This window comes from Vibrio hangzhouensis (assembly GCF_900107935.1).
In the GTDB taxonomy this organism is placed as follows: domain Bacteria; phylum Pseudomonadota; class Gammaproteobacteria; order Enterobacterales; family Vibrionaceae; genus Vibrio; species Vibrio hangzhouensis.
The window spans coordinates 1-57671 of record NZ_FNVG01000015.1 but is presented as its reverse complement, the minus strand read 5'-3'; the positions used below and the strand labels follow the sequence as shown (position 1 = coordinate 57671).

The 57671-nt window shown below is 46.6% G+C and carries 53 protein-coding genes, 1 other RNA gene, 2 pseudogenes and 1 riboswitch (1 of these 57 running past the window's edge); of the genes and pseudogenes, 37 read left to right on the top strand and 19 right to left on the bottom strand.

Annotated features, from left to right (window positions below; all coding sequences use genetic code 11):
• Positions 1-250, bottom strand: the start of a protein-coding gene (gene ribB / locus C4S60_RS15115) for a 3,4-dihydroxy-2-butanone-4-phosphate synthase (RefSeq protein ID WP_103881253.1). The gene continues 413 nt to the left of window position 1, outside the view; 250 of the gene's 663 nt are visible here — the first part of the coding sequence; the start codon lies at positions 248-250; its stop codon lies off the left edge, out of view.
• 193 nt (positions 251-443) lie between these two features.
• A riboswitch (FMN riboswitch) is annotated at positions 444-592 on the bottom strand.
• A gap of 501 nt (positions 593-1093) precedes the next feature.
• On the opposite strand from ribB, the gene C4S60_RS15110 reads away from it, so the two are divergent.
• Together C4S60_RS15110 and C4S60_RS15105 are read left to right on the top strand one after the other, a co-directional pair.
• Positions 1094-2431, top strand: a complete 1338-nt coding sequence (locus C4S60_RS15110) for an MFS transporter (RefSeq protein ID WP_103881192.1) — start codon at positions 1094-1096, stop codon at positions 2429-2431.
• Positions 2432-2586: 155 nt separating this feature from the next.
• Positions 2587-3108: a GNAT family N-acetyltransferase gene (locus C4S60_RS15105; protein ID WP_103881191.1), complete on the top strand. Its 522-nt coding sequence runs from the start codon at positions 2587-2589 to the stop codon at positions 3106-3108.
• Here the strand turns inward: C4S60_RS15105 and C4S60_RS15100 are convergent.
• On the bottom strand, positions 3105-3710 hold the full coding sequence (locus C4S60_RS15100) for a DedA family protein (protein WP_103881190.1): 606 nt from the start codon (positions 3708-3710) through the stop codon (positions 3105-3107). The genes C4S60_RS15105 and C4S60_RS15100 overlap by 4 nt on opposite strands.
• Before the next feature lie 240 nt (positions 3711-3950).
• On the opposite strand from C4S60_RS15100, the gene C4S60_RS15095 reads away from it, so the two are divergent.
• The gene (locus C4S60_RS15095) at positions 3951-5021 is read left to right on the top strand and encodes a threonine aldolase family protein (RefSeq protein ID WP_103881189.1); all 1071 of its coding nucleotides are present in this window, start codon (positions 3951-3953) and stop codon (positions 5019-5021) included.
• A gap of 231 nt (positions 5022-5252) precedes the next feature.
• On the opposite strand, the gene aspA is transcribed toward C4S60_RS15095, so the two are convergent.
• The 4 genes and pseudogenes from aspA to pdxR form a co-directional block, all read right to left on the bottom strand.
• Positions 5253-6698 (bottom strand): aspartate ammonia-lyase, encoded by a 1446-nt coding sequence (gene aspA, locus C4S60_RS15090; protein ID WP_244183122.1) that lies wholly within the window; start codon positions 6696-6698, stop codon positions 5253-5255.
• 66 nt (positions 6699-6764) lie between these two features.
• Positions 6765-7019 (bottom strand): annotated as a pseudogene (locus tag C4S60_RS23805) (cyclic nucleotide-binding domain-containing protein); the annotation flags it as partial.
• Between the two features lie 164 nt (positions 7020-7183).
• Entirely contained in the window at positions 7184-7951 is a 768-nt protein-coding gene (locus tag C4S60_RS15085; protein ID WP_103881187.1) for an SDR family NAD(P)-dependent oxidoreductase, read from the bottom strand.
• Positions 7952-8039: 88 nt separating this feature from the next.
• Positions 8040-9527, bottom strand: a complete 1488-nt coding sequence (gene pdxR, locus C4S60_RS15080; protein ID WP_103881186.1) for a MocR-like pyridoxine biosynthesis transcription factor PdxR — start codon at positions 9525-9527, stop codon at positions 8040-8042.
• A 175-nt stretch (positions 9528-9702) separates the two neighbouring features.
• On the opposite strand from pdxR, the gene C4S60_RS15075 reads away from it, so the two are divergent.
• The 6 genes from C4S60_RS15075 to serC all read left to right on the top strand — a co-directional run bounded on the left by C4S60_RS15075 (position 9703) and on the right by serC (position 16440).
• On the top strand, positions 9703-11076 hold the full coding sequence (locus C4S60_RS15075) for an aminotransferase family protein (RefSeq protein WP_103881185.1): 1374 nt from the start codon (positions 9703-9705) through the stop codon (positions 11074-11076).
• Positions 11077-11379: 303 nt separating this feature from the next.
• Positions 11380-12444: a taurine ABC transporter substrate-binding protein gene (gene tauA, locus C4S60_RS15070; RefSeq protein ID WP_244183121.1), complete on the top strand. Its 1065-nt coding sequence runs from the start codon at positions 11380-11382 to the stop codon at positions 12442-12444.
• 30 nt (positions 12445-12474) lie between these two features.
• Entirely contained in the window at positions 12475-13329 is an 855-nt protein-coding gene (locus C4S60_RS15065; RefSeq protein ID WP_103881184.1) for a taurine ABC transporter ATP-binding protein, read from the top strand.
• A complete protein-coding gene (locus C4S60_RS15060; RefSeq protein WP_103881183.1) occupies positions 13326-14279 on the top strand; it encodes an ABC transporter permease subunit in 954 nt (317 codons plus the stop codon). Before C4S60_RS15065 ends, C4S60_RS15060 begins: the two co-directional genes overlap by 4 nt.
• A 173-nt stretch (positions 14280-14452) precedes the next feature.
• On the top strand, positions 14453-15190 hold the full coding sequence (locus C4S60_RS15055) for a sulfite exporter TauE/SafE family protein (protein WP_103881182.1): 738 nt from the start codon (positions 14453-14455) through the stop codon (positions 15188-15190).
• 47 nt (positions 15191-15237) lie between these two features.
• Positions 15238-16440, top strand: a complete 1203-nt coding sequence (gene serC / locus C4S60_RS15050) for a 3-phosphoserine/phosphohydroxythreonine transaminase (RefSeq protein WP_103881181.1) — start codon at positions 15238-15240, stop codon at positions 16438-16440.
• Positions 16441-16909: 469 nt separating this feature from the next.
• Here the strand turns inward: serC and C4S60_RS15045 are convergent, their stop codons facing one another.
• Positions 16910-17821, bottom strand: a complete 912-nt coding sequence (locus C4S60_RS15045; RefSeq protein ID WP_103881180.1) for a LysR substrate-binding domain-containing protein — start codon at positions 17819-17821, stop codon at positions 16910-16912.
• A gap of 228 nt (positions 17822-18049) precedes the next feature.
• Between C4S60_RS15045 and C4S60_RS15040 the strand changes: the two genes are divergently transcribed.
• The 6 genes from C4S60_RS15040 (at position 18050) to C4S60_RS15015 (ending at position 22837) form a co-directional block, all read left to right on the top strand.
• Positions 18050-18793 carry a pirin family protein gene (locus C4S60_RS15040; RefSeq protein ID WP_244183119.1) on the top strand — a complete coding sequence of 248 codons (744 nt, stop codon included), beginning with the start codon at positions 18050-18052 and terminating at the stop codon, positions 18791-18793.
• Positions 18794-18850: 57 nt separating this feature from the next.
• Positions 18851-19393 (top strand): NADPH-dependent FMN reductase, encoded by a 543-nt coding sequence (locus C4S60_RS15035; RefSeq protein ID WP_103881251.1) that lies wholly within the window; start codon positions 18851-18853, stop codon positions 19391-19393.
• Positions 19394-19447: 54 nt separating this feature from the next.
• On the top strand, positions 19448-19678 hold the full coding sequence (locus C4S60_RS15030) for a DUF2798 domain-containing protein (RefSeq protein WP_160111372.1): 231 nt from the start codon (positions 19448-19450) through the stop codon (positions 19676-19678).
• Between the two features lie 146 nt (positions 19679-19824).
• Complete coding sequence (locus C4S60_RS15025; RefSeq protein WP_103881177.1) at positions 19825-20157, top strand: antibiotic biosynthesis monooxygenase; 333 nt, start codon at positions 19825-19827, stop codon at positions 20155-20157.
• A gap of 691 nt (positions 20158-20848) precedes the next feature.
• The gene (locus C4S60_RS15020) at positions 20849-21424 is read left to right on the top strand and encodes a flavodoxin family protein (RefSeq protein ID WP_103881176.1); all 576 of its coding nucleotides are present in this window, start codon (positions 20849-20851) and stop codon (positions 21422-21424) included.
• A gap of 330 nt (positions 21425-21754) precedes the next feature.
• The gene (locus tag C4S60_RS15015) at positions 21755-22837 is read left to right on the top strand and encodes a protein kinase family protein (protein WP_103881175.1); all 1083 of its coding nucleotides are present in this window, start codon (positions 21755-21757) and stop codon (positions 22835-22837) included.
• Between the two features lie 218 nt (positions 22838-23055).
• On the opposite strand, the gene C4S60_RS15010 is transcribed toward C4S60_RS15015, so the two are convergent.
• The gene (locus tag C4S60_RS15010) at positions 23056-23925 is read right to left on the bottom strand and encodes a MurR/RpiR family transcriptional regulator (protein ID WP_103881174.1); all 870 of its coding nucleotides are present in this window, start codon (positions 23923-23925) and stop codon (positions 23056-23058) included.
• Between the two features lie 121 nt (positions 23926-24046).
• Here C4S60_RS15010 and C4S60_RS15005 point away from each other — a divergent pair, with 121 nt between their 5' ends.
• The 7 genes from C4S60_RS15005 to C4S60_RS14975 all read left to right on the top strand — a co-directional run bounded on the left by C4S60_RS15005 (position 24047) and on the right by C4S60_RS14975 (position 32405).
• Entirely contained in the window at positions 24047-24619 is a 573-nt protein-coding gene (locus C4S60_RS15005) for a TRAP transporter small permease (protein ID WP_160111371.1), read from the top strand.
• Positions 24616-25899: a TRAP transporter large permease gene (locus tag C4S60_RS15000; RefSeq protein ID WP_208623273.1), complete on the top strand. Its 1284-nt coding sequence runs from the start codon at positions 24616-24618 to the stop codon at positions 25897-25899. Before C4S60_RS15005 ends, C4S60_RS15000 begins: the two co-directional genes overlap by 4 nt.
• Positions 25900-25910: 11 nt before the next feature.
• Positions 25911-26942 (top strand): TRAP transporter substrate-binding protein, encoded by a 1032-nt coding sequence (locus tag C4S60_RS14995; protein ID WP_103881172.1) that lies wholly within the window; start codon positions 25911-25913, stop codon positions 26940-26942.
• A 48-nt stretch (positions 26943-26990) separates the two neighbouring features.
• Positions 26991-28220, top strand: coding sequence for a diaminopropionate ammonia-lyase (locus C4S60_RS14990; protein WP_103881171.1), 1230 nt, complete (start codon positions 26991-26993; stop codon positions 28218-28220).
• Entirely contained in the window at positions 28220-29467 is a 1248-nt protein-coding gene (locus C4S60_RS14985; RefSeq protein ID WP_208623272.1) for a M20 family metallo-hydrolase, read from the top strand. The genes C4S60_RS14990 and C4S60_RS14985 overlap by 1 nt, the downstream gene beginning before the upstream one ends.
• Before the next feature lie 16 nt (positions 29468-29483).
• Entirely contained in the window at positions 29484-30428 is a 945-nt protein-coding gene (locus tag C4S60_RS14980; RefSeq protein ID WP_103881170.1) for an N-carbamoyl-D-amino-acid hydrolase, read from the top strand.
• 375 nt (positions 30429-30803) lie between these two features.
• Positions 30804-32405 carry a cation:proton antiporter family protein gene (locus C4S60_RS14975; protein ID WP_103881169.1) on the top strand — a complete coding sequence of 534 codons (1602 nt, stop codon included), beginning with the start codon at positions 30804-30806 and terminating at the stop codon, positions 32403-32405.
• Between the two features lie 30 nt (positions 32406-32435).
• Here C4S60_RS14975 and C4S60_RS14970 read toward each other — a convergent pair whose 3' ends face one another.
• A complete protein-coding gene (locus C4S60_RS14970; RefSeq protein WP_103881168.1) occupies positions 32436-32681 on the bottom strand; it encodes a hypothetical protein in 246 nt (81 codons plus the stop codon).
• Positions 32682-33177: 496 nt separating this feature from the next.
• Between C4S60_RS14970 and C4S60_RS14965 the strand changes: the two genes are divergently transcribed.
• Positions 33178-34014, top strand: a complete 837-nt coding sequence (locus C4S60_RS14965; RefSeq protein ID WP_103881167.1) for a hypothetical protein — start codon at positions 33178-33180, stop codon at positions 34012-34014.
• Between the two features lie 131 nt (positions 34015-34145).
• Here C4S60_RS14965 and C4S60_RS14960 read toward each other — a convergent pair whose 3' ends face one another.
• The gene (locus C4S60_RS14960; protein ID WP_103881166.1) at positions 34146-34688 is read right to left on the bottom strand and encodes a hypothetical protein; all 543 of its coding nucleotides are present in this window, start codon (positions 34686-34688) and stop codon (positions 34146-34148) included.
• 379 nt (positions 34689-35067) lie between these two features.
• Between C4S60_RS14960 and C4S60_RS14955 the strand changes: the two genes are divergently transcribed.
• From C4S60_RS14955 to C4S60_RS14945, 3 genes are all read left to right on the top strand, one after another.
• A complete protein-coding gene (locus C4S60_RS14955; RefSeq protein ID WP_244183117.1) occupies positions 35068-35910 on the top strand; it encodes a recombinase family protein in 843 nt (280 codons plus the stop codon).
• A 741-nt stretch (positions 35911-36651) separates the two neighbouring features.
• Positions 36652-37296: a helix-turn-helix domain-containing protein gene (locus C4S60_RS14950; RefSeq protein ID WP_103881165.1), complete on the top strand. Its 645-nt coding sequence runs from the start codon at positions 36652-36654 to the stop codon at positions 37294-37296.
• Between the two features lie 215 nt (positions 37297-37511).
• The gene (locus tag C4S60_RS14945; protein ID WP_103881164.1) at positions 37512-37997 is read left to right on the top strand and encodes an RNase H family protein; all 486 of its coding nucleotides are present in this window, start codon (positions 37512-37514) and stop codon (positions 37995-37997) included.
• Positions 37998-38059: 62 nt separating this feature from the next.
• Here the strand turns inward: C4S60_RS14945 and C4S60_RS14940 are convergent, their stop codons facing one another.
• The 3 genes from C4S60_RS14940 to smpB all read right to left on the bottom strand — a co-directional run bounded on the left by C4S60_RS14940 (position 38060) and on the right by smpB (position 40821).
• A complete protein-coding gene (locus tag C4S60_RS14940) occupies positions 38060-39796 on the bottom strand; it encodes a site-specific integrase (protein WP_244183116.1) in 1737 nt (578 codons plus the stop codon).
• A gap of 105 nt (positions 39797-39901) precedes the next feature.
• Positions 39902-40268, bottom strand: a transfer-messenger RNA (tmRNA) gene (ssrA, locus tag C4S60_RS14935).
• Between the two features lie 67 nt (positions 40269-40335).
• Positions 40336-40821, bottom strand: coding sequence for an SsrA-binding protein SmpB (gene smpB, locus C4S60_RS14930; protein WP_103881162.1), 486 nt, complete (start codon positions 40819-40821; stop codon positions 40336-40338).
• A 174-nt stretch (positions 40822-40995) separates the two neighbouring features.
• On the opposite strand from smpB, the gene C4S60_RS14925 reads away from it, so the two are divergent.
• Positions 40996-41436, top strand: a complete 441-nt coding sequence (locus tag C4S60_RS14925; RefSeq protein WP_103881161.1) for an SRPBCC family protein — start codon at positions 40996-40998, stop codon at positions 41434-41436.
• On the top strand, positions 41426-41791 hold the full coding sequence (locus C4S60_RS14920) for an RnfH family protein (protein ID WP_103881160.1): 366 nt from the start codon (positions 41426-41428) through the stop codon (positions 41789-41791). Before C4S60_RS14925 ends, C4S60_RS14920 begins: the two co-directional genes overlap by 11 nt.
• 50 nt (positions 41792-41841) lie before the next feature.
• Here the strand turns inward: C4S60_RS14920 and bamE are convergent, their stop codons facing one another.
• The 3 genes from bamE to nadK all read right to left on the bottom strand — a co-directional run bounded on the left by bamE (position 41842) and on the right by nadK (position 45108).
• On the bottom strand, positions 41842-42201 hold the full coding sequence (gene bamE, locus C4S60_RS14915; RefSeq protein ID WP_103881159.1) for an outer membrane protein assembly factor BamE: 360 nt from the start codon (positions 42199-42201) through the stop codon (positions 41842-41844).
• A 170-nt stretch (positions 42202-42371) separates the two neighbouring features.
• Positions 42372-44036 carry a DNA repair protein RecN gene (gene recN / locus C4S60_RS14910; protein WP_103881158.1) on the bottom strand — a complete coding sequence of 555 codons (1665 nt, stop codon included), beginning with the start codon at positions 44034-44036 and terminating at the stop codon, positions 42372-42374.
• Between the two features lie 187 nt (positions 44037-44223).
• The gene (gene nadK / locus C4S60_RS14905) at positions 44224-45108 is read right to left on the bottom strand and encodes an NAD(+) kinase (RefSeq protein ID WP_103881157.1); all 885 of its coding nucleotides are present in this window, start codon (positions 45106-45108) and stop codon (positions 44224-44226) included.
• Between the two features lie 155 nt (positions 45109-45263).
• On the opposite strand from nadK, the gene grpE reads away from it, so the two are divergent.
• The 4 genes from grpE (at position 45264) to dnaJ (ending at position 51080) form a co-directional block, all read left to right on the top strand.
• Positions 45264-45872 carry a nucleotide exchange factor GrpE gene (gene grpE / locus C4S60_RS14900; protein ID WP_103881156.1) on the top strand — a complete coding sequence of 203 codons (609 nt, stop codon included), beginning with the start codon at positions 45264-45266 and terminating at the stop codon, positions 45870-45872.
• Positions 45873-46146: 274 nt separating this feature from the next.
• Positions 46147-47427, top strand: coding sequence for a dicarboxylate/amino acid:cation symporter (locus C4S60_RS14895; RefSeq protein ID WP_103881155.1), 1281 nt, complete (start codon positions 46147-46149; stop codon positions 47425-47427).
• Positions 47428-47707: 280 nt separating this feature from the next.
• Complete coding sequence (dnaK, locus tag C4S60_RS14890) at positions 47708-49621, top strand: molecular chaperone DnaK (protein WP_103881154.1); 1914 nt, start codon at positions 47708-47710, stop codon at positions 49619-49621.
• A gap of 316 nt (positions 49622-49937) precedes the next feature.
• Positions 49938-51080, top strand: a complete 1143-nt coding sequence (dnaJ, locus tag C4S60_RS14885; RefSeq protein WP_103881153.1) for a molecular chaperone DnaJ — start codon at positions 49938-49940, stop codon at positions 51078-51080.
• A 65-nt stretch (positions 51081-51145) separates the two neighbouring features.
• Here the strand turns inward: dnaJ and C4S60_RS14880 are convergent, their stop codons facing one another.
• On the bottom strand, positions 51146-51562 hold the full coding sequence (locus C4S60_RS14880) for a type IV pilin protein (RefSeq protein ID WP_103881152.1): 417 nt from the start codon (positions 51560-51562) through the stop codon (positions 51146-51148).
• A 115-nt stretch (positions 51563-51677) separates the two neighbouring features.
• On the opposite strand from C4S60_RS14880, the gene C4S60_RS14875 reads away from it, so the two are divergent.
• The 5 genes from C4S60_RS14875 to C4S60_RS14855 all read left to right on the top strand — a co-directional run bounded on the left by C4S60_RS14875 (position 51678) and on the right by C4S60_RS14855 (position 56395).
• Positions 51678-52199 (top strand): GspH/FimT family pseudopilin, encoded by a 522-nt coding sequence (locus C4S60_RS14875; protein WP_103881151.1) that lies wholly within the window; start codon positions 51678-51680, stop codon positions 52197-52199.
• Positions 52196-52825 carry a PulJ/GspJ family protein gene (locus C4S60_RS14870; RefSeq protein WP_103881150.1) on the top strand — a complete coding sequence of 210 codons (630 nt, stop codon included), beginning with the start codon at positions 52196-52198 and terminating at the stop codon, positions 52823-52825. The genes C4S60_RS14875 and C4S60_RS14870 overlap by 4 nt, the downstream gene beginning before the upstream one ends.
• Positions 52822-54072: a hypothetical protein gene (locus tag C4S60_RS14865; protein ID WP_103881149.1), complete on the top strand. Its 1251-nt coding sequence runs from the start codon at positions 52822-52824 to the stop codon at positions 54070-54072. Before C4S60_RS14870 ends, C4S60_RS14865 begins: the two co-directional genes overlap by 4 nt.
• Positions 54062-54475, top strand: a complete 414-nt coding sequence (locus C4S60_RS14860; protein WP_103881148.1) for a type IV pilus modification PilV family protein — start codon at positions 54062-54064, stop codon at positions 54473-54475. Before C4S60_RS14865 ends, C4S60_RS14860 begins: the two co-directional genes overlap by 11 nt.
• 360 nt (positions 54476-54835) lie before the next feature.
• Positions 54836-56395 carry an AbgT family transporter gene (locus C4S60_RS14855; protein ID WP_103881147.1) on the top strand — a complete coding sequence of 520 codons (1560 nt, stop codon included), beginning with the start codon at positions 54836-54838 and terminating at the stop codon, positions 56393-56395.
• A gap of 95 nt (positions 56396-56490) precedes the next feature.
• Here the strand turns inward: C4S60_RS14855 and fghA are convergent, their stop codons facing one another.
• Both fghA and C4S60_RS14845 read right to left on the bottom strand, forming a co-directional pair.
• A complete protein-coding gene (fghA, locus tag C4S60_RS14850; RefSeq protein ID WP_103881146.1) occupies positions 56491-57336 on the bottom strand; it encodes an S-formylglutathione hydrolase in 846 nt (281 codons plus the stop codon).
• A gap of 130 nt (positions 57337-57466) precedes the next feature.
• Positions 57467-57671 (bottom strand): annotated as a pseudogene (locus C4S60_RS14845) (S-(hydroxymethyl)glutathione dehydrogenase); the annotation flags it as partial.

Sequence of the window (57671 nt, the reverse complement as noted above, 5' to 3'; positions counted from 1 at the left end):
GCAGATCAAGTTGTTTGGCCTGCTCGTCAGTAATGCACAAACAAACAATGCCACTGCACTCACGGATCATCAGCGCCATTTGCTGATTGGTCAGGTGATCTACTGAGTAAATGATGTCGCCTTCGTTTTCACGATCTTCGTCATCCAGCAGCAAAACGCCGCGACCTTCGCGAAGTGCCTGAAGTGCGATTTCAACGCGCTCTAGCGGGGTGCCGAATTCGGCTAATAGTGAGGTTTGGTTCTGATTCATGGTAATACTCCTTAATACAAATACCAGAATCAGGGCATAGATATGGGGATCCACAACGCACCATGCGCGTGGTTCCAAAAGATAGCTTAGTGCTACCGCTTTTTGTGGAACAAAAGCAGCGTCACTTATATCGGCATTTGCATCGTGAGCGAACACGATCGCAGACAACACGCGTAACGAAGCGCGCCGATATACTTATCCTCTCCCATCCGGACTATAACCGTCGGCTCTGGAGTCGCACCAGATCTGCTGACCCTAACCGTTGTGCAGTTAGGCGCTCGCGGGCTTATCAATGAATGACTTACCGCCGGTGGGGAATTTCGCCCCGCCCTGAGAATAAAAATTAATGTCTTAACGACCCAGAAATGGTAACGACATTTCTGGGGTTTTAAAAGTGATATTGACCACAAATTCGTCTCGAAAAAAGCACCTGACGATGATTTGTGCTGGAGCAGCAAACAGGACGCTGATGACTGGTCAAACAAACAGCGGGCTTGTTAACAGAGGATGAGATTTGTGGTGAGAAGTGGTTAAGCAACATCGCGATATTGGTTGTTAAACCATGCTCATATTGAGACTTAGTGCATAAAACAGAAAATGATAGACGGAATTAAATTATATTTTGAGCAGTGAAATAAATCATGTGAGAGTGATCACTGTTGGTAGGCTATTGATTCAAATAGCATTGCCCCCCGAAACAATCATGGTCATCTACCCAATGTTTGATAACAATTCTACGTCATTCAAAGCGCCGTAAGAGCCCTGACGAATAACACTAATTACTTATTTGATGCTTGTTTTTATACAAAGAATACAGCGTATTACCTAGAGGGGGAGGTAATCATGCAAAAACCACGTCTATCATTTTGGCAAATCTGGAATATGAGCTTCGGCTTTATGGGGATTCAGTTTGGTTTTGGGTTACAAAACGCGAACGTGAGTCGTATTTTTGAAACGTTGGGGGCCAGTATCGATCAGATCCCGATTCTATGGATCGCTGCACCACTTACCGGCCTGTTAATTCAACCTATCGTAGGTTACTTTTCTGATCGAACCTGGAATGGTTTAGGTCGTCGCAGACCCTACTTTTTACTTGGTGCCATTCTCTCTTCATTGGCTTTGATCATCATGCCTTACTCGCCATATCTGTGGGTAGCGGCAGGGATGCTGTGGATTTTAGACGCGTCGATCAATATCTCTATGGAGCCTTTTCGCGCACTGGTTGCCGATAATCTGCCCTCAGAGCAGCGCACCCAGGGATTTGCGGTCCAGACCTTTTTTATCGGCGTTGGCTCAGTGGTCGCATCGGCGATGCCTTACCTGCTGACGAATGTGTTTGGTGTAGCGAATACTGCGCCAGCGGGGGAAGTGCCACCCTCGGTGAAAATTTCCTTTCTGTGCGGTGCTGTGGTGTTTCTGAGTTCGATAATCTGGACGGTGATGAAAACACGGGAATACTCCCCTCAGGAGATGGCTGTGTTTGATAACGTGAAACTGGAAACAGAGCCGAAAGCCAGCTTGAAAGATATGTTCTGCGATCTGAAGGCTATGCCAAAAACCATGATGCAACTCGCCGTGGTCCAGTTTTTTTCCTGGTTTGCGCTGTTTGCTATGTGGATTTATACCACGTCAGCGGTGACGTCCCAGATATATGGCACAACGGACGCCAGTTCGGAGCTCTACAATCAGGGTGCTGATTGGGTTGGACTCTGTTTTGCGATGTACAATGGGATTTCAGCTCTGGCTGCATTCTTTCTACCCTGGCTCGCGAGTCGTACTAGCCGCAAGTTCGTTCACAGCCTGAGTTTGGTGATAGGTGGGGTGAGTCTGGCCAGTTTTACTCTGATCCAGAATCCAACGATGCTCATGGTTAATATGGTGGGCATCGGACTCGCCTGGGCGAGTATCTTGTGTATGCCTTACGCCATTCTTGCCGGGGCGTTGCCGGCGAGAAAAATGGGTTTTTATATGGGGGTGTTCAACTTCTTTATTGTTCTGCCACAAATTCTGGCAGCAGGTGTGCTGGGCTTTTTCACCCGTGCGCTGTTTGGAGGCAACACCATGATGGCTATTATGTTAGGAGGGGGGGCTATGATTCTGGCCGGACTGCTGGTCTACTTCGTTCAAGACCAAGATGAGCCGAATATCGCCTCTGAACGCCAGACTGTGGCCGCGCACTAACCGTCTAGACGGATGTGGAGCTCAGCAATTTTTTTGCTGAGCTTTTTTCTTGTCTGACCCGCGGTTTTATCATTTAGTGGCTGCTTATTTTTCAAAGTTGAACTAACCTTTGTGGCGATATTCGATGCCTGATTGGCATGTGACGAAGGAACACCATGAATCTGCAACTTGAAACGGAACGCCTGATCCTCAGAGACTTTACTCTGGATGATCTTGAAGCCTGGCTAGCGATATCTTCTCATCCCAGCTACCAAACTTTTTATCCCAAAGAGGAATGCTCGCCAGAGTTTAATGCCCATTTGGTAGAGATGTTTGTCGAACAAGCGCACCAGCAACCCAGAACGAAGTTTCAATTGGCGATTGAAGGCAAGGAAAGTCATCAGGTGCTTGGTACCGTGGCGTTTCGTCTTGAAGCCGATGAGCAAGCCTCAATTGGCTTTGGTCTGGCAGTAGACCGGCAAGGTCGAGGTCTGGCTATTGAAGCCATGTCAGCTTTGCTTGAGTACGGTATTGAGCAGTTTTCTCCGCACAGGGTATTTGCCGAAACCCGCGCGGGTAATAAAGCCGCCATGGCGGTGTGTAAGCGATTAGGTCTGCAGCCCGTCGAAACGGCAGCGTCGGAGGGGGCGGAACAGATGGAAATTATTCGCTTGCAGTGGACCCGAGGGGAAGGTTAACGGGTCCTACGCTTTCTGTTGAGCAACGCCACCACCAGGGCTGCAAAGATACTGGCGGCGATGACCCAGACAATCAGTCGGTGCACTTGGTACAGATGCTCAAGTGCCGGCAAGTGTTCAAAGGCTACATGAATGATAAAGCTAAACACACCGACCCAGATCGTTGTGGCGACAGCATTGCCCAACAAAAATTCAGTACGTGGCATTTTGGCAATGCCGCAGGCCAACGGCATAAATTGTTTCATACCCTCAACAAAGCGACTGATCACCAAACAGATTGGGCCGTAGCGCAGGATGCTCGCTTGCAGTTTTTTCATCTTCGGGCCCGAGATGTATCCTCGGCTATTTAACCATCCCTCAAAGTAGTAGCCAAGAAGATAGCCACAGGTGTTTCCGACGAAGCAACTGAGCCAGGATACCAGCATAACCAGAGACAGGTTCATTACGTGCTGTGAAGCCAATATTGAGGCGGCCACCATCAGTGACTGACCAGGCATAGGGATCCCCAGTCCCTCAAGGAAGATACTCACCACCAGAGCCAGATAACCATATTGTTCAAGCAGTGGCTTCATCGCCAGAAGAAGATCGTTTAAATGTTGCAACGGTTGGCCTCACAATAGATTTGCGTGCTTACGTTTCTGTAAAACGAGAACCAACAGCAGTGCAGCGCAGTGCCTAGTTCTGCTGAGTATCTACGATAGATACTCTTGTTCACTGGGGGAGTCAAACATCAGAACAGATTAAATAGACATCTATTCACCACAATCGTTTTTATTTAGTCTTTACTCACACGCTGACAAGTGACATCTTGGTGGCAAAGAGAATAAAGACAGGGATACTGTATGCAGGACAGATGCAAAACCGTATTGCCAGGCAACATTGAAAAGTCGCCCGCTGAGATGTTTACGGCGATGGCCAGGTGGTGTGAACAACACCAGGTCACGCACGATAGATATGGCGAAGGGGAACTGATTCAGTCATTTGAGAATAAGGTGGCGTCACTGTTGGGGTTTGAGGCTGGATTGTTTGTTATCACAGGTACCATGACTCAGCCGACCGCATTGCAAATTGCCTGTAAACAACGTCAGTGCCAGAACGTCGCGATGCACCCGTCCAGTCACATCTATCTCCATGAAAATCAAGGCTATCAATTACAGGAACGCTTTAACGTGTTGCCAGTGGGAAAGCCATATCAACCATGGAATCTTGAGGATCTGACTAAGATACCCGATACTCTGGGCGCGGTGTTGTATGAACTGCCGATGAGAGAAATTGGTGGTCAACTCCCCAGTCTTGAGCAGTTGGGATTAATAAAATCCTACTGCCAGCAGCAGAATATCCACTTGCATATGGACGGTGCCAGGCTATGGGAATGTGCCGCATACTATCAGCAGTCGTATGCACAAATCGCCAAGGGTTTTAACTCGGTTTATGTCTCTTTATATAAAGGGATTGGCGGCCTGGGTGGCGCAATGCTACTAGGCGATAAAGCTTTTATTGACCGCGCCTCCGTTTGGATGCACAGGCAGGGCGGCAGTGTCTATCATCGCACTCCTTATATTGTGGCGGCTGCGATGCAGTTTGAGCAGCGACTCACCAGAATGCCAGAGCTGTTTAAACGCACTCTGCAAATCTACGACATCCTCAAAGAGTTCCCTGCTTTGACTGCTAACCCTGAGCAGCCGCAAGCCAATATGTTGCATCTGCACCTACCGCTCAGTCAGCAGTCGGCAACAGCACTTCGTGATACGTTGGCGCTCGAACATGGTCTCTGGATAGGTAATCCTCAACAAGGACAGTTACCCAAACAAAGTTATCTTGAATGGTACATCGGAGACCACCTACTGGCCATGTCAGATGAAGATCTGAGACATCATCTCAGTTTGATAGAGCAGGGCTGCCAGTCAAGCTAATAACCTTTAGACCACCCATAGACTTTTTGGCCTATGGGTGGTCTAAAGCTAAAAGAACATCAGTGACCCAAAGCTCATTGAACTGATGGCCAGATACAAAAGGGTGTTAACTCTATGAGTTAGTTCAATTTCCAAAGGTTTGGATGGACATAAATGGATCTTGATTAGTCGTTAATTGAAAATCTCATACTTGCGGTGTGTGTTGTTATGGTAACCCCGCCTCGCGTGTAACTAGCCCAACTGTCCAACCATATTTTCAGGAGCCAGAGCATTATCCAACTGTTCTTTGGTTAACAGCCCCTTGGCTAAGATTAGATCATAAACACTGCTGGCTTTTTCCAGCGCTTCTTTTGCTACACTGGTACACACTTCGTAGCCAAGATAAGGATTAAGGGCAGTCACCACACCAATAGAGTTCTTTATATTGCCAGCGCATACTTCTCTATTGGCAGTAATGCCTTTAATGCAGCGCATTCCCAGAGTATTCATACCGTTCTTGAGGCTCTCAATGGACTCAAAAAGGCTCTCGACCATTACTGGCTCCATCACATTCAGCTCTAGTTGACCCGCTTCAGCCGCCATGGTCACTGTCAGGTCATTACCAATTACTTTATAGGCAATCTGGTTAACCACCTCCGGGATCACCGGGTTGACCTTACCTGGCATTATGGAGGATCCTGGCTGCATTGCCGGCAGATTAATCTCATTAAATCCAGCTCTTGGTCCGGAGGAGAGCAAGCGCAAATCATTACAAATCTTAGACAACTTAACGGCCAGTTGTTTTAGTGCAGAGGAGTACATGACCAGTGAACCGGTATCGTGGGTCGCTTCAATCAAGTCATCAGCCAGAACAATATTCCGTCCTGTAATATTACAGAGATGAGGAATCACCTTTTCACGATAAGCTGATTCCGCATTCAGGCCAGTACCGATGGCAGTACCGCCCAGGTTGACAGTAAGAAATGGTGTACTGCAGGTTTTCAGACGTTCGACTTCATTGCGCAGGCTGGTAGCAAAAGCCTGAAAGCTTTGACCTAGCGTCATAGGAACGGCGTCCTGCAACTGGGTGCGACCCATTTTTAACACATCGAAGAATTCAAATGCTTTACAATCGATATAGTTAATTAGCTTTTCTATCTCTACAAGTAACTCATCATTAGCTTCCAGCAGAGCGATTCTAATTGCTGTCGGGTAAGCATCATTGGTCGACTGGGAACAGTTAACATGGTTGTTAGGGCTGCAATACTGATACTCGCCACGTTGATGCCCTAGAATTTCTAAAGCCCGGTTGGCAATTACCTCGTTAGCATTCATATTGGTTGAGGTACCAGCTCCACCTTGGATCATGTCAACAATAAAGTGGTTGTGCAGCATGCCCATATAGATCTCGTCACACGCCTGACAAATAGCCTGCGCAATACCATCGGGTAGATTTCCCAGCTCAAAGTTCGCCAGTGCGGCTGCCTTCTTTACCTGCGCCAGGCCACGAATCAAGCTGGGGTGAGAATTAAGCTTGATACCACTGATATCAAAGTTCTCGAGTGCTCTTAGGGTCTGAATACCGTAATAAGCCGTATCCGGAACGACTTTATCTCCTAATAAGTCGTGTTCTATCCTCTGGCCACCGCTGCGATAGAGCTGAGCGATATTTTCATAGCGACTGTTTGCATGCTCCATCCGGCGAATAATGATCTGAGAAATTGTCGCAAAGACTTTAGTTGTCAGTTCACCGTGGGAGTTAAAAAGTGTCAATAGCTGGTCTTTATCAAATCGGTACAGAGTGGTGTTCATCAACGCCCTCGCACTCATATCCTGCTTATATACTGGTGCAATCAGGATCGTTTCTCCGATAAACTCATTGCGGGAGAAAACCGTCACACTCTGCTCTGAGCTACCCTTATCATCAAAAAGTTGTAGGCTTCCGGCTGCGATAACAAACAGTGCATCGGCACAGTCTCCTCTTTGAAAAAGTACCTGACCGGCGGTTAACTGTTGCATCTGGGCACACTCTGCAAACAGCTGCAAGGCGTGGTTCGGCAGCCCCTGAAACAACTCAATATGGCGAAGGCATTCAGTGATTGATTGTGTGTTCATGTTGTTCGGTCTCTTGTGCAAGGATGATTATTCGCTGCTCCCCTGGCTAGAGGAGCTCTGGTTAAGGTCTAGCCCTTAACCACTTTAAAGTTGTCCCAAGCCTGACTGGTTGGCATTACCTCAAGACTGTTAATATTGATATGAGACGGCTGTTCAGCTATCCAAAAAATAATGTCGGCAATGTCTTCCGGTTGAAGTGGATTGCTGTCTTCGTAGATGGCGTTATATTTATCCTGATCTCCGTTAAAGCGTACCAGGCTGAATTCACTTTCTGACAATCCCGGTTCAAGGCTGGTTACTCTGACTCCTGTTCCTGCAAAATCACTTCTCAGGTTTCGGGAAAACTGCTGCACAAACGCCTTGCTCGCGCCATAAACATGCGCTCCTGGATAAGACCAGTTAGAAGCGATACTGGCCAGGTTGATAATGCTGGCTTTGGGTTGAGCTTTCAGTACTGGTAACAGAGTGTGAGTCACATTCACCAGACCAGTAACATTGGTATCAATCATAGTGTGCCAGTCATTAAGGTCTGCCTCATCTGCCGGTGAAGCGCCAAGAGCCAGACCGGCATTATTGACCAGCACCTCGATACGCTTAAATTCATCCGGAATTGCATCCATAAATCGGAGAAGCTGTTCAGCGTCGCGCACATCCAATTGATAGGTGAACACTGGCGTTAGTTGTGCCAATTCATCAGCAAGTGCAGTCAAGCGTTCGACCCGACGGCCAGTCAGGATCAGCGGATAGCCGTTATCGGCAAACTTTCTGGCTGTTGCTAAACCAAAGCCGGAGGTGGCACCAGTGATTAATACAGTTGGCAGAGAAAAATCGGGCATTGTTTGCTCCTAGCATAACTTTCATTCCATGATAATGGTAAGATTACAGCAATAAATACTAGGTAGGTTAGAGCCAGTTTTTATTAAATTACCAGCCATCTGGCTCTAGTAATGTCGCCAGCTTCTCTATTCCGGCAGGGATCATGTTGATATCAATGGCTGAAAAGCCCATGCGAATATAAGAGAACGATTCTCTTTCCGGATGCATAAAATGAACATCTCCAGGCTCAATTAGTACCCCCACTTTCTGGGCTCTTTGGGCAAACTCTCCCGCTTTCATCCCTTCCGGTAATCTTAGCCAGAATGAGCTTCCCCCCAGAGTTTCATCGGTTACACACTGCGGCATATGCTGTTCCAGCAGCTGGCGAATCAGGGTCCATTTCTCTTTGTAACTGTTTTTTAACTTACGCACATAAGTGTCGTAATGACCCAGTGAGATAAACAGAGCACAGGTACGCTGGTTGTTGGAAGGTGGATGACGATACATCAGGCGACGCAGTTTCCGTACTTCGCTGATAAGGTTTGCATCTGCAACCATAAAACCGATTCTCAGTCCTGGTGACAACGATTTAGACAGGCTTCCCACGTAAATAACCCGGCCGTTGCTGTCCAGACTTTTTAATGCCGGAGAGGGCTGGCTGACAACATTTACTTCGCTCTCAAAGTCGTCTTCGATAATGATAAAGTCATTTTTCTCAGCAGAATCGAGTAACTTTTGGCGCCTATCCATCGACATGGTGACATTGGTCGGAACCTGGTGACTTGGTGTGGTATATACATAATCACAACCAGCCATCTGAGAGCTAACCTTAACCCCTTGAGGATCAACTCTGAGAGGTTCAATGTCTGCACCGTGGTAGCTGAAGATGTTCCGCGCATCCGGGTAACCGGGATCTTCCAACCCTACCTTAGTTCCCTTTTCCACCAACAAGTCGGCCAGCAGATAGAGCGAGTTTTGTGTACCAACAGTAATCAGGATCTCTTCAGGTTTAGCGGAGATCCCGCGCTTGCTGAGGACATTCACTTGCAATTGCTTCACCAGCATCGGGTCATCGCAGTCAACGGAATCTGAAATCCAATCTTTAATCACACTGCTACGCTGAGCCAGTCGCCCGCACTCGCGCCAGTGAGCCAGGGGAAACAAAGAGTGTTCCGGTTGGGCAAACAGAAACGGATAAGGGTACTGCTGCCAGTCAGCAGCTTTGACGACATTGCGCTGCTTATCCAGATCCGTTTTGACGCGTTTGCGCCAGAACAGTGCAGGCTTAACATTGGGCAGATGAGTTGCTGCCTGCTGGACACCTACCGAAATATCGCACTTTTTGCGCGCCTCTTCGGTAGCGTAATAACCACTTCGTTCCTGAGAATAGAGATAGCCTTCATCGACCAAGCGTTCATATACCAGAACGACCGTATTGCGTGAAACCCGCAGCATCGAAGCCATCTTGCGGCATGAAGGCAGAGCACTATCGCCAAATACACCACGTTGGATATTATCTATCACATGTTCGCGGATCTGCTCCTGTAGGCTTCGATCAGGAGTAAACTGGATATGCATTAAGTGGTCGGTTTTCATTGTCTGACTCTGCTGGTGTCTGAATTACTCTTTAATTCAGCATAATTTGTGCCAGTACTCTGTTTGGCCATTCGTGAAGCAGAAAACATAACCTGTCCCAATAAATTTCTGGCGCTGGTCCTATTAGCTCTTTACACAATTATTTATGGTGAAATAAAAACACATGGAGGTTGTGATGAATACAATGACCAACGAGCAGATTGTTGATCTGGACAAAGGGACTGTCTGGCACCACTTAACTCAGCACGCTGTTTTTGATACTCAGGACCCACAAATCATGGATCATGCTGAAGGGTTGGATATCTGGGATATAAAAGGTAACCATTATCTGGATGCAACTTCGGGCGGAGTCTGGTGTGTCAATGTAGGCTACGGTAGAACCAGCATCGCCGATGCCGTGCGAGACCAACTGGTCAAACTGAACTATTTCGCAGGGTCTGCAGGAACGCCAGTTGCTGCGCAGTTTGCAGCAAAACTGCTAGATAAGATGCCGGGAATGAGCCGGGTCTATTACTCCAGTTCAGGCTCTGAAGCAAACGAAAAGGCGTACAAGATGGTGCGCCAGATCGCCCATAAAAAGTATGGCGGTAAAAAGCACAAGATCCTTTACCGCGAGCGTGATTACCACGGAACAACCATCGGCTGTCTGAGCTCCACCGGCCAGGAGCAGAGAAAGGCTCAGTACGGACCATTTGTCCCCGGTTTTGTTGAATTCCCGCACTGCTGTGAATACCGCAGTCAGTATGGAGAGGTGGAAAACTACGGAATCAGAGCCGCACAGGCCTTTGAAGAAGTCATTCTACGTGAAGGGCCGGATTCAGTTGGTGCGGTAGTTATCGAGCCAATCACTGCCGGTGGTGGAGTGATCACTCCTCCTGTGGGATACCTGAAAGAGGTCGAACGTATCTGCCGTAAATATGACATCCTGATCCATGTTGATGAGGTGGTGTGCGGATTGGGGCGAACTGGTGCTTGGTTTGGCTATCAGCACTACGGAATTCAGCCGGATATTGTCACCATGGCCAAAGGGGTGGCATCCAGTTACGCCGCTATCTCCTGCACTGTCACCACCGAAGAGGTGTTTACACTGCTTAACGATGATCCTGCCGATACCGAAGGTTTCTTCCGCGATATTAGTACCTTTGGTGGCTGCACCGCAGGACCCGCAGCAGCCATTGAGAACATGCGAATCATCGAACAAGAGAATCTTATTGAGAATGCCGCTCATATGGGAGAGTACTTGTTTGCAAAGTTGGAAGAGCTCAAAGCACGCTTCCCGATCATCGGCGATGTTCGTGGTAAAGGATTGTTTCTTGGGATAGAGCTGGTGAAAAACAGAGAAACCCGTGAACCAGTACACGAATCAATAACCGCTAAAATGGCCGGACTCTGTATGCAACAGGGGTTGATTATCGGTCGGACCAACCGCTCGTTTAAAGAGTATAACAATACTCTCTGTCTTAGCCCTGCGTTGACTATTACTCAGCAACAGGCTGACATCATCGTTGAAAAACTAGCAGTAGCCTTCTCACGATTAGATAAATCTTAGCCAGTACTGACTAATTTGTAGTCACCCCCCCCCTTTTTTTGCCCGCTTTTGAAGCGGGCATTTTCTGTATAACCCACCTTAAAAGGTTTTTTTGGAGGGGTGACTGGCGTAACCGGTTAGCCTTGTGTGATTTGCACCAATGAGGCGCACAATTTTGGGGCAAATCTGGCCCAATAATGATTTTGTTTGGCTCTATTTTTGGCCCTATAGCCGGAGTTATTGTGTAGATACTCAAGTGAGGATTGGTCCAGAAAGCTCAGGCAGTATCTAAATCTGGTCCCATAAAATACTTGGATACAGTGAATGCAAATGCAAATCAAGCTCAAAGAGGACGTGACAATGATTACAGCAAAACTTAGAAAATCGACATTAGTGAAATCAATCGCTCTTGCATCAACCTTGCTCTGCTCTACGGCAAGCCTGGCTGCTGAGCAGGTAACTATCGGGTATCAGGGAATGTATAACCCGATGAAATACGCCATTGATACCAAACTGTTTGAAAAAGAAACCGGTTATGAGATCAAGTGGCGCAAATTCGACTCCGGTGCGAAGGCGATTACTGCAATGGCAGCGGGTGCCGTAGATATGACAGTGGCTGGATCAAGTCCGATTGCTAGTGCGGCTAGTAAAGGCATTGATATGGAGTTGATCTGGATAATGGAGAATATTGCCGATGCAGAAGCGCTCGTCATCAAGAACGGCAGTGGTATTTCGGCACCATCCGATCTGAAAGGTAAAAAAATCGCAGTGCCTTTTGTATCGACTACCCACTTCCACATGCTATTTGCTCTTGAGCAGTTTGGTCTGTCAGAAAAAGACGTAAAGCTAATCAATATGCAGCCAAATGCGATCATGGCCGCCTGGCAGCGTGATGATATTGATGGTGCGTTTATCTGGGACCCGGCACTTGGCAAGATCAAACAGGATGGTTCTGTGCTGATTACCTCTAAACAACTGGGGGCCTGGGGTAAGCCAACTTTTGACGGCATGATAGCCAGCAAAAAGTTCACCGCTGAAAACGAAGACTTTGTTGTGAAATTCCTTTCAACCCTGGCATCGGTAGACCGCGAGTATGTGGCTGGCCGCGAGTCAATGACAGCAGAAAGCCCGATGGCGAAGTCAGTAGCTAAGGTTGTAGGGGGCGAACCGGAAGGAGTGGTCGCTGCAATGAAGCTATATGAGTTCCTGGACTTTGATGGTCAGCTTTCCTGCCAGTGGCTGGGATGCGGTGAAAACGGTGGTGCAACCAAAGCGCTAAAATCAACCTCAGAGTTTTTGCTAAAAGAGAAAAAGATCACCGAGCTACAACCTGACTACAGCGTGTATGTAAATCCGTCCTTTGCTGAAAAAGCAAAAGCAGCACTGTAATCAGATTTGGAAGAGAGGGAGAGCGTTAGTATGACAGCGAGTAAAGTTCTTAAGATACAGGATGTATCAGTAGTATATGAAGACCGTCAGGGTGGTGACCCGGTGACTGCACTGTCAGGAGTCAATCTGGAAATTGAACAGGGAGATCTCGTTGTCGCACTTGGCGCCTCCGGCTGCGGTAAGACAACGCTGCTTAATTTAATGGCTGGGTTTATCCAGCCGACCGATGGCTACCTGACTCTTGGCAATTCATCTGTTGAAGGTTTGCCGAGGGTACAGATGGGTAAAGATATCGGTGACCAGATCCTTGGTCCCGGAGCTGAGCGTGGCGTAGTGTTTCAGAAACACGCTCTGTTTCCCTGGTTGACTGTGCTGGAGAACACCGCATTTGGTCTCAAGCTTCAGGGAGTCAATAAAGAAGAACGTATCGAAAGAGCAGCACAATACCTCAAACTGGTGGGGCTGGAAGACTTCCATGACCACAAAATTTACCAACTGTCCGGCGGAATGCAACAGAGGGTGGGTATCGCCCGAGCACTGACTAATGATCCGAGTATTCTGCTGCTGGATGAGCCTCTGGGTGCTTTGGATGCCCTGACCCGTGAAGTGTTGCAAGAACTGCTTCTGGATGCCTGGCAGGCAACCAACAAGATGATGTTCTTTATTACCCATAGCGTAGAAGAGGCGTTGTTTATGGCATCACGTCTGATAGTCATGTCACCGCGTCCGGGACGAATTACTCATAGCTTTGATCTGGACTTTAACAAGCGATTCCTGGAGTGCCGAGATGCCCGTATGGTGAAGTCGATGCCAGACTTTATCGAAATGCGTGAAAAGATCCTCTCTATTATTCATCAGGACGAACAGCCGGAGGCAGCAGCATGAGTCAGCAAGCAGCAGTCACAGTATCAAACAATTCAGAATCGGCGGTAAAGCTGAAAGAGGTCGACCTTAAGGCAGTGAACAGTTATACCGAAGAAGAAACGTATGCCCCTGAGCCACACCTCATCCGGTTATTAAACAAGATTAAGAGCTACACTTTGACTCCAGGTCAATATTATGGAGAACCGGGTCAGGGTAATTCGCGTCTTATCTCCATTTTGTCGTCTATAGGTTTTGTTATGCTCTGGGCACTTGTCACAGAAGCTGGATGGGTAAAGCCACTTTTCCTGCCATCACCAATTTCTGTGGCCGAACGTTTTGTTGACCTCTGGGTAGAAGGATTTGCTGGTGTTTCACTTGCTGACCATTTGGTTGCGAGTCTGACCCGAGTGTTTGGCGCCTTCTTCTTTGCCGTACTGACCGCAATCCCGGTGGGTATCTTAATTGGCTGTAATGTCTGGGTCCGTGGCATCTTTGATCCACTGATTGAATTCTACCGTCCATTACCGCCTCTGGCTTACCTGCCGCTAGTTATCATTTGGTTAGGTATTGACGAAACGAGCAAGATTACCCTTATTTATCTGGCCATGTTTGCACCTATCGCCCTGAGTGCCCGGGCCGGTGTTTCGTCTGCCAAAAGTGAGCAGATTCAGGCTGCCTACTCGATGGGCGCGAGCAAGATACAAGTGCTTTACCATGTGATTATTAAAAGTGCGACGCCGGAGATTTTGACTGGCTTGCGAATTGGTATCGGATTTGGCTGGACCACACTGGTCGCTAGTGAGATGGTGGCGGCTGAGGCTGGTATCGGCTATATGGTGTTAAATGCAGCGGAATTTCTGGTCACTGATGTGGTTATCGCAGGCATAGTCATCATTGGCCTGATCGCCTACTCCTTTGACCTGTTCATGCGCTACCTGGAGAAGAAACTGGTTCCCTGGAAAGGCTATTAAGCGCAACCCATTCCGACATACATACATTAAACGGGAGAGCTTCTCCCGTTTTTTATTCCGATTTATATTCTCCTGCTGGTACCAAAGATATCCCAATGTGGTGCTAAGGCAGGCGCGAACGAATACATATACTGAATTTAGTATAGAAAACAACAGAAAAAGGATGAACGCTTGTGCTTGAGTCTTTCTGGATTTTGCTGCCAGTAGTGGTAGTGGCTGCCATGGTGCGTGGTTATGCCGGTTTTGGTTTTGCCGCTATTGCCGTGGTTGGTATGAACTTCTTTCTTTCTCCTCAGCAGAGTATCCCGGTGATTCTGGGGCTGGATGTACTGTGTAGCTTAGGCCTGTGGCATCAGGCTCGTCGTCAGGCCGACATGGCGACCTTCAAGGTGCTGACCTTTGGTTCATTAGTGGGGATTCCGTTAGGACTAAGCCTGCTGCTTATGATCCCGGAAGATATGCTGAAGCTACTGATCTGTATCGCTATATTAACCTTCTCTCTGGTGCTTATCTTTGACTTTCGCCTGCGTAGTGCTGAGGGGCTTAGAGCCAAACTTGGTTTCGGAATGGCAAGTGGAATTGGCACCGCCGGTGCCTCAGTCGGTGGTCCTATGATTGTCTGCTATATGCTCTCCAGCCCGCTAACCCCAAGCGCACAACGCGCTACCATGATCCTGTTTTTTATTGTCAGCGAGCTTCTTGCATTGATGGCGTTATTCAGCGGTGGGTTGGTCGACATGGCGATACTGCAACTATTAGTCAGCCTGTTGATACCAACGCTGGTGGCAGTGCGCATGGGCCAATGGCTGTTCAACCGTTACCCACCTAAGTCACTGAAGCACTTTGCACTACCCATTATGGTGATGGTTTCCCTACTAGGGATCAGTGCCTCTATTGAACAAATAATTTGAAGCTCGGGTGCTCCCTGCATCCGACAAGAGAAAAAGGAATTTCGATTATGGAAACTGAAATCATTACGGATATTCACCCAGCGTTAGTTGGTTCACTGAGTAAAGCTGCAGCAGCGGAAACGATTATTAACTTTGGTCCAGGGCCAACCTCACTACCCAAGGAAGTCGAACGAAAAATTGCGGAAAGTTTTGATAAACCAGGGCTCACCTCGTTAGCACTTTCTCACCGTGCACCAGAGTTCCAGGAAATACTGGACCATACTATATCGACGACCAGAAGGGTGATGGAGATCCCTGATAATTATGAAGTGTTGTTTACTCACGGCGGTGGCCATGGACAGTTTGCAGCACTGCCTCTGAACCTGTGTCACAATCAGTCGGACATCGCAACCTACGTTGTGAATGGCACCTGGTCCGCAAGAGGCCGGGATGAAGCTCAGAAATACTGCTGTGTTGAAACCATCGATGGCAGTGACCCCGATACCGGTAAGCTTACGACCTTCCCGGAGTTGGTGGAAACAGATATTAATCCAGAGAGCAAATACATCTATCTCTGTTCCAATGAAACCGTGAATGGTATCGAGCTACACCGACTGCCAAAACTACCTGACTCCCGACGCCATATCCCGCTAGTCGTGGATGCTAGTTCGGACTTTACCAGTAAACCTATCGACTGGCTCGGGAGCGGTGTTGGTGTGCTGTTCGCCTGCGCATCAAAAAACATTGGTCACCCCGGACTTACCATGGCAGTAATTCGTAAGGACCTACTGGGCAAAGACAAAGCCTCACCTCTGTGCCCGGGAGTGTTTAACTACACAACCAACAGCGAGGCGGGAAATCTGTGGAACACGCCAGCGACCTTTAATATTGAAGTAGTCGGTTTCTTGATGGACTGGCTAGAGCGAGAAGGAGGAGTATCAGCAAACGAGTCGCGCTCTATTGCTAAAGCTCATGCTCTGTATGATGTGATCGATAACTCACTAGGCTTCTACGGTACTCCCATAGAGAATAAATCGCTGCGTAGTCGAATGAACATTCCGTTTAATATTAATGGTGGCGACGAAGAGTTGACCAACAAGTTTCTGATCGAGAGTTGGGAACAGGGGATTGTTGGATTGCGAACACTTACACCTTTTGGCGTAGGGGATTATCTCAGAGCTAGCCTGTACAACGGTGTGACCCAGGAAAACGTGTCAGTACTGGTCGATTTCATGGTACGTTTTGCAGAGGAAAACTCATCGGGGCGATAGTATTTTTAACATATTTCCTCCCACTTTGGGTCGCCCAGAAGCGGTTACTTACACCGGAGTATCTTCAAGAAGAAAAAGTGAGGCAAGGCGGGGCTGATTCAAAAATCTTATTGACGGATACGAGCCTGATGAGTAGCGGCACACTAAAGCTCAAATGTTCTTCCTTTATCAAGCGCTGTCACGCACAGGTATGCTGCTTTCTTTATTGGCCAAGCAATAAACTTTTAGACCACCCATAGACTCTTTGGCCTATGGGTGGTCCAAATTATGGGTAATCTAAAGTTCAGGAAACGTGACATAAAATGAGCACTAACATTTAAAAGTTATTGCCCTTTTTTATGGTGGGTTGACGGGGCTTGTAGTGAGCCATTCCAACCTAATAGTCCGCTCTGATTGAGTCTAATTGTCACCGAGGTATCCGAGTTCCTGATGAATTGACTCTATGGCTCTTAGTCGTTCAACGGTAGCATTACTTGGTGCCAGTAATTGACGGCAATCTATTTTGAATAAACTCAATAAGCATCCTTGTATGCTGAGGAACCCCCAATCTTGAGGGCATTAAAAGACTTAAACTAGCAGACTGTGATATCCAATCCGGTAAAATTTGAATAAGCTGTCCTGATTTTAGATCACTTGCACATACATAATCAGGAAGGGTTGTTACACCGAGCCCTTTGATAACTGAGTGTTTTAAGGTGGCCATATCCTCTGTACACATTAGTATATTTGTCGCCTGATTTGTTCTTCGTCCATCACTATGTAGCAATGTAATCGCATCTTTTGTAGTAGCTCGTCCAAGCTTTAAGAAATGACAGTTTGCTAGATCGTATGGATTTTCAATACTGCCATTTTGTTTTACATAACTTGGTGAGCAAAAAAGAGGCCAATCTACCTTTGCAATTGAACGCTGAATCAAAGAAGAGTCAGGAAGTTGCCCGCTGTGCCCTCGAATTGCAAAGTCAATTCCATCGGCTATTAGGTCATCGATAGTGTTGGAGATACGTTGTTCAATAACTACATTTGGGTGCAGTTTGGCAAAATCAGCAATGATATCAGGTAGTGCAAACTGCGCTAGACCAGTTGAACAACTGAATGTCACCTTGCCTGACAAACTAGCTGAGCACTCTGAAATCGATGCTTCAGCAAGTTCCATTGTATCAACAAGTTTACGTGCATGTAGAAAGAAACGTTTTCCTTCCTCTGTCACTGTTACAGTCCGTGATGTTCTTTGCAGTAATCGTACCCCTAGTCGTTTTTCCAACTGCGATACGTGCCGACTCAAACGTGACTTTGGCATATTTAGTGAGCGTGCGGCAGCGGTATAGCCTTCCTTTTCAACTACATGTACGAAGTAAAAATAATCATTTAGGTCAATCTTCATGTCTGTTCTATTTTTGGAACAAAGTGTTCGAATTGTAGATGTTTTAGCGCAAAAAGCGAGCTGCTATATTGGTTATGTGTTTTAAAAATAGAACGGCGGGCCATCATCATGATAAGTACACAACCCAAATCTCACGCTTCATATCAGGTTAGTATTTCAGGGGAACATCTAAGCATTGGTACTGGCTTTTCAGGCCTTGGGTTTAGACATACTCAATACCAAGGTTCTATGGATCCTATTCTCATGGTAGACCACTACACAATGACCAGCCCAACGTTTGGGGCACATCCTCATGCGGGCTTGTCAGCGATTTCAGTACTTTTTGAAGATACTGTTGGTCATTTCCATAACCGTGATTCACTTGGTAACGATTTCGATATTCAACCGGGAGATCTGTATTGGCTCAATTCTGGAAGTGGCGCCATTCACGATGAAGCGCCGCGAGATGGCTCTAAAATTCACGGGCTTCAAATTTTTGTGAACTTACCCACCCGTTTAAGGTATCAAGACCCCAGCTCACTGCTCGTTAAAAAGGACAGTATGCCAGTGCTAAGGGGGGAGGGATATCAAGTTAAGTTAGCTTTAGGAGAGAGTAACGGGTATCAAGGTATCAATTCTCCTGTATGGCCTTTTACAGTACTGGATGGTTTTGTTACCAGAGATTCCAGCTTCGGCCATCAAGTACCCATACATTTCAACTGTTGGTTATATAGTGTTGAAGGTCAATTGGAGTACCTGGTTCACGATAATTGGTACCGACTTGAACAAGGCGATTCAGTCGCATTCACTGAGTTGAATGGTGCAGAAATCAAGGTCAGGGGAACAAGCCCGACAAATAGCCACTTCGTCATTTTATCGGGTGAAGTCATAGAAGAATCATTTATCCAGTACGGTCCGTTTGTGATGAGCACAAACAAAGAAATTGATGAGGTTATTGAACGTTACCAACTAGGCGAATTAGGGAGCCTTTGACTCCCGAATCTGAAGCAAAATAGCATGAATATCTTTAAACAACGACAAGGTGTAGTTATGAAAATTCTTACTTTTGCTGCAACGAATAGCAGTAAATCTATCAACAAACAACTAGTTCAATATGCATCTGGCAAAATCGAATCTGCGCATATAGATTATGTGGATATCAATGATTTCGAATTGCCAATTTACAACATAGATTTAGAAGAGAAATTCGGCATTCCTAATGCGGCACATGCTTTTCTAAAACATATTCAGCAGGCTGATGCTGTTCTCATTTCATTAGCGGAACACAATGGAAGCTATACAGTAGCATTTAAGAACTTGTTCGATTGGTTAAGCCGTATTGATCGCAATGTGTATGGAAATAAACCAGTTCTTCTGTTGGCCACATCTCCTGGCGAAAATGGTGCCATCACTGTATTGAAGCAGGCTAATGATGCTGTGCCATACTTTGGTGGTCAAGTCGTTGGCTCCTTAAGTATTCCAAGTTTCTATGAAAATTTTGACAGTGAAAGTAAACAACTCAATAACGAATCACTTGATTCACAACTTGATAATCTGTTGAATCAACTCGTTTTGAATCTGCAGTATAGTTAATAAATCCACTACATATCGACACATCAAAATTAAGAGATGAGGAGAAATGGAAAGATGAGCCGTGAATCTAAAGAGTTTTACCTGTTTTCGACCATAATGTCGATTATCATGTCTGGTGGTATGTCGCTAGTAATGACACTATTGAATGGCAGTTTTGTGGATACCTTATCCACCTGGCCAGTTAATTGGCTCACCTCTTTCTGGGTGGCTTTGCCTCTTAGTATTTTGGTTGTCCCTATTACTAATCGAGCCGTAGGTTTTTTTCTAGCATTATTTGATTGGTGAAGAAGTATCGAACTATAACACCGACATTTCATATCAACAATTTAAATAAAGTAGAAGTGATTGATGGGGTTGTAACTATTATCCAGGATGGTCATTGGACTTGGTTTAGTTTGAAATATTAGTATTGCCATGATAAGGAGCGGAAAATGTTTACAGTGATGTATGAGTTCGTGATTAAAAAAGGAACGGACAATAGCTTCAGAAAGGCTTGGATCGAGCATACCGAATATATATATGCCAATTGCGGAAGTTTAGGCTCTAGATTGCATACAACTAACGTAGGCGGTACATACGTGGCATATGCACAATGGCCAAACAGAGAACTTTGGGAAGAAACGGCGGAAAGGTTCCATGCTTTATCACCAGGTACGTTATTGGAAATGAAAAAGTATCTAGTATCGTCATTGGTATTAAGAGAGTTGAAAGTTTGTGATGATTTATTTAGGCGAGAGGGGGGGATTAATTCAGATACCATTTAATAACTTCTCAATTTTAGTATGTCATATTGAGCAGGGATGACGCATAAGCAAAGGCTACGATCTCGATTAAGCTATTAAAGCTTTTCAGTTAGGAGAATATCTGACAGGCTAAGATGGTTTCTTAATACTATCATCAAGCAGATCATCGAAGCCGCCTTAAAAGCAGTGCTGCAAAAAGATAACGTGCTATCTACGAATGGGTAGTCCCTATGTAACGAAACCTCTGAGTAACGGCATACCCCATAGTAGGTTCAATACAGCAGTGTTTAGGATAACAGCTAAAACTCCCATACTCTAACGTCAATGCCTGCCACAGTTTCTTGAAGGGATGAATGATGCGAATTCACGAAGTAGTGACAAAGTATTTAGATCACTACGTAGACTGGCATCAATATAGATGCACCACCTATAAACTTGGCACAAGCGGATGTAAAGTAGTTAGCGCCAGTAAATAGGAACATAGTGGATCCTAAATATAGCTTAAACATGGCCAACTGGTTGAATTACAGTCACTCTGACTTCGTTATTAACAGGAAGCTTTCACGTTGCTTTGTAATATGCTTTTTTCTTCAATTAATAATCTATGGGTTATTAATTTAAGCGCTATAAGAAGAACTGCATAGCATGGGGGTTAGTAACGGCTTCTCCCCGACCAACAAGTGTCCTATTTTAAAAGAAAAAGGCAAGTTCAATGAAGATTGCGGTCATTTACTTTACTAATACAGATGTTACAGGAATGTTGGCAAAGTCAATAATTAAGGGTGTAAAAGAACAATCCTCTAGTATGGAAATTCTTGAGCATAAAATCAGTGGTAAGGAAATATTAGAAGGACGGTTTGTAAATTCTTCTCTATTCGAAAACCTTCTAACTTGCGATGCCATCATAATGGGATCACCGACTTATATGGGTAGTGTTTCTGCCCAATTTAAGGCGTTTGCAGATGCAAGTAGTGAATATTGGAGCGACCAACGATGGGCGAGCAAAGTTGCTGCGGGCTTTACAAGTGGTAGTGCTTTAAATGGTGATCAGTCTAGTAGTCTGAATTACTTAGTCACGCTGGCTAGCCAACATGGAATGTATTGGGTTGGTTTGGATCTCGCTCATGGCTATAGAGACCGCGGTTTAAATAGACTAGGTTGCCAACTTGGGGTCGTTGCTCAATCTTATGACGGTAACGTACACAGCATTGATAAGCTCTCAGCACAGTATCTGGGTAAAAGGGTTGCGAGTGTCGTTGATAAGCTCTCTCTAAAACATAACAAATAAGGATTTAACGTCGTGCGGCAAGGTCACTAACATATACATACAGAAGTGCTTCCCTCCGCAACTGGGACTTCGTTTGACTAGTCCTGTTGGTTGGTCCAATTAGCAAACATCGCCGCCGGATGAATGAGGAAGAGACGATGTTGTCCCGCTTAGCCTAGTTCCATTGCCTTACCGTCGTTGAGAGTTAACACTCACGAAGGGCGAAACCTGGCTATTCAATACAGTTACTCCACTCAGAGTCTACGCCTCAGTTTTCTAGACCAAAGGAGGAGAAAAAAGACACATGGGCTTGCTAAATTGTATCGACTCACATAAAGAAAGGTAACTATCATGAATGCACGTCAGATATGTCAACAAGTGTTTGAACACAGTGATCAAAATCTTACAGTCGGGCGTGACGGTGACTGTCCAATTTGCCCGGAGCAGTTAGCACTGACGACTATAGATTCTCCGTATGTTGTTGAGATGTTCGACAGCGGCCTGACGGCGGAAGTCTATCGGATTCGTTTTGATAATAAAGACTTCACTCTTAAAAAGAAGCGGCAAAATTCAAAAGTACAGAACCTAGATGGTCAGTTTTCCTTTCTTAACGAAGTTCAACGGCGAGCAGATTTTCATGCATTAAAAATCGATGGGCGTACTCAACCTGCCTTTAAAGGCATAGTAAATACGATTTACGCGGATTACCGTTTGGGGATTATTCTGTCTGACTGGATAGAAGGTGCTTCGATTGACGTGTTATCTGCTGATTTACTTGAGCAACTGTTTTCGACCTTAATCGCGTGTGAACGACATGGATTGTTTGAGTGGGATTTATGTGCGGGCAACTTACTGGTAGACGTTCAACAACAACTAAAATTGTTTGATTTTGGCTACATGTATGAGTTTGATCCAAAACGAGCATTCAACAGCAACGGAACAAGTGACCCACTTTTTAACTTCTGTGAACGCTTTGAAACGCGATTTCTGTCAGGGTGGTTACTTGAAAAGCAGTACAGTCAGGATGAGAACTTGGCCATATTTAAAGAGGTCAAGATTGCCGCACTTAACGCAGTCGACAAAAAACTGGCATGGCTTCAGAGTGACGGTGGCGAGTCTCATTTAATAGACTACTATCGCGATATCCGTCAAACATTCAGTGACGCTATATCGGACTGCGAATCGCTCAAGAAGAGTTATTTGCTAACCATGTTCCGCTCTCATGTACTCGACATTGAAGACGATTTAGAGGGCAAAAGTTGTACACCTCTCACTTTGAAACGCATCGCTGTTGTACTAGATACGCTCAAGTACCATTATCAATTGCTCAAGGACCAAGGCGCTCTTTTCTATCAAAATGAAGGACAATCACTGGAAGATCTGCGCCTTCGATATGAACAGAAGTTAAAACTGGCAGAAACTTTTCAATTGTAAGTGGCCAGCTTAACAATGTACGAAATGATGTCCGAATAGTCACTCACGTGATAGACGCCTTTAACCCGCCCATAGACTTTTTGGCCTATGGGTGGTCTAAAGCTAAAAGAACATCAGTGACCCAAAGCTCATTGAACTGATGGCCAGATAGAAAAGGGTGTGGAGGTGTCTGTCATTGTAATCATCAATCCCAATGTTACAGCACCCTCTGATTTTGCCTAATTGTCACTGAGCTCTCCGAGTTCCTCATGCACTGACTCGATAGCTCTTAGTCTTTCAACGGTCGCTTCACTAGTCGACAAAACCTGGTTGATGATGAGATTTAGTGTGCTCATTACACTGCTGTAGGAATCGAAACTCGATGTACTGTAAACATTACACTCAATTTTCCATTTTACACGCTTCTCTAGAGCTGCGGCGGTAGGATCGGCGATCAGCAGCGTTGCAGCTCCTCTGTTATTTGCCAGTTGAATTATGTCGCTGAGAAGGCGAGTTCTTCTCCTGAAACCAAATACGATCAATAAGTCATCACTGTTCAGATCAAAAAGCTCTTCAGCAATAGTCTGATGAGAACTAGGGTGAATCGTAACCCCGTCTCTAAGAAGTGATAATTGTCGTTGAAAATACTCGGCGAAAAAATGATTGTTCCTGTATCCAACTAACATGACGCGTCGATGATTAATGATTGCATTCACTATCGAGCGAAGTGTTGCCCCTTCAATACCTTCTAGCGAGCGCAATATGTTGGTTTGTTCACGATTTATGTGATCAGAAATCATCTGGCTGGTACTGGAGCTACTTTTAGCTTTTGAAGTATTGGTTTGATAAAGAGGAGTTCCCCACTTTTTCGCTTCTCTGGCCTGCTTTTTTGCATCATTAAAGTCTTTATAACCTAGGCGGCTGAAGAAACGGGATGCGGCAGCTCTCGAGGTTTCGGCAAGTTCACATAGCTCGGTAGCAGAGTAGTCAGCAATGTGGCCCGGAAAAGTTAAGAGAAAATCGGCAAGTAGCTTTTCAGAAGGGGGCATATTTTCATAATGATCCCTAATTCTAGCATCAAGCAGGTTCTGCTCGTTTAACTTATTCATGATATCTCCTGTTCCGAAAATGTGTTTTCATGCATATGTTATCTGAAAATTCATTTTCAAAAAAGCCTTGACCGACTGAAAATCAAATTTTAATATCCGTAAAGTTGATATGGAGTTTTCAATGAATGGTTTAAAAGGAAAAGAAATGACCCAAACAGATGTCGTTGCTGCATCAACAGAGTCGAAGAGGTTCGGAGCGTTTTTTCAGCTTTTTTCGAGCCGACTGAATCGAATGGTTGAAGTTACGTGCGCAGTGTTGGTTGGCGTAATGGTCCTTGTTGTTTGGTTGGGAATTGTTGACAGATACCTCGTGGGTGCGAATATCACCTGGACAGAAGAGTTTGCCAGATATGTGATGATTTGGGCGGCGCTCCTTTCTGTATCGTGTGGTGCAAGAATGCGCGAACACATTGGTTTTAACATGTTGGTAGACAAATTACCTCAGAGGTTACGACGATTGACCGTCATTTTGGTTGACCTTATGTCGGTAGTCTTTTTCATTTACCTGTTGGTATATGGACTGAAAATGACGATGGATGGAGTCCATCAGTACGCCACTATTTTCGGTATGACAATGGTGTTCCCTTTTGCAGCAGTGCCTGTATCTGCTTTCTTCACCGTGATTCAAATTATCTCGACTTCTCCATTGCTAATGAATTTTCAAGAGTACTTGCCAGTGGAGAATAACAAATGATTCTGACAGTTGCGGTTTGCTTCTTCCTATTGATGCTTTTAGGTATGCCAATTGGTTACGTGTTAGGTATCGCAGGAGTTGTTGGTCTATATGGAATTGGTGGCGACTATATGATGGTTATGGGGGCCAAGCGCTTTTTCGAGGGGTTGGACCTGTTTACCTTTATGGCTATGCCTTTTTTTATACTAGCCGGAGAGATAATGAATCGCTCGGGTATTACGGTGCGCCTAATCCAGTTTGCTGAAGCTTTGGTTGGGTATTTTCGCGGAGGACTCGCTCAGTCGAACATGCTAGCGTCGGTGATGTTTGCTGGAATGACTGGAGCGGCAGTGTCTGACGCTGCGGCCTTCGGAAATACGTTGGTGCCAGCCATGGTGAAGAAGGGGTATAGCCGTCCATTTGCTTGTGCGGTAACGGCTGCGGGCTCAATAATCGGTCCGACAATCCCACCTTCAAACCTTATGGTTATCTATGGCTCTTTAATGGGGGTTTCCATTTCCGGCTTGTTTGCAGCTGGCATCATTCCGGGCATTCTAATTGCCGTAACTTGTATGGCGTTAATAGCGGCATTTGGCCGTCGATGGATGCTACCCGCTGGTGAAAACAAACCTAGCTTATTGCTGATTTTCAAAACATTTCGTTCTAGCTTGCTCGCTATTTTCATGCCGGTATTTATCTTAGGCAGTATTCTGGCCGGGATTGTAACTCCGACGGAAGCGGCAGCAGTCGCAGTATTTTATGCACTGTTCATTGGTACGGTCATTTATCGCTGCATTGGGTTAAATGACATCTTAGAGATGCTGGTCCGTACAGCAAAAATCACAGGGGTCGTGTTCCTGATCATAGCATCTGCTTCCATTGTTGGTTGGTGGATGACATTTAACCAGATCCCCCAAATGATTGCAGACGGATTTCTCGGTTTCTCTCAGGATCCTGCGGTAATTACATTGATGATATTGCTGCTTCTTATTGGCATTGGAATGTTTATGGATATCAATGCCGTGTTAATCATCCTAGCCCCTGTTCTTGTCCCGCTTACTAACGCCATCGGCATGGATCCGATCCATGCAGGGATCATGATTATTCTGGCTCTAAATATCTCATTAATGACCCCTCCAGTGGGCGCATGTTTGTTTGTTCTTTCCTCTGTAACAGGGGAAAAAGTAGAAAAGATTACCTATTCACTTTGGCCATTCCTGCTAATTCAGTTTGCTGTATTAGTGCTTATCGCATTTTGGAGTGACCTTACATTATTTATACCTCGACACTTCGGATTCTAAGGGAGATATCCATGAAATTAACTATACGGACGTTACGAGTAGCAGCAGTTAGCCTGATTGCATCCAGTTGTCTGATCAGCCCAGCGATGGCAGCGAAGACATTGAAGTTACATCACCTAAATAACAATGACCCATTTGATAATCCAACCGGAGCAATGGCATCAGTGTTTAAGAGTCTGGTTGAATCCGGAACTAACGGTGAGGTGCAGGTTCAACTTTTTCCTAACTCACAACTTGGTAAAGATAGTGAAGTTATTTTTCAGGTAAAGGCTGGAGTCATCCAGTCGGGCATACACTCAGTTGGGGGTGTTGCAGCAGCTTACCCACTCATTGGAGTACTTGATGTTCCATTTGCTTATCCAAATATAAGCACGACTTACAAGGTCTTTGACGGCCCATTTGGTGACAAGCTTGCGGCCGATATTCAGGACAAAGCAGGTTTGCAGGTTCTTGGATTTGGTGATTCTGGCGGTTTCTTTGCGTTAACTAACTCTAAGAAAGAGATCCGTTCACCAGAAGACATGAAAGGCCTAAAAATACGTACGATGGGTCTAGATTCCCATAAAGCGGTCATTCAGTCCCTTGGCGGTCAGCCAGCGGCAATCGCATGGTCAGAAGTGTATACCGCATTGCAGACAGGCGTTGCGGATGGACAGATGAACCCAGTCCCCATCATTTCATTTGCCAAGTTTGCTGAAGTACAGGACTACCTGACACTGACTGGCCATTTGTTTACTCCTTATGTGTGGACTATCAATCCTGAGTTCTATGCGTCGTTAAGCGAAGAAGAGAAAGGTGTTATTAACTACGCTGCTCACTCCGCAATTGTCGCGGGTCGTGGAATGGCTCGTGCTATCGAGGCATCGGACAGGGGTCTAGAACAGTTGAAGAAAACCATGAAAGTCTATACTCCGACTGCAGAAGAGCGTAAGGCATTCAAAGAGATGTCTCAGCCAGTGGTAATGAAAGTCATTGCCGAGAAATATGGAACTGAAGGTGTAGAAATGATGAATGCATTTCTTGCCGCTATTGAAGAATCATAAAAAAGGGTCACAGGGCGGTAATTACCGCCCTTTCCGGAGATAAAAATAATGAGTTTTAAAATTACTCCAGGCTTTCAATTGGTTGGCAATTCTTCCTGTGTTGATGCCAACGCGCTCGGCGAGAAGCACCTGAAAACGCTCAACCCAGCCGGCTTCAAGGCAGCCTACAGCGAGATTTCACATTGGCCAGACTATACACCGACACCTTTGGAAGTGCTCGATAACGCGGCTAAGGCCATCAATGTTGCAGGTGTATTCTACAAGAATGAGTCCACTCGATTTGGCCTGGGCAGCTTTAAAGCCCTTGGTGGTGCCTACGCAGTTTCCAATTTGCTGAAGCGAATCGTAAAAGAGTCAGGTGTTAAAGGTGATGTCAGCGATCTGGATTTACGCTCTGGAAAATATCGCCAAATAATCGAGGGTGTAACCATTACATGTGCTACTGATGGTAACCATGGCCGGTCTGTCGCTTGGGGATGCCAGCAATATGGTTGCCAATGTGCCATCTATATTCACGAGACCGTGAGTGAAGGCAGACAAAAGGCCATAGAGCAATATGGAGCCAGTGTAGTTCGAGTTCCCGGGAACTATGACGACGCAGTGCGCCAGGCTGATCAAGATGCCAAAAATCTCGGTCGTTACATCGTTTCTGATACTTCATATGAAGGCTATATGGATGTGCCGAAAGATGTGATGCAAGGTTACACCGTCATGGCTGATGAGGCGTTCTCTCAATTGCCTGAGGGTACCGTTCCTACGCACATTTTTGTACAGGGCGGTGTAGGCGGCCTTGCTGCTGCAGTTGTTGCTCAGGCATGGCAACGTTATCGGGCTCAGCGCCCCGTTTGCGTGGTAGTAGAACCGGAAAAAGCCGATTGCCTGTATAAGAGTGCTGAGGCTGGGTACCCCGTCACCGTCGAAGGAGATCTCGATACCTTGATGGCTGGTCTGGCATGCGGTGAGGTTTCGTTGTTGGCCTGGGAAATTCTGGAAGCGGCAGTAAGTCACTTCATGACTGTCAGCGATGAATCTGCTATTGACTGTATGCGCTTATTAGCAGGAAGCGAACTGTGTGCTGCTCACGAGATTATCGCTGGTGAATCTGCGGTAGCCGGATTAAGTGGGTTATTGCTGGCTTCTCAAGATGAAGGCGCAAGACGGACGTTAGGGTTAGATGAAAACAGCTGCATATTGTTGATAGGTAGTGAAGGGGCAACAGATCCACAGCTTTATCACGAGTTGGTAACGGAGTTTATGGCTGGTGAAGAGGTGGTTTGATGGCTATGGAAACGACAGTGTCATTATCTGTTAACTCTGATCGTTTGCAGAGTCGACTATACAAATTGGCTGAGATGGGAGCTCTGGAGGGCGGTGGCGTATCTCGTTTAGCCCTTACTGATTCCGATAAAATGGGACGCGATTTGGTTGTCAGTTGGATGACAGAACTGGGACTTGATATTGCCATCGACCGGATAGGAAATGTAGTCGGTACTCTCAAAGGTCAGACCGACCAACCCGCAGTCATGATGGGATCACATATCGATACGGTATCTACTGCTGGAATATTTGATGGCAATCTGGGCGTATTGGCTGGGTTAGAAGTCATAGAAACGATAGTCGATGCTGGCATCACACCAGTTCGTCCACTTTCTGTTGCCTTCTTCACCAATGAAGAAGGCTCACGTTTTGCGCCAGATATGATGGGTAGTGCGGTATTTACAGAGAGTCTAGCGCTTGAAACTGCTCTTGAAACAATAGGGATTGATGGAAAGAGCGTAGCGGATGAGCTTGCACGCATTGGTTATCTGGGGGAGGACACTTTTCCGAGCGTTAGCGATACAGTATCGGCATACATTGAACTGCATGTTGAGCAAGGTCCAGTTCTTGATGAACTTGCTTTGGACATCGGGGTAGTCGAGGGCGTTCAGGGAATATCCTGGTCTGAGTACACTTTCCATGGAACCTCCAACCATGCAGGTACGACGCCCATGTCATACCGGCAGGATGCAGGAGTTGTGGCTGCCGCCGTTATGTCATATGTCCATCAACTGGCTGAATCTATGCCTAACAATCAGTTAGCGACAGTTGGTTCAATAGAGTTCAGGCCTAATTTGGTAAACGTTATTCCCAATTACTCGAGAATAACGGTAGATCTTCGAAATAGTAATGAATCCGAGTTAAAACGGGCTGAATCTGAATTAGAGGCCTTCATTGCCTCTTTGGTGAAAAAACATGGGGTTCGTGTTGAAAAGAAGGTACTAGCTCGCTTTGAGCCAGTTATTTTCGATAGCAATATGGTCGGAAAGATCGAAAGTCTGGCAAAGGAAAGTGGCATGTCGACGAAGCGAATGTTCTCTGGAGCAGGTCATGATGCTCAAATGTTTGCGCCTCATTGTCCAACGGCAATGATATTCGTACCAAGTCAGGATGGCATCAGCCACAACATTCATGAACATACCACCCCTCGTCAAGTGACTAACGGAGCAAATCTTTTGCTTCAGACAATATTAAAACTTTGCATGTAAAAAAGGAGTTGTTTGCATGTCTAGAATACTCACGGTAGGAGTTGCCCAACTAGGGCCCATTGCCCGTAATGAATCCAGAAGTGAAGTCGTTACGCGCCTGATCAGTCTATTGACACAAGCTCACCGAAAAGGGTGCACGTTTGTGGTTTTTCCAGAGCTAGCGTTAACGACATTCTTCCCCCGTTGGTTCATTGAAGACCAAAATGAGCTTTCCAAGTTCTACGAAACTGAAATGCCCAATGAAGACACCAAACCGTTATTTGATAAAGCCGCTGAACTGGGTATTGGATTCTACCTGGGGTATGCGGAGATGACTCAGGATGATGAAAGCTCGGTGCAACGTTTTAATACCTCTATTCTGGTGGATAACAAAGGACAGATTGTCGGTAAGTATCGTAAGATCCACTTACCCGGACACCAGGAAAATGAGCCTTGGCGACCTTTTCAACACCTAGAGAAGCGTTATTTTGAGCGTGGGGATTTGGGCTTTGGAACCTGGGACTTCATGGGAGGGAAAGTTGGTATGGCCCTGTGTAATGATCGTCGATGGCCAGAGACGTACAGAGTCATGGCTCTTCAGGGAGCCGAGATGATAGTGCTGGGTTATAACACTCCAATGCATTACCCACCGGTGCCACAACATGACCACCTGCAGGGGTTCCACAACCATGTTGTAATGCAGTCGGCAGCTTACCAGAATGGTTGCTGGGTGATTGCTTGCGCCAAAGCAGGTAATGAAGAGGGCTGTGATCTGTTAGGGCAGAGCTGTATTATTGCTCCTACAGGGGAGATCGTTGCTTTGGCATCGACTGTTGATGATGAGTTGATCGTTGCTGAATGTGATTTCGAACGTACCAAAGAAATTAAAGAGAACATCTTTAATTTCGACTTGCATCGAAGTCCTGAGGAATATGAAATCATCAGTCGTCCAATTGAACAAGGCAGCGAGCCAAGCCAATAACCTTTAGACCACCCATAGACTTTTTGGCCTATGGGTGTCCCAAAGCTCACTGAGCTGATAGCCAGATACAAAATCACCAATTCTACGAATGCTTATTACGCTCACTGCACTAAGCGTCATTGCCTGCAGATATATTGAATTAATCCCCTTACAGTAAAGCAGCTCTGTCGCATGCACTATCACCCTGGTGCAAACAGATTTTACTTTTAATGGTCCTGCGTTAAAAGGTGCGTTTGCCAAGGTTAAACCGGTAAAAATTTACTATCTTTAAAGAGATAGCGGAGGTGCCGGCAGCTGGTACGCAAAGTAAAACAGTGTTCGATTCCATACAACAAACTGCCGGGTATATAAGGGAGGAATACCTTTAGGAATAACATGGACCCGCAACTACTCTCGATTCACTATCGCGATCCACTCTGGATAGCCATCGCCTTTATATGTGGTCTGGCAACAAAAGCGCTGGGATTACCGCCGCTTCTGGGCTTTCTGGTCGCAGGTTTCGTGCTCAATGCGCTGGGCGCCGAAGGCAGTGGGCTCCTGGGCGTACTGGCCGACCTTGGCATCACACTTCTGCTGTTTTCTATTGGATTAAAACTGAGGCTAAAGTCTCTGGCAAAGCCTGAGGTGTGGGGCACGGCAACACTGCACATGATGATTGTGACGGCGCTTTTCGCGCTCTCGGTGCTGCTGCTGTCCTATACCTCTATCCCGCTCCTTACCGACCTGACGGCTGAGAGCGCTTTAATGATAGGGTTCGCCCTCTCTTTCTCCAGTACGGTTTTCGCGGTAAAGGTGCTTGAAGAGAGCGGAACCAGCAATACCTTACACGGGCAGACGGCGATCGGAGTGCTGGTGGTACAGGATATTGCTGCAGTCGTTTTTATCGCTGTCTCAATGGGAAAGCTGCCCTCGTTATGGACTCTGGCGCTCGTTGCCCTGATCCCGCTAAGGCTGGTTTTGTATAAGATACTGGACCGGGTCGGCCACGGTGAACTGCTGATTCTATTTGGTATTACCGTAGCGCTTATCGGTGCCGATCTGTTTGAGCTGGTGGGGATCAAAGAGGATGCTGGTGCACTGGTGTTCGGTATGCTGCTGGCAAACCATCCAAAATCTACCGAACTGGCCAAGCAACTGCTCGGTTTCAAAGAGCTGTTTCTGGTCGGCTTCTTTCTCAGCATCGGTATGACCGCCATTCCCGGCCTGAGCGAAGTTCTGGTCGCTCTGCTGCTGCTCTTGTTGCTGCCGATAAAGGTCGCTATCTATTTCGGCCTGTTCAGCCGGTTTAATCTGCGAAGCTCCTCCTCCTGGCGCGCATCGCTTGACCTTGCCAACTACAGCGAGTTCGGTCTGATCGTTGCAGCCATTGCCGTCTCCTCTGGCTGGTTACCGGGCGAATGGCTGGCGACCATTGCACTCGCGCTCTCCTTCTCATTTATCCTTTGTGCACCGCTCATCAATGTGCGCGATCACCTGTATGCAAGGTGGAGAACCGAGCTAAAACGGTTCGAGCGCAAGCGCCGGATAGAGGGGGAGGAAAACCTGGAACTGGCGCATATCAAGGCGGTGGTGTTTGGTATGGGAAGAATGGGCGTCGCGGCCTACAACGCGCTGGAACAAAACTATTCCGGCTGCATTGCCGGCGTGGACGTAGACAGGGAAAGGGCATCCAAACTGACAGCGCTCGGCCGAAATATGGTTGCCGGAGACGTAACCAACCCCGATTTTTGGCTCAGAGCACCGGAGCTTCATCACGGGCTGGAGTGGGTTCTGCTCACCCTGCCAAACCATCAGGCAAACGTAAACTCTGTGCTGCGCCTGAAGGAGATGGGCTACCAGGGGCGTATCGCGGCTACAGCAAAATACCACGACGAAGAAGACGAGCTAAAAGCGCTCGGGGTCGATCACACCTTCAATATCTACACCGTAGCCGGTCTCGGATTCGCCAGTGAGCTGAAAACCTTCCTGGAAAAATAGCAGCCCCAACCGTTTACCGGCCTGAACGGATTACTCCGCACTATCAAACCTGAGGTAATCCAGATTCATCCAGTCCGGTGTAGCCAGAGTCTGGGCGGGCATAGCCGGTAAACAAAAATTCATCATTCGCCACATTAGTTCTGGACAGTACAATGCCAGCAACAAATTGGGTTTTTCTTCGACCAGGTAGATCTGGCTGTTGTTGCCCTTCTTAGAGATGAAGCGCAGCACCTTACCGGTACCCGAACCGGCAAAATTGCACAGCTGTGAGCGCATGTTTTAGTACCTAAACTCAGTACAAAACTGCGAAAACAAGAAGTATGAATACAAAAAGGGCGATAAGTCAGTAACTTATCGCCCTTTCCAAACGTTTGGTGGAGCTGGCGGGATTCGGTAATCTGTCACCTGACCAACTGTAAGTCTCTGATATACAAGGAGGGTACATCGTTGGGTTTCCTGAAATGTAGCACACCTTGTAGAACACTTCTAGCTCGGTTCAGTTCCCTGTTTGGGAGTTGAACTATCGTCTAGCTTTGAAGGAGAGCCATACTACTGGTTGTTCGGGAACTCCTTCTTGTCTTTAATCCGTAGTTTTCGATTTCCCTTCGTGTATCCCATACGCCAACGACATAGGAGAGTGCAGCTGACAGCTACGTTTTCCGCATTGTGTAGCAGCGTCAAGGGTACGCAGCATATGTATATGAAGTTACAGGTCTTTGTTGCATAATTAATATGTATGGTGACAACGAGTGATTCCGAAGGGGAAGTGTAGATGACAAGTTGGTTCAACAAAGCTTTGATAGAAGTGGCTCAAAAATTACGTCCAATGCAATCTGACTTTCCTGATTACAAAGAGATAGACCGTTACACAGTCCTGTTTTCGTTAGGAGAGCAGGAGTTTCTATTGAGAGAAGTTGAAGGGGATAGTGTACAGGCATTGTTGAGGAGAGATGACGGAAGTTGGGCGAAAGAAATGACTCAGTTTGCTGTGGGAGACTTAGCCAGCGCTCAGTTTGATATACGGCATGAATATCGACATTGCTACTATGACTACACAAATAAGACGTTGTTCGCGTTAGCGACCCAGCTCTCTATTCATAAGGTTCTGCACGTAATCGAATGGGGATGTTATCAAGTACCCAACGTAGTCATGAGATTTAAGAAACTTCGGCAGCCGACAAGGCTTTCGGTTCTCATGGCGATTGAACAAATTACAGTGGGTGACCCCTACATTGACATCAACGCAACACGAGTTTGTAATCATCTATATGGCACTAGGTCAGTGTATAACTCTAAGCGCTCATCATTGGTCAAACGAGTTGGTTTGATACTGGAATCATTGGCGGAGTCGCAAGAGCTGAAGGCTACACAAAGCATTAATTTCCGAGTGACAGGAAAAGCTCTAGTTACGACAGAACATCTATTGGAAGAGCGGAATAAGGAGCGGCGGAGCGAGCGTAATGCTACTGCTATGCGTTGGTTAACAGCAGCTTTGGTAGTAATTGGTATGTTCCAATCGGAACTGCTTCGAACCGAGTTTTACATTAGCATCGATACAATTGTCAGCACGCTCTCTAGTCTTCTTGGTGATATACATACAAAGGGTTAGACTGACAACTAGTCGTTTAACTCAAAGCTTCGCGGTATATCCAAAGTACCTCGGCAGCTCTGAGCTAGTTAGCGCCTCTGAGACAATGTCCCTCATCTTTTCTGCATGGGAAGTTGACCATCCGTATGCAGTTAATACCGCCAGTTATTCCAAGGGTGTTCGCCAGTCCTCTCTAAGTAGAAGTCATCGATAGCTTGCCTCACAGCGCATTTATGGGCTTTGTTCCCGCCTTCTAGGTGCATTCGTAAACCGCCTGGTATTAAAAAACCTGATGCAACGCTGAAAGGTTCGGCGTGGCAAAGAGGGCATGGGGAGCGCCACGTAACGTCATGGTTTTGCGCTATTAATGCTTGACCAATAGGTGTATCGACAAAATCGTAAAAGCTCTCGAAGTCTCCCTGCTCGGTAACCTTTTGGATGAATTCCGTTAAACGGGTTGCAAGTGGATGATTTCCGACTTTTTGAGCTTTAACCAATAGCTCTTCCATTGAATGAAGGAGTGCTTTCTTTTGCAACAGGGCATCTAGCTTTTGATGAGTTTTGTCGTACTCAGATGCGTTAGAGCTTTGAGCTAACTTCTCGCAATGATGTGATAGAAACTCATCGTTAATCATATCGAGCTTTTCTTTTAGTTGATGGTTCAATGACGCATTATGGTTGGATGTTTTCGTCATGATTAATCCCTCTGCTTTGTAAATGCTACAACCTTTTGGTTTGCAGAATAGCACCAAGTGTATCTAGGTCAGCAGTTAATAATCTCTGACTTTTCTTAGCCACTGAGGAAAGCATATTGGCGAAAAAATACTTAAAAAATCTGAGTGACCATTATCAATTACATGTTCTTGAATTTCCCCCCATACCCCCACCAGTGATGTAGCTTGTGGTAAGCCTTACGAAGAAAAGTGTCTGACTTTGTATGTGGGCTCTAGTTCGGTCTCGTCGTACAGTCACCAGCAGCGTCTATCGCGATGAGCATATGTGAGTGTCCGAATGTATACCTTTCGGTCACTGTCCGTTATTTGTGTCCAAAAGTATTGACTTTGATTTACGGACATGGTTAATCTAAAAGCATCAAGAGCTTACGGACACATTGAGGGCGACATGGCTACTTACTTCAACGCTAACGTTCTACCTACGACACAAGCGGACGCGCTTCACATCACACTGAGCAACGGCTTAGAGGTCTTGGTTTGGAAGAACACAAAGACAGGTAGCACGGTGGCTACACGTTTAGACACAGACGAGACGGTCTACCACAGCGCTAGCTCTATGCGTAAAACGCTGTCGTCTTGGGAGAATGAGTCGACAGAACAAGAAAGCTCTGAGACAAAGTCAGGGCAGCATGTCGGCTACATCAGGGTATCTAGTGTCGGACAGAACACAGACCGTCAGCTCTCAGGCGTGAAGCTAGACAAAGTGTTTGAGGAGAAGGCTAGCGCCAAGACAGTAGAACGTCCTATCTGGAAGCAGTGCTTTGAGTTCCTGCGAGAAGGCGACACGTTACATGTACACAGCCTAGACCGTGTGTGTCGTTCAGGGGCAGGGGATGCGCTTGAGATAGTCGAAAGCCTTACAGCTAAGGGTGTAGGCGTTAAGTTCCACAAAGAGGGCATGGAGTTCTACAGTGAACCTACAGCAGCACAGCGTGGCGTTTTAAATATCCTAGCCAGCATCGCTCAGATGGAACGAGAGCTCATCAATGAGCGTCGACGTGAAGGGCAGGCTGAAGCCAAGGCGAAGGGCAAGCACATAGGTCGCCCTAAGAGCAAAGAGCTAGACGTCGAGACAATGAGCGACATGCTAGAGAAGGGCATGAGCATAGCTGCAATGGCTAGGGAGCTTGGAGTGTCACGTCAAGCGCTGTACCGTCGACTAGAAGAAGCAGGACTGAAGTAGTTAACGACCAATCCCACCAGCAACAAGGACGTCTCTCAGAAGCTTGTAGGCGTCCTCGTGTCTTACCCTGCCTTTACTGAAATAGACTTCAAGCTCTCATGTCGAGACCCCCTTGTAACTCATTGATTCATTGAGCCTTGGAATTCATGCCCTTTATAGGCGGAAGCCGTAAGACAGCAGATAGACTCAAGCATATGTTAAAACTCTTGAATTCATGCCCTTTATAAGAGAGAAGAGCTGAGACGCTATCACTCCATCCTCTTTCCTACCTAATACTTGTCGATTGTCACGACCTAATGGCAACACTGAGCTAAGACAAACAGACTCACGCACTGGAGTAGCTCAAAGGCATTCACCTCGCAAACTCACGGCTTAGTAGTACGTTATCGTCTAGACCTTGGGTAAGTCTATACGGTTAGAGTAATTCACCCTGACGCACCTAGACACTGAAGCATCGTAGCAGACGTATTTGGTGCAGGGCGTGGATACTTAAAGTGGGACTTAAAGACTTTGTTAACAGTGGTTTAACCATTAAAAGGTAGTAGTCTAAAAGCTACTTTAAGAACACCTTAAAGCCTCTTTTAGTGTTGTGTGGCTAGTGATTAAATCATCATCCCACAAGCATTAAGCAGTACTAGATAGCGTCTTCAGATTGTCTTTAAGACACTCCAAAGAGTCTCCCTATGTTCCCTTTATATAGGGTGGCAATCTACGACAACAAATAGGCTAAAAAGTACACACATGAACAGTTACAAAGTTAGAGGGCTTGAAGACTATCTCCTTGTCGACATGTTACAAGCTGTCTTCAAGGCTTCTGTCGATAAGCAATTCAGGACTAATGCTCAGATGAGCGTGCTCGTCACAATCCTTACACATGCGAATGGAGCGCTCGAGTGTATTGCTAGTTATGAGCAACTGACTCAATGGACTGCTTTGAGTCAGCGCACAGTGCAAACTCACGTAAAGGCGTTATGCGACGATGGGTGGCTAACGTACAGTAAAGGTAACACGGGTTACGCGAACGTCTACCAAGTTCAAGTTGATAGGTTGTGTCGCTATGCGAAGTATTACCTTCCCCAATCACAGAGTGAAGTGACCAAGTATAAAGGCCACAAACGCAAGACTCACTACAAGTCTCTGGGGTTCAACACCAAGGACAGACCTTACGTTCTTCGAGAAGATGAAGACCTGTCTTTGGTCGAGGATGGTACTTACTTCGTTAGACCGAATGAGCAAGTGGTATACCTTATGCGTGACTTGGGCGGTCACATGCAAGCCATAGACACCAGAAGACTGAGTGACTTTGACCGTGCATACAAGTCGCGGGTACAGATGAGCTTCGAGACAGACAAAGCACTTGTCTCACTTGAGGATGTACCTTACTAGCTCCACACCTTCACCTTTTACGTAGTCTTCTGTCACTGAATCACCTCACCCCCTGTACCTACGAACAACACTTAACGGCTACCACTAGCCAATCTAAACACAAACCCAACGCTTAACCGCAAAGCCACACTGTCAGCAAGTCACTACGAATCTTCGTTGGTGTAGCTGGCTAAGTGGGGCTTACGGTGTGGCTTTACGATTAAGGATTCAAATCTATGAACAATCAAAACACCAACAACCTAACTAATGCAGTACGCCCACTTAAGCTCTTCTGCGACGGAGCTGCGCCTGATAACCAAAACGGATGTAAACGAGGTGGCGTGGGCGTTGTCGCTTACGACACACATGGACGAACTGTCTATGAGTACTCTAAGCCAATCATTGAGCAAGGCGGTACGACAAACTCTAAGACAGAGCTCTATGCTCTCGCTCATGCATTGACGCTATCATCAGGTCTAGACTCAATCCACTGCGACAATAAGTATGTCGTTGATGGCTACAACATGTGGCTCGATGGATGGAAAGAAAAGGGGTGGCGGAAAGCAGACAAGAAACCTGTCGCACACTCGGACTTGTGGCGGCACATCGCAGAGCTTAAAGCGGCACGCCCCGACGTACAGGTGATACACGTCAAAGGACATGCAGGCATAAAGGGCAATGAACACGCAGACGAGCTAGCGAGTAAAGCTGCACGAGGCTAACAGAAGAACATTAAGGCAGCACCAAGAGGAAAGGCTCTGGTGCTGCCTTTTTGTTGTACTAGTTAGCTAGTTCTAAAGGGTTTAATGTCAAAGTCGAAGGTGATTTGCTCCAAGACTGGCGCAAGCGCTGATGCAACGTAGGCTTTGCCATAACGACCAAAAGTCTCACTGTCATCACCATGTCCGACGTATGCACCAGCAATGCTAGCTGTGACCCCTGATTGCTTGAGTGCATTAGTGAATGTGTGCCGGAAGGAGTGAAACGTCTTTTTTTCAGCCTTAGCGTTCGGAAGTACTTTGTCACGGAAGCGACCAAACCACTTAGAGGGGGCGCTGCCATAACCATCACGTCCTTGCTTCAACTCAGGGAAGACGCGTTCATTGTTTAGGCTTTTAACATACTCGATGAAACCAAGGTCAATGAGACGGTGATGCAATGGTATGGTGCGCACTGAGCTTCTGTTTTTTGTGCTTTGGTCGTCTCTCATATCAGTTATGGTTAATGTCCAAAGACTGTTCTCAACATCCTGTCGAATGTCGTCGACGTGTAGTTGGCATAGTTCGTTCAATCGTGCACCTGTGTAAAGCCCTAAAACTGGGAGCCAGTAGAAGTAAGGATGCTTACACGAACCACCTTGAAAGTACGGGTGTTGGAATAGTGTAGTTAAGTCAGACGGAGTGAACACATTACGTTCCTCAGATGCCCTCTTCTTGGTCTTAACCTTGAGCTTTGTGAATGAGTTCTTGTTTATATGGTCGTTAGCCATGCACCAATCAAAGAATGAACTTACATCTGTCAGCGTGTCATTGGCGGTTGTCGTTGACATTGGGGTAGGTTCAAGCGCAATAACTTCATCTACAGTCAACCCCTTAAAGCGAGCGACCTTGTTGAGGTTCGCAGGTAGACATAGTAGTTTGCTTTTGAAGGTCTTTGCTTCTTCTCGTTTGATTTCTTCTATTGGGCAGTCGCCAAGGATGAACAACATGAGTCGTAGACGTGCTCTATATCTATCTATTGTCTTTGGTCGTAGCTCATCTGTTTCACGGTCAGAGATGTATAGGTCTATGCATTCCGACAGCAATAGGCCATCATGCTCAATAGGGGCAGGTGTGTGTGTTCCTTTAAACTCATGCAGGTAAGTTAAAGACGCACTTGGTAGCTCTGTTCTCTCGGCGGTCAGGTCTGTTAGCTGGCTGATTAGCAGGGATAGGGGACGCAGCATACGAGTACAGCATCCAACTATTAGTTGCTTTTGCTGTATAAATGACCATTCATTGAAAGAGATTAGGTGCTCAGTTTCCATCGCGCCTTCGATGAGTTTCCATGTATGAGACGCCTTCGCATTCCGTTCGCTAAGACCCCGTTCAATTAAGCCTTGCATTAGTTCACAAAGGTCATCTCTAAGTACTTCAATGCCTGTAAATACGCTCTCACGCTCATGTTGTGGCGCTGCAAAAGCGTTGGCATGGAGTAGGTATTGAGTTCCGACAAGGTTTCCTACAGTGGCTTGTGCGATGTTGTCGAGAGTGTTCTGTGACGACCGAATGTCTAGCAGGGATTCAAATGGACTACTTGTGTAGCCTCGTGGCTTGCTGACAGTGTTACCCATTGCTTCGTGCTGTGAGAAGAGGGTGTCGTGTTCGACAGATAACTTGCGCGCTTTTGCTCTAGCTTCTGCTATGGATTTAGTTCGCAGCGATACCTTAATGGATGTTTTGTTGTTGAAGAATGCTTGTGAGCTCGCAGGAATGCGGCGTTGATAGTACCAGTTACCGTTGGCTCGCTGGGTCATGTGCATGGTGTCATCTCCGTCCGAATGTAGAACAGGATGTACCTCATTTATGTGTTTCATAGGCTCAAAAACAAAGAAAGCCCCTGAAAAATCAGAGGCTTACTTATGAATTGGTGGAGCTGGCGGGAGTTGAACCCGCGTCCAGAAACCATTCATCATTGGTACTACATGCTTAGTCGATCTTTACATTCACCATCCACCTGCGAACCGACACGCTAATGAATGACTAACCTGAATTAAACTTCGCCGTTCATCTCTCAGGTGGGAGAATCCGGGCTAGCGCGTTTGGGTTTGATCTCTCGTGATTCCCCGTCTTACGTGCGGAAGCTAGGGCGAGAGAGCTCTGAGCAGGTTATTAAGCTGCTAGTGCGTAGTTTTCGTCGTTTGCGACTATTTTTTTGCGGCTTTTTACGTGGCCAACCGCCCCACGGCATGCACCTCAGACTGCAAAATTCCTGTCGAATCCTAAATCAGCCCCAAAGTGTTCTTTGCATAGTACCAGAAAAGCTTACGCTGTCTAGCTTTGCAAGTTTAACTGGTTACAATTAGCGCAAATTGCTCTTCATGATTCGCGCTTTATCGCGAGCCCAATCTTTTTCTTTAAGATCTGCACGCTTATCGTGAAGTTTTTTACCTTTCGCGACACCCACTTTGAGTTTCGCCCAAGAGCGAGACCAGTACAGTGCGGTGGCCACCAAAGTCATACCGTCGCGATTGACCGAACCAATCAGTCTATCGAGTTCACGGCGGTGCATTAAGAGTTTACGAACGCGTGTCGGTTCCGCCACTACATGAGTAGAGGCTTGATTCAACGGAGTGATCGACATGCCGCTGATATAGGCTTGTCCGTCACGAATAAACACGTAGCTCTCGGCAATATTAGCCTTGCCCTGGCGAAGAGACTTGACTTCCCAGCCCTGCAGTTCGATACCTGCTTCAATCTCGTCTTCGATGTGATATTCGTGGCGAGCCTTTTTGTTCAAAGCGATGGTATTGCTACCCGCTTTTTTCTTTGAGTTCTTCTTTACCATAATGGAGCTATTATAAGGGGGGACGTGACTGTAAGGGAAGGCTTTTATGTGGCAGAAATGCAATTTAACACATTGAAAGTGATATGGGGTTTGTTAGCAAAACAAGCGAGTAACTTGAGCTAACGAAAGGTTAACAGTAGAATCGGAGTCAGCCTTTAATTTTGAGGAGTTTTTATGCAGCAAGTGACGCGTTCAGCGCTTGTGATGTTCAGTGCTGATCAAATGTTTAGCTTGGTTAACGATGTGGCTCGCTATCCTGAGTTTTTGCCGGGGTGTTCCGGTTCAAAAGTGTTGGAGTCCTCCGCTTCTGCTATGGTGGCATCGGTGGATGTTTCAAAAGCCGGGATCAGCAAGACGTTTACTACAGCGAACACTTTGGTGCATGGAAGCGAAATCTTAATGGAGCTGGTGGATGGCCCGTTTAAGATGCTTAAGGGCGTATGGTCTTTTATTCCCCTTGATGATCAGGCGTGTAAAGTGGAGCTCAAATTGGAGTTTGAGTTTTCCAGCAAGATGATCGAACTGGCTTTTGGCAAGATTTTCCACGATGTGACTAGCAACATGGTAAACGCGTTTACTAAGCGAGCCAAAGAGGTATATACCTATGAGTGCTGATTCTCAGCTTATCCATGTTGAAGTGGTGTACGCTTTACCCGAGGAGCAGCGAGTGTTCCAACTGGTGGTCAATCATGAATCTACGGTGGAAGAAATCATCGAGAAGTCGGGGGTTTTGGCGGTTTACCCTGAAATCGACTTAAACACTAATAAAGTTGGGGTTTTTAGTCGTAACGTGAAACTGGATGCGACGGTGCGTGATAAGGACCGTATTGAGATCTATCGCCCGTTATTGGCTGACCCGAAAGAAATCAGACGAAAAAGGGCTGAGCAGGCGAAAAACTCCGGTAAGGCCGATCCTGTAACGGGAGGAAAACCTTCACCATTAAGAAAGCAAGAGACCCCTTCAGAATAACTCTTATTGACGCAATTAAAAAAGCTCGCGGTGTGCGAGCTTTTTAGTATTTAGTTCAGGCCTTGGAAAAAGTTATCACTGGCTTGGTAGTCACCGGTGATGTTCGTCAGTGTGCCTGTAGCATCAAAGTTGACCACAAGGTTACGTTGTACTGAGTCATCATGGCCTTTGGTGGCGTGGTAGATGTAATACCAAGTGTTTGGGTAGCCATTTTCGATCAACATTGGCGAGCCAAGTACATATCTCACCTGTTCTTTGGTCATACCAAAACGCAATTGCTCTACGGCGCTCTGCTCAACAAAGTTTCCCTGGTTGATGTCAATGCGATAAACGATTTTTTCTAAGACGGAACATCCTGTCAGTATGGTGAGAGCCAGTGGTAAGGCGATCAACCATTTCTTTACTTGCATAGCTTTAATTTACAACTTCGATTTCTGAGACTGCAAAGATAATAAACAAGGATGACGCAGAAGTAAAAACTTGTCTGTCTTAGATTGTAACTGGACAGGTCGTTTTATGAGTTAGCTTACAATCCTTGCCTAAATTCTGAATCGAATGGAACTATCTGTCTGCCTTGAAATCACGCCGCGATCAGCAGCTCTTTAGCGTTGGCCAGTGTCGTATCAGTGATCTGGCTGCCACCTAGCAGACGAGCCAGTTCGCTAATTCGCTCCTGTTCGTTCAGCGTTAGCATGCTGGTCTCAGTTTTATTGGCTTTTGTGGTCTTGGTGACAAACAGTTGCTGGTGGCCATGGCCAGCGACCTGAGGCAAGTGGGTCACACACAATACCTGCGTAGATTCGCCCAGTTTGCGTAACATCTTACCAACCACAGCGGCTGTCGGGCCACTGATGCCTACATCCACTTCATCGAAAATCAAGCTTGGTGTGTCGACTTTCTGCGCGGTGATGACCTGTATGGCCAATGAGATTCGAGACAGTTCACCGCCGGATGCGACTTTGGCAATGGCTTGCATCGGTTGACCTGGGTTTGTGGAAACCAGAAAGATGACGTTGTCCATGCCCGATGGGGAAGGGTGCTCCGGTTGGAATTCGACATTAATGGCAAACTTGGCTTTTTCCATGCTCAACTCTTGCATGCTTTGTGAGATCAGTTTGTTCAGTTCTTTGGCGTAGCGGCCACGAGATTTACTCAATTTCTCACTGGCTTTTACATACGCGTCAAAGTGCGCGCTGACGTCTTGTTCCATTTCTGCCAGTTTTTCATCAGAGCAGTCTAGGGCTTCGATCTGCGCCAGCAGATCTTGATGATGCTGATAGAGATCTTCTGGCATGACGTGATGCTTGCGAGCCAACGACATGATCTTCGAGAAGCGCTCTTCTACAAAGGCCATGCGTTCAGGGTCAACGTCGATTTTGTCGAGATAGTTGCGAAGCTCGGTGTTGGCTTCTTCGATCTGAATGATGGCCTCTTCAACCATATTCGGTAGAGCGATCAGGCTAGTGTCGAGCTCCGCAAGTTGTACGAGTTTGCTGCTCGCGGTTTGCAACATAGCCAGTGCATTGACATCTTCGCCTTCGTAGATAATGTCGATGGTTTGCTGACAAGTGATGGCCAGTTCGCCACTGTTGGAAAGACGTTTATATTCTTGTTCCAGTTCAGGAAATTCTGTTTCACCAATCGCCAGTTCGTTGAGTTCTTTGATTTGGTATTCAAGTAACTGAAGTTGAGCCAGGTTATTTGCACTGTTTTCTTTAAGCTGTGACAGTGCAATATCGGCACTGCGCCATGTCTGGTACTTACTACGCACCTGTTTGAGTTGCGCAGTGTGACCAGCGTACTGATCCAGCAGCGTGAGCTGGTAGTCGCTTTTCATTAACTGGTGGTGGGCGTGTTGACCGTGAATATTGATAAGTAGCTGACCCAGTGATTTTAGCTGAGATAGAGGCACTGGGCTGCCATTAATAAACGCACGAGAACGTCCTTCTTTGGTGATCGTGCGTCGCAGAATACATTCGGTACCATCAAACAGGTCGTTGTCTTCTAACCAGCGGGTGGCCTGTTGGTTATCTTCAATCGCGAACGCGGCAGTGACTTCGGTTTTGTCTTCTCCGGCACGAACCGCTCCTGCATCAGCACGACCGCCCAAACACAACCCCAAAGCGTCAATGGCAATAGATTTACCCGCACCTGTTTCACCGGTGATGGTGGTCATCCCCGTACTGAGCTCTAACTGCAGAGATTTTACAATGGCAAAATTATTAACACTTAGATGAGACAGCATTTTGATTACCTGTTTAAATGAACACTACTGTATGTAAATTCAGTATATACTGTTTCTTTATACAGTAAAGTTATCCAGGTGTTTTTTTATGTGACTAAACGCACTGTTGGCGATTTTTTCGTCCGTTGTACAAATACAGACAGAAAAAAGCCCTTATTGGTAAGTAAGGGCTATATAGATGAAATGACTAGAATAATTTACTCGACCAGCCGAGCTTGTTTCTCAGAACATGATAATAACTGTAATCCTTCGGGTGGATTAGTTTGAGAATATTAGGACTTTGGTAAATATGAATTTCATCGCCGGGAGACACTGGCAGTGAGATTTGTCCGTCACAACTGACCTCTTGAGTGCCACGATTATCAGGGGACACAATCAGTTTTATTCGGCAATTGCCATCGACCACTAAGGGGCGGCTCGATAAGGTATGGGGAAACATCGGTACCAGTGAGATGGCGTTGAGCTCCGTTGACAATATTGGCCCTCCGCCAGAGAGGGAATAAGCCGTAGATCCGGTCGGTGTCGACACAATCAGGCCATCAGAGCGTTGACTGAATGCGAATGTGTCATCGATATACACCTCAAACTCAATCATGTGCGCTACCTGGCCTGGGTGCAATACCGCTTCATTCAGCGCGGCGTTGTGGCTTTTGATTTGTCCGTGACGGTGGATTTCGGCTTCGAGCAAGAAGCGTTTTTCTTCACGATACTCGCCTTGAAGTACAGCCTCTAAGGCAACGTCAAACCCTTCAGGATTGAGGTCAGTCAGGAAGCCAAGACTACCACGGTTGACGCCTATGACCGCAACATCAAAGCGAGAAAGCACCCTTGCGGCCCCCAACATATTGCCATCACCACCCACAACAATCGCCAGATCGGCTTCGCGTCCAATACGGACCAGACTAAAAAAGTGCTGACGTGGAATATCGACCAGTATGTCTATGAGCCGATCGTCCACCAAAACTTTATAGCCTTTAGCGGTAAGCCAGTGAAACAATTCTTTATGGGTCTGAATTGCTTTCTGTGCTCTTGGTTTGCCTATGATGGCGATCACCTCAAAGGATTTTTTCATATCACTTCCAAACTATTAGTGCTTGAATCACAAATCTTCATCCCCATAATATACCCAAAGTATGTATATATGCAGTGTTTGGTATGATTTTGATCCAAAGTTTTGTGGGCAGGTCGTAGTAAGCATTGCCTTGAATCGAGTATTCCGGAGAGACCATGAGCAACGAAGAAAACAAGGTACACCAAGAAGAGCTGCACACTCAAGAAGCTGAAGCAAAAGAAGCGGAAGCTGAAGTGGTTGGTTCTGACGCTGACGTGGAGTGGAACGAAGAATCCGAGCAAGATATTCAAGAAGCGAAAATTGCTCAGCTAGAAGCAGCGTTGCTGTCTAGTGAAGCGAAAGTTAAAGAACAGCAGGATTCGGTGTTGCGTGCCAAGGCTGACGTAGAAAATATGCGTCGTCGTACAGAGCAGGAAATCGATAAGGCACGCAAATATGCTCTGAACAAGTTTGCAGAAGAATTGCTTCCGGTTATCGATAACCTGGAGCGTGCCATTGCCGCAGCAGATGCAGAAAATGAAGCTGTGAAGCCAATCGTAGAAGGTGTGGAACTGACTCACAAAACATTCGTTGACGTGGTGGCTAAATTTGGTCTTAAAGAGATCAATCCAGAAGGTGAAGTGTTCAATCCTGAACTGCATCAAGCGATGTCTATTCAGGAAAGCGCAGATCATGAGCCTAATACCGTCATGTTTGTTATGCAAAAGGGTTATGAGCTTAATGGGCGAGTGATCCGACCAGCGATGGTGATGGTGTCTAAATAACCGACAGACAATTAGGGATTGACACTAGAGGTTTATTCCGTCGGTTTTCCAGTCTATACAAAATGAAGCCTTAGTGGCTTCATTTTTTTTGGTTGTTTATTCTGGTTTTGGTTATTAATTTGGATGATCGTATTTTAAATTTTGGATAACGAAATGTAAAATTAATGCTTTATTTTACTCTTCAGATCTGTAAGATGCCCTGAGCTTTCTATTAATAAGAAAGTAAATAACTATAAAAACACAGGGACTAAACACAACATTCTGGAGTTTATGAATGAATAAATCACTATCCCATAAGATCTTTTTAGGTCTATTTGCTGGCCTGATGATTGGCACAGCGATTCAATATCTATTCGCAGGTGTTAGCCTTTTTGACCAATACCTATTGGGTTTTGCAGAAGGTGTGGGCGGCATGTTCGTCTCGCTAATCAAACTGCTTGTTGTTCCACTTGTATACGTATCCATTGTTTGCGGTATCGTAGAGCTTAAAGACATCAACTCTTTTGGCCGTTTAGGCGGTAAAACTTTTGCGCTTTATATTCTTAATACCGTGATCGCGATTACCTTTGCGCTTGCCATTGGTATGCTCGTCCAGCCAGGTGCAGGTGCCAATCTAGGTGGTACGGTAGCGCAGGCAGTTGAAATCACGTCAACAACGACACCAGACATTTTCTCGATGATCACTAACATTGTACCGAGCAACCCAATTCAGGCGTTTGCTAACGGTGACATGCTACAAATCATCTTCATGGCGATTCTGACAGGTCTAGCGATTCAAGCTCTGGATAAAAAAGGTGGCCCAGCCATCAACGCATTCAAAGTAGCGAATGACGTGATGATGAAGCTAATCGGCCTGGTAATGAGCCTTGCGCCATACGGTGTATTTGCTCTTATGATCCAACTTGGCGCAACGCTTGATGCCAATACTCTAGCGTCGGTAGCAGGCTATGTGGCATTGGTTGTGGGTATTCTTGTACTGTGGATTTTTGTTGTTTACCCACTTATGGTTGGTGCAACGACGAAAATGACGCCAGCACAATTCATTCGTGCGACACGTGAGCAGGTTCTGTTCTCGCTATCTACAGCGAGTTCTAACGCGACTATTCCGGTAACGATGCGTACCCTGACGGATAAGATCGGTGTTTCTAAGTCTGTTGCGGGCTTTGGTGTACCGCTAGGCGCGACTATGAACATGGCTGGTGCATCTATCTATATTGCTATTGCAGCAATCTTCATTGCTAATGCTTTCGGTCAGCCTATCCAAATGGGTGACCTATTTACTCTAGGCTTTACTGTGCTACTTCTTTCGATTGGTGCGGGTGGCGTACCTGGCGGCGGCGTAGTGATGATTGGTGTTATTCTTCACCAACTAGGTTTGCCACCAGAAGGCTTGGCGATTGTGGCTGCCGTTGACCGTATCAATGATATGTTCTGTACCAGCTCAAACGTAGTCGGTGATACAGCAGTGAATACTATTGTTGCCGGCAGCGAAGGTGAGATTGGTGAGCCAGCAACTCAAGAGGCTGACGTAACACTTGCAGAGAGCCGTGCGTAATCACAATCCAATTGTTTAGATAAAAACGGAGCTAAGATGGCTCCGTTTTTTATTTTTCAGGCGATTAGAACCAAGATGACTTAGTGCAAACCGTGTACATGTGCGCGATGACAACAGAAAAAACTTAAACTTTTTTCACTTTTTCCCTTGAAAAGCATTTTGCCGCCCTTATCTAAGGGTCATACAGAAAACAAACCTATTGCGAGCGGACAGTTTTGTCGGCTCTCAGCCTCAAACTGAGGCAGCAAACGAAACAATAGAATTATTCGGAGATAGCCTGATGGGTAAAATCATTGGTATTGACTTAGGTACTACTAACTCTTGTGTTGCTGTTCTAGACGGTGACAAGCCACGCGTAATCGAAAATGCTGAAGGTGAGCGTACAACCGCATCGGTTATCGCTTACACCGACGGCGAAACGCTAGTAGGTCAACCTGCAAAACGTCAAGCAGTTACAAACCCAGAGAACACGCTATTTGCTATTAAGCGTCTTATCGGTCGTCGTTTTGAAGACGAAGAAGTTCAGCGTGATATCGAAATCATGCCTTACAAAATCGTTAAGGCTGACAACGGTGATGCATGGGTAGAAGCTAAAGGCCAACAAATGGCGGCTCCTCAAGTATCTGCTGAAGTACTTAAGAAAATGAAGAAAACTGCTGAAGACTTCCTAGGTGAAGAAGTAACTGGCGCAGTTATCACAGTTCCTGCTTATTTTAACGATGCACAGCGTCAAGCAACAAAAGATGCTGGTCGTATCGCAGGTCTAGAAGTTAAACGTATCATCAACGAACCAACAGCAGCTGCTCTTGCTTACGGTCTGGACAAGAAAGGCGGCGACCGCACTATCGCTGTTTATGACCTTGGTGGTGGTACATTTGATATCTCTATCATCGAGATTGACGAAGTTGAAGGCGAGAAAACATTTGAAGTTCTAGCAACTAACGGTGATACACACCTTGGTGGTGAAGACTTCGATAACCGCATGATCAACTACCTGGTTGAAGAGTTCAAGAAAGAGCAAGGCATCGATCTTAAGAACGATCCACTAGCAATGCAGCGTGTTAAAGAAGCAGCAGAAAAAGCGAAGATCGAACTTTCTTCTACTTCTCAAACTGACGTAAACCTACCTTACGTAACGGCTGATGCAACTGGTCCTAAGCACATGAACGTGAAAGTGACTCGTGCGAAACTAGAATCTCTAGTTGAAGACCTAGTACAACGTTCTCTTGAGCCGCTAAAAGTTGCTCTAGCAGACGCTGACCTATCAGTAAGCGACATCAACGATGTAATCCTAGTTGGTGGTCAGACTCGTATGCCAATGGTTCAAGCTAAGGTTGCTGAGTTCTTCGGTAAAGAAGCTCGCCGTGACGTGAACCCAGACGAAGCAGTAGCAATGGGTGCTGCAGTTCAAGGTGGTGTACTTGCTGGTGATGTGAAAGATGTACTTCTACTAGACGTTACTCCTCTGTCTCTAGGTATCGAGACGATGGGCGGCGTGATGACCAAGTTAGTTGAGAAGAACACAACTATCCCAACAAAAGCGAACCAAGTTTTCTCTACAGCAGAAGACAACCAGAACGCGGTAACTATCCATGTTCTTCAAGGTGAGCGTAAGCAAGCGATGTACAACAAGTCTCTAGGTCAATTCAACCTAGAAGGCATTCAAGCTGCACCTCGTGGTATGCCTCAAATCGAAGTTACTTTCGACCTAGATGCGGACGGTATCCTACACGTATCTGCGAAAGATAAGTCGACGGGTAAAGAGCAGAAGATCACTATCCAAGCATCTGGCGGTCTGAGCGATGAAGACATCGAGAAAATGGTACAAGAAGCAGAAGCTAACAAAGAAGCGGACAAGAAGTTCGAAGAGCTAGCAACTGCACGTAACCAAGCAGACCAAATGATTCACGGTACTCGTAAGCAAGTAGAAGAAGCTGGTGAAGCGCTACCTGCAGAAGAGAAAGAGAAGATCGAAGCAGCTATCACTGAGCTGGAAGAAGCTCGTAAAGGTGAAGACAAAGAAGCGATCGACGCGAAAGTTCAAGCGCTAATGGCAGCAGCTCAGAAGCTAATGGAAATCGCACAGCAACAAGCTCAAGCACAAGGTGCAGGCGCTGAAGCTGGCGAACAGCCTAAGCAAGACGACGATGTTGTTGATGCTGAGTTCGAAGAAGTAAAAGACGAGAAAAAATAATTTCTCGTCGCTATAAAGCCCAATCTCGGCGTCGGAAATGCTCATTTGCACATGCAAACTGCGCGTTTCCTCCTTGAGCTTGAACTTTATAGCTTAGAGAATTCAGTAAGCTGGGTTCTCGAAAAGTGATTGTTGCGGGCGTTTGGGGTAACCTTTACGCCCGCAAATTTGTAAACACTGTCGCTCTAGATAAGGAAACTAACACCAAGGACCAAGGACCAAGGACCCAGGACCGATTTTCCCCAATCCTTATCTAGAACGATACAATCCCCAAACAGCGTCGGGCTGTTTGTCGAAGTAATTGGTAACAAGCAATATGTCAAAACGTGATTTTTACGAAGTATTAGGCGTTGATCGTGACGCATCAGAGCGCGACATCAAGAAGGCGTATAAGCGTCTTGCGATGAAGTATCACCCAGATAGAAACCAGGGCGATGACACGGCGGCTGAGAAGTTTAAAGAAGTAAAAGAAGCGTACGAGATCCTAACCGAGCCTCAGAAAAAAGCGGCGTACGACCAATATGGTCACGCAGCCTTTGAACAAGGTGGCATGGGCGGTGGCGGCTTCGGCGGCGGTGGTGCTGACTTCGGTGATATCTTCGGTGACGTATTCGGTGATATCTTTGGTGGTGGTCGCCGAGGCGGCGGTGGTCATCGTGCACAACGTGGTGCAGATTTGCGCTACAACATGGAACTAACACTAGAAGAAGCAGTGCGTGGTATCTCTAAAGAGATCGAAGTGCCAACGCTTGTTGAGTGTGAAACCTGTGATGGCAGTGGTGCGAAGAAAGGTTCGTCACCACAGACCTGTGGCACCTGTCATGGTCACGGTCAGGTTCAGATGCGCCAAGGCTTCTTTGCGGTTCAGCAAACCTGTCCAACCTGTCATGGTCAGGGCAAGATCATTAAAGACCCTTGTAATAGCTGCCACGGTCAAGGCCGTATTCAGAAAACAAAAACGCTTAACGTTAAAATCCCTGCTGGTGTGGATACCGGAGACCGTATCCGTCTGTCTGGCGAAGGCGAAGCGGGCGAGCATGGTGCGCCTGCTGGTGACCTTTATGTACAGGTTCATGTCAAAGAGCATCATATCTTTGAGCGCGACGGTAACAACCTATACTGCGAAGTGCCAGTAAGCTTTGCACAAGCAGCACTGGGCGGCGAAGTAGAAGTTCCAACACTTGACGGTCGAGTTAGCCTTAAAGTGCCTGAAGAGACACAGACGGGACGTATGTTCCGTATGCGTGGTAAAGGTGTGAAAGGCGTTCGTGGCGGTGGCGTCGGCGATCTGATCGTGAAACTAGTGGTTGAGACGCCAGTGAAACTCAGCTCACGTCAAAAAGAACTGCTACGTGAGTTTGAAGAGTCATGTGGTGGCGATGCGGCCAACAAACACAAGCCAAAGTCAGAAGGCTTCTTTAACGGTGTTAAGAAGTTTTTCGATGATCTGACGAGCTAAGCCGATCTCATTGCTTTATCGAAGCTCGCGACTATCGCGGGCTTTTTTGCGTTTTGGGGCACAGATTACCAACACGCTATTGGCGTCGTCTCGCCTGTAGAGTTAAGCGTCATGGTTTTATCCTGATCCAGACAACTGTCTTTCGATTGTCCAGAGGCCGATTGCGCTACTGCTGTTATGGTATAGGCGGCGGTTGCACTGCTCACCACTTCAAATTGATAGCGCCCGGGTTCGGACTCGCAAATCTGACAGACCCCTCCAGATACTACTTGATTGAACTGATAACCCGCATTGTAACTTCGCTCCAGTTCCATCTGCAGTGCAAGCATATCCCCAAGTGCGATCATGCGATGACTTTCTCTGATTTGTTGGGTGTAAGTAGGGTAGGCAATACCTGACACGATCCCGAGTATGACCAAAGTAATAAGAACTTCGATCAAGGTTAAGCCAGAATGTTTGGGACTGTTTTTGTTGCATTTCATTCTATTAACTCACTCCAAGCTAATAATTTTAAGAGACTTTTGTAGTTTTCTCAGCTGCTAGAATTTACGCAAGTACTGACATGGAGTTGTAGATGATTTCATTGGATTTTGGGAAATGGTTCGCGGCTTTTCTGTTTTAGAGTTAATCATTACTTTAATTGTGATCGGTGTGCTATTGATTGGCGCAGCTCCGAGTTTTCAGTTTGGTTCAAAGAAAATTAAAGCGCAGCGAGCTGCTCAGGAAATGTATGCGCTGTTGATGCAGACTAAAGCTGAATCGATACTGCGGAACACGCCACTTTGGATACACTTTGAAGGTCTGCCACAACAGGCTGTGAGTGGAGGTTGGCGGGTAAAAGTTGCAAACAAAGCCAGTTTGCGCGATCCCGAGGTAAGCGTATTGTGGCAGTTGGCAGGGGAACCTTTTCAGGGGGTTGAGCTGGCGTTGAATCACCCGGGGGATCAAATCAAATTCGATCACCTATCCGGCATGGTGCTAAGCAGCGGCACCATCACACTAAGTCCCTATAGCCAGCAAACAGGACAAATAGAGATCCGAACTCACAGTGCTTCGGGGAGAATTGTGGTTTGTCAGTCGGGGGAGATGGAGCTTGGATTGGGAGCCTGCCCCAAATGATGAAACGCATTGGGGTTTTACAAGGAGCCACACTGATAGAACTGTTGGTTTCAACGGCCATCAGCATGTTAGTACTCACTTCGATAGGCTCTTTCTATGTGTCGCTGCAACGAAATGCGTCGGAGCATTCGCAGCAGTTGATTCTGAATCAGGCCCTGTCGACGGCAGTAAGACGCATCCAAAGTGATTTGACCCGGTCTGGGTTTCATGAACTTAAAGGCTCAGCGCTGATACCTTCAGGGGCGAGTGCTACGGTGCATGTATCCATGGGAGGGACAGTGGTTCAATACGCATACTGGGATAGTCGCAAGCCTGATGAGGCGACCCCTGTGGAAAATGTGGTCTGGCAGTTTGACCGTGACAAACAGAAGCTCCTGGTCTGTCGCACTGTATCCAGTCTGGCACAAGGTTCCAAGGATATCAGCTATTCCAAGACCTCTGGTTGCACATCGGTGTTTGAGCCAAACTTAGTGGCTGTTGCAGATTTTAGAATAATAAGCAATCAGGTGGGCACTGCTTCTGCGAGCAATCAATACCTGCAACTGAATATCGTTGGGGAGTTGCGGGGCAACCCTTCGGTGGCAATGTCTTTACAGAGGGATTTTATGGTGAGGAATGGTCAATGAAGCGTGGATGTCATGTTGGAGCGATGACGTTGTTGACCACAGCCTTGCTGTTGAGTCTGGCATTAATGCTGGCCTTAGGGATGTACAAAACAAGCCTGTATGAAATTAAGCGAACACAAAACGAAGTCGAATCGCGCAAAGCTTTCTGGTTGGCGGAAGGTGGCGTTGAATGCGCTATCGCCCAGTACTATCCCTCCAAAGTAATACCTGCAGTGGTAAAGAGCTGTGACACTTCACTGACGGTAACTCAGGCGCTCACGCTGGATAGCGTGAGCGGTGATGTGGTCATTGCCGCGTTGTCGGGTGATCATAAAGTGAGTCGGCGCTTTGCTAGAGGAACGTCAAATCTTAAGTCTGGTGCGATTCAGACGTCAGCCAGCATGAAAGTAAAAACCTCTTTGGCGATTAAAACTCCGGATCCAGGTGATCACACAAGCGGCGGCTGGGAGTGCATTGCGTTTCGGTTCAAAGGTAAGTTGACGATTGAAGGAGCGCTTACTAATGATGGTCTGATTCACGGCTCAGACCCATCGGAGGACTTTATCAGTGAGCAAGATTGCCTGCGTGAGCACAAAAGCACATTTAGCGGCGGATGCAGTTCGTCGGATCCGCGATGCTTTGGGCAGGACTTCGTTTATGACGACACGTTGTCAGTATTTGAGGACTTCTTCGGCATTCCAGTCAGTCAACATGATGCTGTGCGCACCAACGGAACCTTTACTGAGATTGATCTCGAAACGAACAATGGAGACGGGGAGCTCAAACGAAAAAACTGCGGACAGGTGATCGTTGAGCAACTGGCACAGGGAAACCTTCACCTTTGGCTGAATGGCTCCTGCGTGATATCGGCCAGTCACCTGAACGAGATTAAAACCTTATCACAGGCTTCTGATGGTATCACGCTTCTGATCCATGACGGGCTATTTGTACTTCAGGGGGCGGCGACGATCAAAGGTGTGTTATTTCATTTCAATCCGAGTTTCACGCCGAGTCCGGAGATCTGGCATGAACTGAATTTGGCCGACAGCGCCAACACGCACTTTCCTGACGACTACGGCTCAGCAGCTTATTACCAGGGAGGAAGCTTTGATATCACCGGTGGAGCCTATTTTGATTACGCTAATGTGAACCATCTGGCTTTGTTCCGAGATTCTTTGGCTCTTCATTACAACCGTGATGTGATCGTTAATTCGAGCTCGGTACTGGCAAGTCATGCTTGGAAAAAGGGGTCGTGGCGTGATTTCTAAACAGCGAGGGGGGACTCTGATTGAGGTGCTCATTGCATTTTGTATTATTGCTGTGAGCGCGTTGGGGTTGGCCAAATTACAAGCCTATATGGAACAAAGATCTGATTACGCCTATCACAGTCTACAAGCATTAGGACTTGCCGAAGCCAAATTGGAGTGGTTTCGCACACGTGGTGCTGATGGTGAGTCGTCAACCATGGATGTCGCTGACTTTACGCTGGATATTGTTGATGGTCTGGATTCCTCACACCCTATTTATACCGTTAGTTGGACGGTCCCCCAGATTACTATGGCTGGGGCGGTGAAAACGGTTCAGGTTGATGTTTCCTGGTCTGACCGTTTGAATCGGACACACACACTGTCCCTGGCGACTCAGATCTCACGATACAACGAATTTGAATGACGATACACCTCTGGTAGCCCGTTCTCCTCATCCCACACTTTGTTATCCACTCATTCGTACTTTTAATGTCTTTTGTTGGAGCTATTTTGTCCTTAGATGGTGGTGGATTTATACGCTATGTTTATATAAACGGGTGTTTTACGTGCTAGTTAGTTAATTGTTTTGCAATTGTGCGCTTTGGTGTTGGTTAAATGTTACATTAATCGGCGTTTTTTGCAAAATAAGTCTACAAATATGGAAAAAGTTCCAAATTATCTACTATTTTTGTCTTTTTTAAATAAAATGGTCACGCAGATTTTATGTCACAGTGAAACTTGCCTTGAGATTCACAAATAACAACATCACACACACGGAGTTACCATGAGTAACCAATCGATTAATCAAGCGCCAGCTCCCAAGCCGACTGGAATGGATCGCTTTTTAAACTTTATTGAGAAAGCGGGTAACAAGATCCCAGATCCTGCAATTCTTTTCTTCTGGGCACTGGTTATTGTTTGGGTTGCATCAGCACTTTTATCAAATGTCAGTTTCGATCTGATTAACCCACGTACCGGCACACCACTGGAAGTGACGAACCTTCTAACGGGTGAAGCGTTAGCAAGCTTCCTTGCTAATATGGTAACGACGTTCACGGGCTTTGCACCACTGGGTATCGTATTGGTTGCGATGCTAGGTGTGGGTGTGGCTGACTCTTCTGGCTTTATTACTACTGGCCTTAAGAAGATGCTGAACTTCACGCCAGCGAAGCTGCTAACGCCTATGCTGATTCTGGTTGCGATCGTATCGCACACAGCAGCAGACGCAGGTTACGTTCTGGTTATTCCTCTAGGTGGTATCATCTTCCACGCGGCTGGTCGTCACCCACTAGCGGGTATCGCAGCAGCGTTTGCTGGTGTATCAGGTGGTTTCTCTGCAAACTTTATCCCTTCAGGTATCGACCCACTACTAGCAGGTTTCACGCAAACTTCTGCTCAGGTTCTTGACCCTGAATACATCGTTAACCCACTAGCAAACATCTTCTTCACTGGTCTATCTTCGGTGATTATCGTGGCTATCGGTTGGTACGTGACTGAGAAAATCATTGAGCCACGCCTAGCGAACACGCCTGTTGATGAAGATGCGGAAGAAGCTCCAGATCTAGGTACGTTTACGGCGACGGAATCAAAAGCGTTCCGCGCAGCAGGTTGGTCAATGATGGCGGGTATCGCGCTTCTTATTGCTGCTATCATACCTGAGACGTCAGCGCTTCGTTCTCCAGAAGGCGAAATCACAGCGTTCTCTGCACCGCTAATGAAGTCTATCGTTCCATTGATCTTCATCCTGTTCATCATCCCGGGCTACGTATACGGCCGTGTTGCAGGTACGTTCAAGTCTAGTAATGACGTGATCAAAGCAATGTCAGACACTATGGCGACGATGGGCGCATATATTGTAATGTCGTTCTTCTGTGCACAGTTCCTGGCGGCATTTGGTCAATCTAACATTGGTACTATGCTAGCGCTTTACGGTGCTGAAGGTCTTAAAGCTCTTAACCTTCCAGGTCAGGCGACAATTGTTGGTATGATTCTACTAACTGCGTCGGTAAACCTATTGGTTGGTTCTGCATCTGCTAAGTGGGCACTGATTGGTCCAATCCTAGTTCCAATGCTAATGGCGGTTGGTATCTCTCCTGAGCTATCTCAAGCGGCTTACCGTGTTGGTGACTCTGTATCGAACATCATCTCTCCACTGATGGTATTCTTCCCACTGGTTGTGGTTTACTGCCAACGCTACGTGAAGTCTACTGGTATCGGTACGCTAGCATCGCTAATGATGCCATTCTCAATCGCAATGCTGATTGGTTGGACTATCTTCTTGCTCGCTTACTGGGCACTAGGTATCCCACTAGGTATCCAAGCGCCATACACTTACACTATGTAAGCTAACGTAAGATAGTAAAAAAGCCCGCCAGGTAGATTGCCCAGGCGGGCTTTTTGTTTTCAGGTTCTGGGTTTGATTCCCGCTGCTATTACTCGCTAGTTCTTTAAGAAACCAGCATGAAAGCGTAAATGGTCATCAATGAAGCTTTGAATAAAGAAGTAACTATGATCGTAGCCAGGCTGCATGCGAAGCTTAACGTCACTGCCGGAACTTTCGGCTGCGGCGAGTAGCAGCTCAGGTTTGAGCTGATCTTGCAAGAAGCCATCGTCTTCACCTTGATCGACCAAAATCGGCAGCGTTGCTTGGGTACTTTGCAGTAATTCAGCGCTGTCATACTGCTTCCAATCTTCGGTGTTGTTACCTAAATAATGGCTGAGCGCTTTTTGTCCCCAAGGGCAGTTCATTGGATTGCTGATTGGGCTAAACGCAGAAATAGAGCGGTAGCGTTCACTGTTCTTGAGACCAATGGTCAGTGCACCGTGCCCACCCATGCTGTGTCCAGAGATAGAACATACGCTAGTTACCGGAAAATGCTCTTCGATTAGCATTGGCAGTTCATCGACAATGTAGCTGTACATCTGATAGTGCTCATTCCAGGGGGCTTGAGTCGCATTGACATAAAAACCTGCGCCCAGGCCAAAGTCGTAGGCGCCTTGCGGATCGTCAGGCACCCCTTCGCCCCTAGGGCTGGTATCCGGTGCGACAATCGCGATACCTAGCTTAGCAGCAGCGCGAAACGCGCCAGCTTTCTGCATGAAGTTCTCATCGGTGCAGGTTAAGCCTGATAGCCAATAAAGGACGGGCACTGGATTGTCGGCACTTGCCTCTGGTGGCAAGTAAATCGCAAAGCGCATCGAGCAGTTGAGTACATTAGAGCTATGTTGGTATTGCTTGTGCCAGCCACCAAATACTTTGGCTTGGCTTACATTTTCGATTGTCATTTTATATACCTAGAATACACTTTCAGGACCAAGGACCAAGGACCAAGGACCAAGGACCAAGGACCAAGGACCAAGGACCAAGGACCAAGGACCAAGGACCAAGGACCAAGGACCAAGGACCCAGAAACTATCAATAATGAATAACCGAGCGAATGCTTTCACCCTTATGCATCAGTTCAAACGCTTCGTTGATCTCTTCCAGCGGCATGGTGTGCGTGATGAATTCTTGCAAACCAAACTCGCCTGCCATATAGCGTTCAACGATCTCTGGTAGCTCACTGCGACCTTTTACGCCACCAAACGCACTACCACGCCATACACGGCCAGTAACAAGC

Coding starts and splice junctions, on each gene's coding strand:
- C4S60_RS15030 (WP_160111372.1), top strand. CDS start 19,448: ATGAGCCGTGAATCTAAAGAGTTTTACCTGTTTTCGACCATAATGTCG.
- C4S60_RS14980 (WP_103881170.1), top strand. CDS start 29,484: ATGTCTAGAATACTCACGGTAGGAGTTGCCCAACTAGGGCCCATTGCC.
- aspA (WP_244183122.1), bottom strand. CDS start 6,698: ATGGAGCATGCAAACAGTCGCTATGAAAATATCGCTCAGCTCTATCGC.
- C4S60_RS15025 (WP_103881177.1), top strand. CDS start 19,825: ATGTTTACAGTGATGTATGAGTTCGTGATTAAAAAAGGAACGGACAAT.
- C4S60_RS15060 (WP_103881183.1), top strand. CDS start 13,326: ATGAGTCAGCAAGCAGCAGTCACAGTATCAAACAATTCAGAATCGGCG.
- C4S60_RS15035 (WP_103881251.1), top strand. CDS start 18,851: ATGAAAATTCTTACTTTTGCTGCAACGAATAGCAGTAAATCTATCAAC.
- C4S60_RS14990 (WP_103881171.1), top strand. CDS start 26,991: ATGAGTTTTAAAATTACTCCAGGCTTTCAATTGGTTGGCAATTCTTCC.
- C4S60_RS14945 (WP_103881164.1), top strand. CDS start 37,512: ATGAACAATCAAAACACCAACAACCTAACTAATGCAGTACGCCCACTT.
- C4S60_RS14955 (WP_244183117.1), top strand. CDS start 35,068: ATGGTTAATCTAAAAGCATCAAGAGCTTACGGACACATTGAGGGCGAC.
- grpE (WP_103881156.1), top strand. CDS start 45,264: ATGAGCAACGAAGAAAACAAGGTACACCAAGAAGAGCTGCACACTCAA.
- C4S60_RS14880 (WP_103881152.1), bottom strand. CDS start 51,562: ATGAAATGCAACAAAAACAGTCCCAAACATTCTGGCTTAACCTTGATC.
- C4S60_RS15095 (WP_103881189.1), top strand. CDS start 3,951: ATGCAGGACAGATGCAAAACCGTATTGCCAGGCAACATTGAAAAGTCG.
- C4S60_RS15005 (WP_160111371.1), top strand. CDS start 24,047: ATGAATGGTTTAAAAGGAAAAGAAATGACCCAAACAGATGTCGTTGCT.
- C4S60_RS14875 (WP_103881151.1), top strand. CDS start 51,678: ATGGTTCGCGGCTTTTCTGTTTTAGAGTTAATCATTACTTTAATTGTG.
- C4S60_RS14985 (WP_208623272.1), top strand. CDS start 28,220: ATGGCTATGGAAACGACAGTGTCATTATCTGTTAACTCTGATCGTTTG.
- pdxR (WP_103881186.1), bottom strand. CDS start 9,527: ATGAAAACCGACCACTTAATGCATATCCAGTTTACTCCTGATCGAAGC.
- C4S60_RS14950 (WP_103881165.1), top strand. CDS start 36,652: ATGAACAGTTACAAAGTTAGAGGGCTTGAAGACTATCTCCTTGTCGAC.
- tauA (WP_244183121.1), top strand. CDS start 11,380: ATGCAAATGCAAATCAAGCTCAAAGAGGACGTGACAATGATTACAGCA.
- C4S60_RS14895 (WP_103881155.1), top strand. CDS start 46,147: ATGAATAAATCACTATCCCATAAGATCTTTTTAGGTCTATTTGCTGGC.
- C4S60_RS14965 (WP_103881167.1), top strand. CDS start 33,178: ATGACAAGTTGGTTCAACAAAGCTTTGATAGAAGTGGCTCAAAAATTA.
- C4S60_RS15045 (WP_103881180.1), bottom strand. CDS start 17,821: ATGAAGATTGACCTAAATGATTATTTTTACTTCGTACATGTAGTTGAA.
- C4S60_RS14940 (WP_244183116.1), bottom strand. CDS start 39,796: ATGCACATGACCCAGCGAGCCAACGGTAACTGGTACTATCAACGCCGC.
- C4S60_RS15010 (WP_103881174.1), bottom strand. CDS start 23,925: ATGAATAAGTTAAACGAGCAGAACCTGCTTGATGCTAGAATTAGGGAT.
- C4S60_RS15065 (WP_103881184.1), top strand. CDS start 12,475: ATGACAGCGAGTAAAGTTCTTAAGATACAGGATGTATCAGTAGTATAT.
- serC (WP_103881181.1), top strand. CDS start 15,238: ATGGAAACTGAAATCATTACGGATATTCACCCAGCGTTAGTTGGTTCA.
- C4S60_RS14995 (WP_103881172.1), top strand. CDS start 25,911: ATGAAATTAACTATACGGACGTTACGAGTAGCAGCAGTTAGCCTGATT.
- dnaJ (WP_103881153.1), top strand. CDS start 49,938: ATGTCAAAACGTGATTTTTACGAAGTATTAGGCGTTGATCGTGACGCA.
- C4S60_RS14970 (WP_103881168.1), bottom strand. CDS start 32,681: ATGCGCTCACAGCTGTGCAATTTTGCCGGTTCGGGTACCGGTAAGGTG.
- C4S60_RS15085 (WP_103881187.1), bottom strand. CDS start 7,951: ATGCCCGATTTTTCTCTGCCAACTGTATTAATCACTGGTGCCACCTCC.
- C4S60_RS15000 (WP_208623273.1), top strand. CDS start 24,616: ATGATTCTGACAGTTGCGGTTTGCTTCTTCCTATTGATGCTTTTAGGT.
- C4S60_RS14865 (WP_103881149.1), top strand. CDS start 52,822: ATGAAGCGTGGATGTCATGTTGGAGCGATGACGTTGTTGACCACAGCC.
- C4S60_RS14920 (WP_103881160.1), top strand. CDS start 41,426: ATGAGTGCTGATTCTCAGCTTATCCATGTTGAAGTGGTGTACGCTTTA.
- C4S60_RS15110 (WP_103881192.1), top strand. CDS start 1,094: ATGCAAAAACCACGTCTATCATTTTGGCAAATCTGGAATATGAGCTTC.
- C4S60_RS14855 (WP_103881147.1), top strand. CDS start 54,836: ATGAGTAACCAATCGATTAATCAAGCGCCAGCTCCCAAGCCGACTGGA.
- dnaK (WP_103881154.1), top strand. CDS start 47,708: ATGGGTAAAATCATTGGTATTGACTTAGGTACTACTAACTCTTGTGTT.
- C4S60_RS14975 (WP_103881169.1), top strand. CDS start 30,804: ATGGACCCGCAACTACTCTCGATTCACTATCGCGATCCACTCTGGATA.
- C4S60_RS15040 (WP_244183119.1), top strand. CDS start 18,050: ATGGATCCTATTCTCATGGTAGACCACTACACAATGACCAGCCCAACG.
- fghA (WP_103881146.1), bottom strand. CDS start 57,336: ATGACAATCGAAAATGTAAGCCAAGCCAAAGTATTTGGTGGCTGGCAC.
- recN (WP_103881158.1), bottom strand. CDS start 44,036: ATGCTGTCTCATCTAAGTGTTAATAATTTTGCCATTGTAAAATCTCTG.
- nadK (WP_103881157.1), bottom strand. CDS start 45,108: ATGAAAAAATCCTTTGAGGTGATCGCCATCATAGGCAAACCAAGAGCA.
- C4S60_RS14960 (WP_103881166.1), bottom strand. CDS start 34,688: ATGACGAAAACATCCAACCATAATGCGTCATTGAACCATCAACTAAAA.
- smpB (WP_103881162.1), bottom strand. CDS start 40,821: ATGGTAAAGAAGAACTCAAAGAAAAAAGCGGGTAGCAATACCATCGCT.
- C4S60_RS15075 (WP_103881185.1), top strand. CDS start 9,703: ATGAATACAATGACCAACGAGCAGATTGTTGATCTGGACAAAGGGACT.
- C4S60_RS15020 (WP_103881176.1), top strand. CDS start 20,849: ATGAAGATTGCGGTCATTTACTTTACTAATACAGATGTTACAGGAATG.
- C4S60_RS14870 (WP_103881150.1), top strand. CDS start 52,196: ATGATGAAACGCATTGGGGTTTTACAAGGAGCCACACTGATAGAACTG.
- C4S60_RS14925 (WP_103881161.1), top strand. CDS start 40,996: ATGCAGCAAGTGACGCGTTCAGCGCTTGTGATGTTCAGTGCTGATCAA.
- C4S60_RS15105 (WP_103881191.1), top strand. CDS start 2,587: ATGAATCTGCAACTTGAAACGGAACGCCTGATCCTCAGAGACTTTACT.
- bamE (WP_103881159.1), bottom strand. CDS start 42,201: ATGCAAGTAAAGAAATGGTTGATCGCCTTACCACTGGCTCTCACCATA.
- C4S60_RS15015 (WP_103881175.1), top strand. CDS start 21,755: ATGAATGCACGTCAGATATGTCAACAAGTGTTTGAACACAGTGATCAA.